Origin of the sequence: Rhizobium hidalgonense, assembly GCF_002914525.1 — a bacterium.
Taxonomy (GTDB): domain Bacteria; phylum Pseudomonadota; class Alphaproteobacteria; order Rhizobiales; family Rhizobiaceae; genus Rhizobium; species Rhizobium hidalgonense.
On the sequence record NZ_LODW01000022.1, the window covers coordinates 1 to 55,668 of the forward strand.

56 protein-coding genes are annotated in these 55,668 nt (G+C 62.2%); 28 read left to right on the forward strand and 28 right to left on the reverse strand.

All coding sequences use genetic code 11. The annotated features are described in order from the left end of the window. Positions 1 to 188: 188 nt before the first annotated feature. From rnhA to ATY29_RS01345, 5 genes are all read right to left on the reverse strand, one after another. Positions 189 to 644, reverse strand: coding sequence for a ribonuclease HI (gene rnhA / locus ATY29_RS01325; RefSeq protein ID WP_025415509.1), 456 nt, complete (start codon positions 642 to 644; stop codon positions 189 to 191). Then, positions 641 to 1,606, reverse strand: coding sequence for a homoserine kinase (locus ATY29_RS01330; protein ID WP_097534736.1), 966 nt, complete (start codon positions 1,604 to 1,606; stop codon positions 641 to 643). The genes rnhA and ATY29_RS01330 overlap by 4 nt, the downstream gene beginning before the upstream one ends. 82 nt (positions 1,607 to 1,688) lie before the next feature. After that, the gene (gene ispH, locus ATY29_RS01335) at positions 1,689 to 2,690 is read right to left on the reverse strand and encodes a 4-hydroxy-3-methylbut-2-enyl diphosphate reductase (protein ID WP_003569840.1); all 1,002 of its coding nucleotides are present in this window, start codon (positions 2,688 to 2,690) and stop codon (positions 1,689 to 1,691) included. 76 nt (positions 2,691 to 2,766) lie between these two features. After that, positions 2,767 to 3,522, reverse strand: a complete 756-nt coding sequence (locus tag ATY29_RS01340) for an SURF1 family protein (RefSeq protein WP_097534738.1) — start codon at positions 3,520 to 3,522, stop codon at positions 2,767 to 2,769. Continuing rightward, complete coding sequence (locus tag ATY29_RS01345) at positions 3,515 to 3,895, reverse strand: DUF983 domain-containing protein (protein WP_097534740.1); 381 nt, start codon at positions 3,893 to 3,895, stop codon at positions 3,515 to 3,517. The genes ATY29_RS01340 and ATY29_RS01345 overlap by 8 nt, the downstream gene beginning before the upstream one ends. Before the next feature lie 117 nt (positions 3,896 to 4,012). Between ATY29_RS01345 and ATY29_RS01350 the strand changes: the two genes are divergently transcribed. Continuing rightward, a complete protein-coding gene (locus ATY29_RS01350) occupies positions 4,013 to 4,654 on the forward strand; it encodes a chloramphenicol phosphotransferase CPT family protein (RefSeq protein WP_003569845.1) in 642 nt (213 codons plus the stop codon). A 46-nt stretch (positions 4,655 to 4,700) separates the two neighbouring features. Beyond that, positions 4,701 to 5,174, forward strand: coding sequence for a GNAT family N-acetyltransferase (locus tag ATY29_RS01355; RefSeq protein ID WP_003569848.1), 474 nt, complete (start codon positions 4,701 to 4,703; stop codon positions 5,172 to 5,174). Here the strand turns inward: ATY29_RS01355 and plsY are convergent. The 8 genes from plsY to ATY29_RS01390 all read right to left on the reverse strand — a co-directional run bounded on the left by plsY (position 5,171) and on the right by ATY29_RS01390 (position 11,662). After that, on the reverse strand, positions 5,171 to 5,857 hold the full coding sequence (plsY, locus tag ATY29_RS01360) for a glycerol-3-phosphate 1-O-acyltransferase PlsY (protein WP_003569851.1): 687 nt from the start codon (positions 5,855 to 5,857) through the stop codon (positions 5,171 to 5,173). The two genes, ATY29_RS01355 and plsY, sit on opposite strands and share 4 nt — an antisense overlap. Positions 5,858 to 6,049: 192 nt before the next feature. Next, positions 6,050 to 6,928 (reverse strand): cytochrome c oxidase subunit 3, encoded by an 879-nt coding sequence (locus ATY29_RS01365; RefSeq protein ID WP_003569853.1) that lies wholly within the window; start codon positions 6,926 to 6,928, stop codon positions 6,050 to 6,052. A gap of 61 nt (positions 6,929 to 6,989) precedes the next feature. After that, positions 6,990 to 7,598, reverse strand: coding sequence for a cytochrome c oxidase assembly protein (locus tag ATY29_RS01370; RefSeq protein ID WP_025415503.1), 609 nt, complete (start codon positions 7,596 to 7,598; stop codon positions 6,990 to 6,992). After that, positions 7,595 to 7,735, reverse strand: a complete 141-nt coding sequence (locus tag ATY29_RS36650) for a cytochrome c oxidase system small membrane protein (protein WP_003569857.1) — start codon at positions 7,733 to 7,735, stop codon at positions 7,595 to 7,597. The genes ATY29_RS01370 and ATY29_RS36650 overlap by 4 nt, the downstream gene beginning before the upstream one ends. Continuing rightward, on the reverse strand, positions 7,735 to 8,685 hold the full coding sequence (locus tag ATY29_RS01375; RefSeq protein ID WP_003569859.1) for a heme o synthase: 951 nt from the start codon (positions 8,683 to 8,685) through the stop codon (positions 7,735 to 7,737). The genes ATY29_RS36650 and ATY29_RS01375 overlap by 1 nt, the downstream gene beginning before the upstream one ends. A 66-nt stretch (positions 8,686 to 8,751) precedes the next feature. After that, the gene (gene ctaD, locus ATY29_RS01380; protein ID WP_003569861.1) at positions 8,752 to 10,455 is read right to left on the reverse strand and encodes a cytochrome c oxidase subunit I; all 1,704 of its coding nucleotides are present in this window, start codon (positions 10,453 to 10,455) and stop codon (positions 8,752 to 8,754) included. Between the two features lie 17 nt (positions 10,456 to 10,472). After that, a complete protein-coding gene (gene coxB, locus ATY29_RS01385; protein ID WP_003569863.1) occupies positions 10,473 to 11,357 on the reverse strand; it encodes a cytochrome c oxidase subunit II in 885 nt (294 codons plus the stop codon). After that, entirely contained in the window at positions 11,357 to 11,662 is a 306-nt protein-coding gene (locus ATY29_RS01390; RefSeq protein ID WP_128399274.1) for a hypothetical protein, read from the reverse strand. The genes coxB and ATY29_RS01390 overlap by 1 nt, the downstream gene beginning before the upstream one ends. Positions 11,663 to 11,674: 12 nt before the next feature. Here ATY29_RS01390 and ATY29_RS01395 point away from each other — a divergent pair, with 12 nt between their 5' ends. Continuing rightward, complete coding sequence (locus ATY29_RS01395) at positions 11,675 to 12,334, forward strand: invasion associated locus B family protein (RefSeq protein ID WP_025415500.1); 660 nt, start codon at positions 11,675 to 11,677, stop codon at positions 12,332 to 12,334. A 128-nt stretch (positions 12,335 to 12,462) separates the two neighbouring features. Here ATY29_RS01395 and ATY29_RS36655 read toward each other — a convergent pair whose 3' ends face one another. Next, on the reverse strand, positions 12,463 to 12,630 hold the full coding sequence (locus ATY29_RS36655; protein WP_165779381.1) for a hypothetical protein: 168 nt from the start codon (positions 12,628 to 12,630) through the stop codon (positions 12,463 to 12,465). A 124-nt stretch (positions 12,631 to 12,754) separates the two neighbouring features. Between ATY29_RS36655 and tldD the strand changes: the two genes are divergently transcribed. Continuing rightward, positions 12,755 to 14,170: a metalloprotease TldD gene (tldD, locus tag ATY29_RS01400; protein ID WP_097534742.1), complete on the forward strand. Its 1,416-nt coding sequence runs from the start codon at positions 12,755 to 12,757 to the stop codon at positions 14,168 to 14,170. Positions 14,171 to 14,180: 10 nt separating this feature from the next. Then, positions 14,181 to 14,672: a GNAT family N-acetyltransferase gene (locus ATY29_RS01405; protein WP_097534744.1), complete on the forward strand. Its 492-nt coding sequence runs from the start codon at positions 14,181 to 14,183 to the stop codon at positions 14,670 to 14,672. 16 nt (positions 14,673 to 14,688) lie between these two features. On the opposite strand, the gene ATY29_RS01410 is transcribed toward ATY29_RS01405, so the two are convergent. Next, entirely contained in the window at positions 14,689 to 15,006 is a 318-nt protein-coding gene (locus ATY29_RS01410) for a nucleoside triphosphate pyrophosphohydrolase family protein (protein WP_003569871.1), read from the reverse strand. A gap of 82 nt (positions 15,007 to 15,088) precedes the next feature. Further along, complete coding sequence (locus ATY29_RS01415) at positions 15,089 to 16,372, reverse strand: D-alanyl-D-alanine carboxypeptidase family protein (protein WP_025415497.1); 1,284 nt, start codon at positions 16,370 to 16,372, stop codon at positions 15,089 to 15,091. A gap of 218 nt (positions 16,373 to 16,590) precedes the next feature. On the opposite strand from ATY29_RS01415, the gene ATY29_RS01420 reads away from it, so the two are divergent. Further along, positions 16,591 to 17,628: a polysaccharide deacetylase family protein gene (locus ATY29_RS01420; protein WP_003569874.1), complete on the forward strand. Its 1,038-nt coding sequence runs from the start codon at positions 16,591 to 16,593 to the stop codon at positions 17,626 to 17,628. Positions 17,629 to 17,634: 6 nt separating this feature from the next. On the opposite strand, the gene pdxH is transcribed toward ATY29_RS01420, so the two are convergent. Beyond that, positions 17,635 to 18,255 (reverse strand): pyridoxamine 5'-phosphate oxidase, encoded by a 621-nt coding sequence (gene pdxH / locus ATY29_RS01425; RefSeq protein WP_003569876.1) that lies wholly within the window; start codon positions 18,253 to 18,255, stop codon positions 17,635 to 17,637. A 65-nt stretch (positions 18,256 to 18,320) separates the two neighbouring features. Between pdxH and ATY29_RS01430 the strand changes: the two genes are divergently transcribed. The 4 genes from ATY29_RS01430 to ATY29_RS01445 all read left to right on the forward strand — a co-directional run bounded on the left by ATY29_RS01430 (position 18,321) and on the right by ATY29_RS01445 (position 21,836). Further along, positions 18,321 to 18,779, forward strand: a complete 459-nt coding sequence (locus ATY29_RS01430; protein WP_097534746.1) for an RT0821/Lpp0805 family surface protein — start codon at positions 18,321 to 18,323, stop codon at positions 18,777 to 18,779. Positions 18,780 to 19,101: 322 nt separating this feature from the next. Further along, a complete protein-coding gene (locus tag ATY29_RS01435) occupies positions 19,102 to 20,283 on the forward strand; it encodes a DnaJ C-terminal domain-containing protein (RefSeq protein ID WP_097534748.1) in 1,182 nt (393 codons plus the stop codon). 122 nt (positions 20,284 to 20,405) lie between these two features. After that, positions 20,406 to 21,224 carry an enoyl-ACP reductase FabI gene (fabI, locus tag ATY29_RS01440; protein ID WP_003569881.1) on the forward strand — a complete coding sequence of 273 codons (819 nt, stop codon included), beginning with the start codon at positions 20,406 to 20,408 and terminating at the stop codon, positions 21,222 to 21,224. Positions 21,225 to 21,245: 21 nt separating this feature from the next. Further along, positions 21,246 to 21,836, forward strand: coding sequence for a histidine phosphatase family protein (locus tag ATY29_RS01445; RefSeq protein ID WP_025415494.1), 591 nt, complete (start codon positions 21,246 to 21,248; stop codon positions 21,834 to 21,836). A gap of 259 nt (positions 21,837 to 22,095) precedes the next feature. On the opposite strand, the gene ATY29_RS01450 is transcribed toward ATY29_RS01445, so the two are convergent. Beyond that, on the reverse strand, positions 22,096 to 22,356 hold the full coding sequence (locus tag ATY29_RS01450; protein ID WP_003569889.1) for a DUF1344 domain-containing protein: 261 nt from the start codon (positions 22,354 to 22,356) through the stop codon (positions 22,096 to 22,098). Between the two features lie 241 nt (positions 22,357 to 22,597). On the opposite strand from ATY29_RS01450, the gene ATY29_RS01455 reads away from it, so the two are divergent. From ATY29_RS01455 to ribB, 3 genes are all read left to right on the forward strand, one after another. Then, positions 22,598 to 25,768 (forward strand): bifunctional diguanylate cyclase/phosphodiesterase, encoded by a 3,171-nt coding sequence (locus ATY29_RS01455; protein ID WP_097534750.1) that lies wholly within the window; start codon positions 22,598 to 22,600, stop codon positions 25,766 to 25,768. Positions 25,769 to 25,921: 153 nt separating this feature from the next. Continuing rightward, a complete protein-coding gene (aroC, locus tag ATY29_RS01460; protein ID WP_097534752.1) occupies positions 25,922 to 27,019 on the forward strand; it encodes a chorismate synthase in 1,098 nt (365 codons plus the stop codon). A 9-nt stretch (positions 27,020 to 27,028) separates the two neighbouring features. After that, complete coding sequence (gene ribB / locus ATY29_RS01465; protein ID WP_097534754.1) at positions 27,029 to 28,132, forward strand: 3,4-dihydroxy-2-butanone-4-phosphate synthase; 1,104 nt, start codon at positions 27,029 to 27,031, stop codon at positions 28,130 to 28,132. A 32-nt stretch (positions 28,133 to 28,164) separates the two neighbouring features. Here ribB and ATY29_RS01470 read toward each other — a convergent pair whose 3' ends face one another. Further along, positions 28,165 to 29,355 (reverse strand): winged helix-turn-helix domain-containing protein, encoded by a 1,191-nt coding sequence (locus ATY29_RS01470; protein WP_003569894.1) that lies wholly within the window; start codon positions 29,353 to 29,355, stop codon positions 28,165 to 28,167. 331 nt (positions 29,356 to 29,686) lie between these two features. Here ATY29_RS01470 and ATY29_RS01480 point away from each other — a divergent pair, with 331 nt between their 5' ends. The 3 genes from ATY29_RS01480 to ATY29_RS01490 are packed head-to-tail and all read left to right on the forward strand — an operon-like array spanning position 29,687 to position 31,557. Beyond that, entirely contained in the window at positions 29,687 to 30,361 is a 675-nt protein-coding gene (locus ATY29_RS01480; protein WP_003569895.1) for an energy-coupling factor ABC transporter ATP-binding protein, read from the forward strand. Beyond that, positions 30,361 to 30,969 (forward strand): energy-coupling factor transporter transmembrane component T family protein, encoded by a 609-nt coding sequence (locus tag ATY29_RS01485; protein ID WP_097534756.1) that lies wholly within the window; start codon positions 30,361 to 30,363, stop codon positions 30,967 to 30,969. Before ATY29_RS01480 ends, ATY29_RS01485 begins: the two co-directional genes overlap by 1 nt. Positions 30,970 to 30,993: 24 nt before the next feature. Beyond that, positions 30,994 to 31,557 (forward strand): biotin transporter BioY, encoded by a 564-nt coding sequence (locus tag ATY29_RS01490; protein WP_097534758.1) that lies wholly within the window; start codon positions 30,994 to 30,996, stop codon positions 31,555 to 31,557. Positions 31,558 to 32,153: 596 nt separating this feature from the next. Here ATY29_RS01490 and ATY29_RS01495 read toward each other — a convergent pair. Both ATY29_RS01495 and ATY29_RS01500 read right to left on the reverse strand, forming a co-directional pair. Then, a complete protein-coding gene (locus ATY29_RS01495; protein WP_097534762.1) occupies positions 32,154 to 33,713 on the reverse strand; it encodes a methionine--tRNA ligase in 1,560 nt (519 codons plus the stop codon). Positions 33,714 to 33,914: 201 nt separating this feature from the next. Continuing rightward, positions 33,915 to 34,802 (reverse strand): LysR substrate-binding domain-containing protein, encoded by an 888-nt coding sequence (locus tag ATY29_RS01500; protein ID WP_097534764.1) that lies wholly within the window; start codon positions 34,800 to 34,802, stop codon positions 33,915 to 33,917. Positions 34,803 to 34,982: 180 nt separating this feature from the next. Between ATY29_RS01500 and ATY29_RS01505 the strand changes: the two genes are divergently transcribed. Together ATY29_RS01505 and ATY29_RS01510 are read left to right on the forward strand one after the other, a co-directional pair. Then, positions 34,983 to 35,369, forward strand: coding sequence for an ectoine synthase (locus ATY29_RS01505; protein WP_003569901.1), 387 nt, complete (start codon positions 34,983 to 34,985; stop codon positions 35,367 to 35,369). 126 nt (positions 35,370 to 35,495) lie between these two features. Then, positions 35,496 to 36,104, forward strand: a complete 609-nt coding sequence (locus tag ATY29_RS01510) for a 2'-5' RNA ligase family protein (protein WP_003569902.1) — start codon at positions 35,496 to 35,498, stop codon at positions 36,102 to 36,104. Positions 36,105 to 36,113: 9 nt separating this feature from the next. Here the strand turns inward: ATY29_RS01510 and ATY29_RS01515 are convergent, their stop codons facing one another. Beyond that, entirely contained in the window at positions 36,114 to 36,515 is a 402-nt protein-coding gene (locus ATY29_RS01515) for a hotdog family protein (protein ID WP_003569903.1), read from the reverse strand. 189 nt (positions 36,516 to 36,704) lie between these two features. Here ATY29_RS01515 and ATY29_RS01520 point away from each other — a divergent pair, with 189 nt between their 5' ends. The 4 genes from ATY29_RS01520 to ATY29_RS01535 all read left to right on the forward strand — a co-directional run bounded on the left by ATY29_RS01520 (position 36,705) and on the right by ATY29_RS01535 (position 39,830). Beyond that, on the forward strand, positions 36,705 to 37,640 hold the full coding sequence (locus ATY29_RS01520; RefSeq protein WP_097534766.1) for a histone deacetylase family protein: 936 nt from the start codon (positions 36,705 to 36,707) through the stop codon (positions 37,638 to 37,640). A gap of 2 nt (positions 37,641 to 37,642) precedes the next feature. Next, the gene (locus ATY29_RS01525) at positions 37,643 to 37,894 is read left to right on the forward strand and encodes an exodeoxyribonuclease VII small subunit (protein WP_003545921.1); all 252 of its coding nucleotides are present in this window, start codon (positions 37,643 to 37,645) and stop codon (positions 37,892 to 37,894) included. Between the two features lie 89 nt (positions 37,895 to 37,983). Continuing rightward, positions 37,984 to 38,751 (forward strand): SDR family NAD(P)-dependent oxidoreductase, encoded by a 768-nt coding sequence (locus ATY29_RS01530; RefSeq protein WP_003569907.1) that lies wholly within the window; start codon positions 37,984 to 37,986, stop codon positions 38,749 to 38,751. A 155-nt stretch (positions 38,752 to 38,906) separates the two neighbouring features. Next, a complete protein-coding gene (locus ATY29_RS01535; RefSeq protein ID WP_003569909.1) occupies positions 38,907 to 39,830 on the forward strand; it encodes a pirin family protein in 924 nt (307 codons plus the stop codon). A 21-nt stretch (positions 39,831 to 39,851) separates the two neighbouring features. Here the strand turns inward: ATY29_RS01535 and ATY29_RS01540 are convergent, their stop codons facing one another. Next, positions 39,852 to 41,828, reverse strand: a complete 1,977-nt coding sequence (locus ATY29_RS01540) for a phospholipase D-like domain-containing protein (RefSeq protein ID WP_097534940.1) — start codon at positions 41,826 to 41,828, stop codon at positions 39,852 to 39,854. Between the two features lie 265 nt (positions 41,829 to 42,093). Between ATY29_RS01540 and dxs the strand changes: the two genes are divergently transcribed. Beyond that, positions 42,094 to 44,010 carry a 1-deoxy-D-xylulose-5-phosphate synthase gene (dxs, locus tag ATY29_RS01545; protein ID WP_003569913.1) on the forward strand — a complete coding sequence of 639 codons (1,917 nt, stop codon included), beginning with the start codon at positions 42,094 to 42,096 and terminating at the stop codon, positions 44,008 to 44,010. A 261-nt stretch (positions 44,011 to 44,271) separates the two neighbouring features. Here the strand turns inward: dxs and ATY29_RS01555 are convergent, their stop codons facing one another. Next, the gene (locus ATY29_RS01555; protein WP_097534771.1) at positions 44,272 to 46,212 is read right to left on the reverse strand and encodes a methyl-accepting chemotaxis protein; all 1,941 of its coding nucleotides are present in this window, start codon (positions 46,210 to 46,212) and stop codon (positions 44,272 to 44,274) included. A 234-nt stretch (positions 46,213 to 46,446) separates the two neighbouring features. Next, a complete protein-coding gene (locus ATY29_RS01560; protein ID WP_097534773.1) occupies positions 46,447 to 47,439 on the reverse strand; it encodes a DUF4424 domain-containing protein in 993 nt (330 codons plus the stop codon). A gap of 131 nt (positions 47,440 to 47,570) precedes the next feature. Here ATY29_RS01560 and ATY29_RS01565 point away from each other — a divergent pair, with 131 nt between their 5' ends. The 3 genes from ATY29_RS01565 (at position 47,571) to ATY29_RS01575 (ending at position 50,648) form a co-directional block, all read left to right on the forward strand. After that, on the forward strand, positions 47,571 to 48,317 hold the full coding sequence (locus ATY29_RS01565; protein ID WP_003569921.1) for a TlyA family RNA methyltransferase: 747 nt from the start codon (positions 47,571 to 47,573) through the stop codon (positions 48,315 to 48,317). Beyond that, positions 48,314 to 49,564, forward strand: coding sequence for a class I SAM-dependent RNA methyltransferase (locus tag ATY29_RS01570; protein ID WP_097534775.1), 1,251 nt, complete (start codon positions 48,314 to 48,316; stop codon positions 49,562 to 49,564). The genes ATY29_RS01565 and ATY29_RS01570 overlap by 4 nt, the downstream gene beginning before the upstream one ends. A gap of 79 nt (positions 49,565 to 49,643) precedes the next feature. Then, the gene (locus tag ATY29_RS01575; RefSeq protein WP_038573645.1) at positions 49,644 to 50,648 is read left to right on the forward strand and encodes an MBL fold metallo-hydrolase; all 1,005 of its coding nucleotides are present in this window, start codon (positions 49,644 to 49,646) and stop codon (positions 50,646 to 50,648) included. A gap of 114 nt (positions 50,649 to 50,762) precedes the next feature. On the opposite strand, the gene ATY29_RS01580 is transcribed toward ATY29_RS01575, so the two are convergent. Both ATY29_RS01580 and ATY29_RS01585 read right to left on the reverse strand, forming a co-directional pair. Further along, entirely contained in the window at positions 50,763 to 51,515 is a 753-nt protein-coding gene (locus ATY29_RS01580; protein WP_025415479.1) for a crotonase/enoyl-CoA hydratase family protein, read from the reverse strand. A gap of 9 nt (positions 51,516 to 51,524) precedes the next feature. Then, positions 51,525 to 53,303 (reverse strand): acyl-CoA dehydrogenase family protein, encoded by a 1,779-nt coding sequence (locus ATY29_RS01585; RefSeq protein ID WP_025415478.1) that lies wholly within the window; start codon positions 53,301 to 53,303, stop codon positions 51,525 to 51,527. Positions 53,304 to 53,520: 217 nt separating this feature from the next. On the opposite strand from ATY29_RS01585, the gene ATY29_RS01590 reads away from it, so the two are divergent. Both ATY29_RS01590 and ATY29_RS01595 read left to right on the forward strand, forming a co-directional pair. After that, complete coding sequence (locus ATY29_RS01590) at positions 53,521 to 54,516, forward strand: transporter (RefSeq protein WP_003569931.1); 996 nt, start codon at positions 53,521 to 53,523, stop codon at positions 54,514 to 54,516. Positions 54,517 to 54,822: 306 nt separating this feature from the next. After that, the gene (locus ATY29_RS01595) at positions 54,823 to 55,086 is read left to right on the forward strand and encodes a DUF982 domain-containing protein (protein ID WP_003569934.1); all 264 of its coding nucleotides are present in this window, start codon (positions 54,823 to 54,825) and stop codon (positions 55,084 to 55,086) included. A gap of 79 nt (positions 55,087 to 55,165) precedes the next feature. Here ATY29_RS01595 and ATY29_RS01600 read toward each other — a convergent pair whose 3' ends face one another. Beyond that, positions 55,166 to 55,660 (reverse strand): BA14K family protein, encoded by a 495-nt coding sequence (locus ATY29_RS01600; protein ID WP_097534777.1) that lies wholly within the window; start codon positions 55,658 to 55,660, stop codon positions 55,166 to 55,168. Positions 55,661 to 55,668: the final 8 nt, after the last annotated feature.

Below are 55,668 nucleotides of genomic sequence, written 5' to 3' on the forward strand. Positions count from 1 at the left end.
ACACAATCCTCTTTCGCAAGACCGAATGGACGCCACAATACAGCAAAAATTAAACATGGTTGCTCCCCGAGAAGGGGATATGCGGCGCCCTCTCCGTCCCCCCGCATGCCTCTCACATGGCACGTCCGCTCTCCCCGCCATTGAGGGGAGAGGGTTAGGGTGAGGGGCAGCTATCGGCGCACGGCACCCTAAAACGAAACCGCCTTGCCCTTCTTGAACGGCTCCATGCCCCGGCGCGCAAGTTCGTCGGCGCGTTCGTTTTCCGGGTGGCCGGCGTGGCCTTTCACCCAGTGCAGCGTCACCTTGTGGCGGTCACGGGCCGCCTCCAGCGCCTGCCAGAGTTCGGCATTCTTCACCGGCTTCTTGTCGGCGGTTTTCCAGCCGTTTTTCTTCCAGCCGAAGATCCACTTGGAGATACCGTCCTTGACGTAGGCGCTGTCGGTATAGAGATCGACCTCGCAAGGGCTCTTCAGGGCCTGCAGTGCGGAGATCGCCGCCAGCAGTTCCATGCGGTTGTTGGTGGTGTCGGCCTCGCCGCCGCACAGCTCCTTTTCGACGTCGCCATAGCGCAGCACGGCGCCCCAGCCGCCGGGGCCGGGATTGCCGGAGCATGCGCCGTCGGTGAAGATATCGACGTGTTTCATAGGCTCAATCCGTATTCGGCGGCCGAGCCGATCTGGCGGTGGAAGCGCAGCTTGCGGAGATATTCGAGCGGGTCCTTCTTGGTGACCATGGCGCCTTCAGGCGTCGTCAGCCAGTCATAGAGCCGGGTCAGGAAGAAACGTAGCGCCGACCCGCGCGACAGCACCGGCAGGGCAGCGATCTCTTCGCCGCTCAACGGCCGGACACTCTGATAACCCTCGAGCATCGCCGTGCCCTTGGTGATGTTGTAGGCGCCGTCCTTTTCGAAACACCAGGCATTCAGGCAAATCGAGACGTCATAGGAGAGCAGGTCGTTGCAGGCGAAATAGAAATCGATCAGGCCGGAGAGCTGATCGCCGAGGAAAAAGACATTGTCGGGGAAGAGATCGGCATGAATGACGCCGGCCGGCAGGCTCTTCGGCCAGGCGGTGGAGAGGAAATCGAGTTCGCCGCGGATTTCGTCCTGGAGGCCGGGCTCGACCTCGCCGGCGCGATCTTCCGATTTTTCCCAGAGGCCGCGCCAGCCGTCGATCGACAGGGCGTTCGGGCGCGTCAGCGCAAAACCATCGCCGGCCACATGCATCTCGGCCAGGGCCCTGCCGACCTCGCGGCAATGTTTCGCCTCCGGCTTTCTCAGCCACATGCCTTCGAGAAAGGAGATCAGCGCGGCCGGGCGGCCGGAGAGTGAGCCGAGCAGCGCGCCGTCGCGCCTTGGCAGCGGCAGCGGGCAGGAGAGGCCGCGGGCGGAAAGATGCTGCATCAGGCCGAGAAAGAACGGCAGGTCGGTCTTTTCCACGCGCTTCTCATAGAGCGTGAGGATCAGCGGGTCCTTGGAGGTGTGCAGCAGAAAATTGGAGTTTTCGACGCCTTCGGCGATCCCCTTATAGGAGAGCAGCGTGCCCGTGTCATATTCCGTCAGGAACCATTTCAGATCGTCTTCGGCGATATCGGTATAGACTGCCAAGGGAGGTCTCGTCTTTGCACTGTTGATATTGGCTCCGCCGCATCGACCATCCGGCGTCGCGACAAGGTTTTCAGGATGAAGATCAGCCGTTGACGAAGGCCATGTCGGCCGCCGTCAGCTCGATGCTGCGCAATTCGCGGTTGACCAGGAAATTCTCGGTTTCCTGCACCGTTTCGGCCAGTTCGACCTGAGCGTCGAAACGGGCGCGGAAAGCCTCGATGATCTCGTTGACGATGACCTCGGGGGCGGAGGCGCCGGCGGAAAGGCCGAGCGTCGAAATCGCGCCGATCTCCTCCCAGTCGAGTTCGGCGGCGCGCTGCACCAGGATCGATTTCTTCGCCCCTGCCCTCAGCGCCACTTCGACGAGGCGTTTGGAATTGGACGAATTCGGCGCGCCGACGATGATGAAAAGATCGCAGCCGGGGGCCGCCTGCTTCACCACTTCCTGGCGATTGGTCGTCGCATAACAGATCGAGTCGGCCGCCGGCGCGGTCAGGTTCGGGAAGCGCTGGTGCAGCCGGGCGATTACGCCGGCCGTATCGTCGACCGACAGCGTCGTCTGGGTGACGTAACCGAGATTGTCGGGATCGGCGGGAACGTAGGCGTCGGCATCCTCGATCGTCTCGATCAGCGAAACCGAACCCTCCGGCAGTTGACCCATCGTGCCGATCACCTCGGGGTGGCCGGCATGGCCGATAAGCACGACATGGCGGCCGAGGCGATTGTGGCGCATCGCCTGCTTGTGGACCTTGGAGACCAGCGGGCAGGTGGCGTCAAGATAAAAGAGATTGCGGCTCGCCGCATCCTCCGGCACGGATTTCGGCACGCCATGGGCGGAGAAGACCACCGGCTGGGCGCGGTGCTCGGCCGGGATCTCGTCCAGTTCCTCGACGAAGACGGCGCCCTTGGCCTCCAGCCCCTCGACGACATAACGATTATGGACGATCTCGTGGCGCACATAGACCGGCGCGCCATAGGATTTCAGCGCCAGCACGACAATCTGGATCGCCCGGTCGACGCCGGCGCAGAAGCCGCGCGGCCCGCAGAGCCTGATCGTCAAGGGAGGTTTCGCCGCAATATTCATGTCTTTTCCGTCAAAATTCCGTACCGCGTCGGGATAAGCGACCTCTAGCCCAATATGGCCGGGAATTGAAGCAATACTATTGCGCGGGCTGCTTGCCGGGTTTGCGGAACCAGGAGATCGCCACCACGACAACAAGCACGGCGGCAAGCCCGTACCAGGTGAAGGCATATTGCAAATGGTCGTTCGGCAGATCGACCTGGGTGACGCCGCCGATCGGCAGGCCGGCCGGATTGGGCGTGGAATCGGCGTCGACGAAAAACGGGAGGACGCGGGCCTTTTCCAGCCCGACGCTCTCTGCCATCACGTCGAGATCCTTCCAGTAGAAGATATTCTTGGCGACGTCGTTGTCTGGCACCACCCAGGAGGGTTTGCCGGGCAGTTTGGCACGCGCCAGGCCGGTGACGGTCTGCTGATCCGTCAACTGGCCCTGCATGCGCATTTCCGGTTCCTTGTTCTCATAGGGAACAAAGCCGCGATTGACCAGGAGGGTGCGCCCGTCGGCAAGCTCAAGCGGGGTATAGACGTAAAAGCCGGTCTGGCCCTGCCAGGTGGCGAAGAAGTGCCGCTCCTTGTTGTTGATGTAGCGCCCGGTGGCGGTGACCTTGCGGTATTCGATATCACCGCCTGAAGCCGCCATCGCCTCGATCTCGGCGAGCGGCACCGGAGCGGCCGCCTGGCGCGCGGCGATATCGGCAAGCAGGCCTTCCTTCCAGTGGAGGCGCTCCACCTGCCAGGTGCCGAGCGAAATCAGGATGGAAAGCGCGATCAGCACCAGGATGCCGGTTGCCACAGGCAATAGGCGGCGCGGCGCGGCATGTTGGATATCAGTCACTCAGGCGTCCTTCGCGGGCATTGTGGCGGTATTGCATGGCGATCAGGATGCCCTTGAACCAGCGCAGCGTCGCAAGCGACAGGATAATCGTCAGCGGAGCGAAGAGCAGGATGTGCACCCAGATCGGCGGGGCGTAATTCACCTGCAGCCACAGCACCATGCCGATGACGATGAAGCCGACGATGAGGATGACGAAGACGGCGGGGCCGTCGCCGGCATCGGCGAAGGAATAATCGAGGCCGCAGGAGGCGCAGCGCGGCTTCAGGCCGAGCAGGCCATCGAACAGTTTTCCCTGGCCGCAGCGCGGGCAGCAGCCCTTGATGCCGGTTTTGACCGGATCGACCGGCGGATAGTGGGCGCTGTCCTCGCTCATGCCATTCCTCCTGACAATTCCATGCTGCCTTAACTCTCCCATAAAGTATTCGCATCCCGAATGGAAATGCCTGCGCGGACCCCTGAGCGATTCGTGCCAAACAGAAGAAGAAGACTGATGACCAATGACAACCATGCCGGACAGATCATTATTTTGAACGGTGCGCCGCGCAGCGGCAAATCCAGCATTGCGCGCGCAATCCAGGACGAATTCGAGGGACCGTGGATCAACCTCGGCGTCGATAGCTACAATGCCATGACCCCGAAGCGCTACCTGCCCGGCATCGGCCTGAGGCCGGGCGGCGAGCGGCCGGAGCTCGAAGAGCTGGTGCCGTTCCTCTATGCCGCGCTGTACGAATCGATCGCCATCCATGCCGGATTGGGGCTCAATGTGGTGGCCGATCTCGGCCATCATGACAGCTATTCCGAGCCGCTCGGCATTCTCGGTGACTGCGCCCGCCGCCTGGAAGGCTTCTCAGTGCTGTTCGTCGGCGTGCGCTGTCCGATCGAGACGATCATGCGGCGGCGGGAATTCAAACAGGAAGGCCGCGAGACACTATATGTAAGAGCCACCGAGGAGACGCCCGTGCCGGAGCCGGTGCAGCGCTGGCAGGACGAGGTGCACCGGCCCGGCGTCTATGACATGGAGGTCGATACATCAGTCCTGACCGCGCTCGAATGCGCCGAGGCGATCCGCCATCAATTGGATCTCGGTATTCCCGAACCCTCGGCCTTCGAACGGATCGCCGGCGGGCGGTGAAGGTTTCGTGTTTCAAAAGAAGGCCGAGAATGCGGGATCGATAGCGATGGGGATTGAATTTCTGCAAGTGAAAAAGGTCGAAGAGTGGCGGGCCTATCATGCCATCCGGCGGCACGTTTTGTTCGATCTGCGCGGCCTCGACGGCTACGATGATACGCATCCGGATGAACATGCACCTGGCCATATGCCGCTGCTGCTCAGGAAAGACGGCGTCGCCCTCGGCACGGTCCGCCTCGATCTGTCGGAAGGCACGACCGGCATCGTGCGACTTGTCGCCATCATGCCGGAATATCAGAGACAGGGTCTGGGGCGGATTTTGATGTCCGAGGTCGAGAGATTATCGGCAAGCCGGGGCCTCAGCCGCCTGGAGGTCTATGCCGCGCCGGATGCCGTTCCTTTTTATGAAAAGCTGGGTTGGGTGATGGTCGACCCTGGCAAGATCAGCCCGCTGATGGCGAAGGAAATCGAGTCCTCCGATCACGGCAGCGGATCGGGCGACGGTCCCAGATCGCCGCTCTAACTTTGCGCTGCCGTTTTCGATTCCGGGCTGCTTTGTCCCAGACGCGGCTCCGTCCCTGCCAGCAGCCGCTGAATGTTGGCGCGATGGCGCACGATCACATAAATGCCGCCTGATATCACTAGCAAGCGATAGGGTAAGGGCTGCTCCAGGCCACAGATGAGGGCGATTGCAGTCAGAGCCGCCAGCATCGAACCAAGGGAAACAATCCGGAAGACGGCCAGCACAACACCAAAAACCGTCAGAGCACCCAATCCCACCGGCCAGGATATCGCGAGCAACAGGCCGAGCCCCGCCGCAACGGATTTGCCGCCTTTGAAATTCAGCCAGATCGAACGGCTATGCCCCAGCAATGCGGCAAGTCCGGCCAGGCAAACGGCCCAGGGCAGCCAAGCTTGTAGATCAAGCGCCGCCGGCGGCATGTCGTGCAGTACTCCATGCAGCCGCGGATAAAGCCAGCCGGCAAAGAAGATCGCCCCTGCGCCTTTCAGCACATCCACCAGGAGCACGGCCAAGGCAGGCCATTTCCCCAGGGTTCGCAACACGTTCGTCGCCCCGGTGGATCCCGAGCCCTGGTTGCGAATATCGATGCCGCGGAGCAGTTTACCCGCGAGATAACCCGTCGGCGTGGAACCGATGAGATAAGCGATCGCCAATCCAACCACACCAGCTATCCAGAAAACCATGGGAGCCACCTCGACCTTCAAATACCAGGCAATCATCATTCTGTCGTCTGCGCCTCGCGTAAACCAACGATGGCGAGTGGAGAAGAGATTTGCGGCAGCCGCTTCCTTCCTCATTGACAAGAACGGAGCGTGGGAAACCACACATAAAAAAGGCGGGCACCAGGCCCGCCTTCTGCTTGTATATCGCTCCGATCAGCCTGCCGCGACCGGTGCGCCCCAGCCGCCCCAGACGTAGATGCAGAAGAACAGGAACAGCCAGACGACGTCGACGAAGTGCCAGTACCAGGCGGCGGCCTCGAAGCCGAAATGCTGTTTCGGGGTGAAATCGCCGCGCAGCGACCGGATCAGGCAGACCAGCAGAAAAATGGTGCCGATGAGGACGTGGAAACCGTGGAAGCCGGTCGCCATGAAGAAGGTCGCGCCGTAGATCGAATTCTTGAAGGCGAAGGGCGCGTGGGCATATTCATAGGCCTGGACGCTGGAGAAGAAAATGCCAAGCAGCACCGTCAGCGTCAGGCCCTGGATCAGGCCCTTACGGTCGTTGTGCAGCAGCGCATGGTGCGCCCAGGTGACCGTCGTGCCGGAGAGCAGCAGGATAACGGTGTTGTAGATCGGCAGGTGCCAGGGGTCGAGAACCTCGATGCCCTTCGGCGGCCAGGTGCCGCCGGTATAGAGCAGGCGCGAGGCCTGGATCGCCTCGTTCGGATAGAGGCTGGCGTCGAAATAGGCCCAGAACCAGGCGACGAAGAACATCACTTCCGAGGCGATGAACATGATCATGCCGTAGCGCAGGTGCAGCGAAACGACGCGGGTATGAGAGCCCTCATGGGCTTCCTTCACCGTATCGGCCCACCAGCCGTACATGACGTAGAGAACCAGCGCGAAGCCGATGTAGAAGAGCCAGGGATTGGCAAGCTCGGCGCCGGCGACCTTGAACGAGCCGCCGTTCAGGTAGCGCATATAGCAGACGCCGCCGATCGCCATGATGAAGGCGCCGAGCGAGGCGAGAATCGGCCACGGGCTCGGATCGATGATGTGGTAGTCGTGATTCTTCTGATGAGCATCGGCCATGTAGCTATCCCCGGATGTCTTCCTTCACTCCGCTCCCGGCATAGCCGGAAACGAGCCTTGATCAAAGTTTCTTTTCACTCTTTACCGCTCCACCCTCATTCGAAGCCAAAGGCTTCGGACCCTCTTTCGGGTAGAACGTATATGACAGCGTCACCGTATGGATATTCTTGGATTCCACCGCCTTGACGATCTCAGGGTCGATGTAGAACACCACCGGCATGTCGAGCTTCTCGCCCGGCTTCAGGTCCGTTTCCGTAAAGCAGAAACATTGCACCTTGTTGAAATAGACGCCCGCCTCGCCCGGCGTGACGTTGAACACCGCCTGGCCACGCTGCGTCTCGTTCGAACGATTCTCGGCGGTGAAATTCACCTGTATGGTTTCGCCGATCTTCGGATTGACCTCGCGCTCGACCGGCTTGAAATCCCATTGCAGGCCGGGCGCGACATTAGCGTCGAAGGTGACGCGCATCGTGCGGTCGAGCACGACGCTCGACACCTGGTCGACGCGCTGCGTCGTGCCGTTATAGCCGGTGACCTGGCAGAAGATCCGGTAGAGCGGCACGGCGGCATAGCTCATCGCGCCCATGCCGAAGACGAAGCTCAGGCACATCATGACGACGGCGCCGTTGTTGCGGCCCTGTTTCTTCGGTGCGGCGGGGCTGTCGCTCATCCGGCCATTCCCCCGCCGATCTTCACGATGGTGATCGCGTAGAAGAGAATGACGAGGCCGGCCAGCACCAGCCCGAGGGCGATGTTGCGGTTGCGGCGCGACTTCATCTGCTTTTCGGTGAGCTTGACGAGATCCATCAGAACCAACCTCCCGCATGCGAGACCAGCATCGACGCCAGCCGGTCGATCATCAGAGCGGAGAACACGGCGAAGAGATAGAAGATCGAGAAGGCGAACAGCTTCTTTGCTGGGATCATCTTCAGATCGCCGTCGGGCATCCGCCAGACGGCGATGGAACAGTAGATGAAGATCGCGCCGAGGGCTGCCGCCACCAGGCCGTAACCGAAGCTCGCAAAACCGAGGAAGGACGGCAAAACCGCGCAGACGGCGGTCAGCACCGCATAGGCGACGATCTGATGCTTGGTCGCCCGCTCGCCGGCAACGTTCGGCAGCATCGGCACGCCGACGGCTTCGTAGTCGCGCATCTTGAACAGGGCCAGCGCCCAGAAATGCGCCGGCGTCCACAGGAAGATGATGAGGAAGAGAACGGTGCTTTCGATCGTCACGCTGTTGGTCACGCAGGCCCAGCCGATCATCGGCGGGAAGGCGCCGGCGGCGCCGCCGATGACGATGTTCTGCGGCGTCGAGCGCTTCAGCCACATGGTGTAGACGACGGCATAGAAGAAGATGGTGAAGGCGAGGATACCAGCCGAGAGCCAGTTGACGGCGAGGCCGAGGATAACGACCGAGAAGCCAGACAGCACCAGGCCGAAGGCCAGAGCCTCAGAGGGCGCGATACGGCCGGCCGGGATCGGACGGTTGGCGGTGCGGCTCATGATGGCGTCGATATCAGCATCGTACCACATGTTGAGCGCGCCGGAGGCGCCGGCGCCGACGGCGATACAGAGAATGGCGATCAGGCCGAGAACGGGATGGATGTGGCCCGGCGCCAGCACCAGGCCGGCAAAGGCGGTGAAGACCACGAGCGACATCACCCGCGGCTTCAGCAATTCGAAATAATCGCGTGCACTCGCTTCCGACAATTCGCCGTCCTTTGCAAGTACCTCGTGATTGTCGATGACCGTCATTATTCCGTCCTGAGTATCAGAATAGCAGGACGCCGTAACAAATGCGGCGTCCTGATACCCGCGCAATTACTTGATGCGCGGAAGCTGTTCCCACTGGTGATAGGGCGGCGGCGAAGGCAGCTGCCATTCGAGCGTCGTTGCGCCCTCACCCCACGGATTGTCACCGGCGAGGCGCTTCTTGGCGAAGGCTTCGAAGACGCCGAAGAGGAAGATCAGCACACCGAAGGCCGAGATGTAGGAGCCGATCGAGGACACATAGTTCCAGCCGGCAAAGGCATCCGGATAATCGATGTAGCGGCGCGGCATGCCGGCAAGGCCGAGGAAATGCTGCGGGAAGAACACCAGGTTGACGCCGATGAACATGATCCAGAAATGCAGCTTGCCGACAAACTCGTTGTACATGTAGCCGGTCATCTTCGGGAACCAGTAGTACCAGCCGGCGAAGATCGCAAAGACCGCGCCGAGCGACAGAACGTAGTGGAAATGGGCCACGACGTAATAGGTGTCATGCAGCGAGCGGTCGAGACCGGCATTGGCGAGCTGGACCCCGGTGACGCCGCCGACCGTGAACAGGAAGATGAAGCCGATCGCCCAGAGCATCGGCGTGCGGAACGAGATCGAGCCGCCCCACATCGTCGCGATCCAGGAGAAGATCTTCACACCCGTCGGAACGGCGATGACCATCGTCGCGAAGACGAAGTAGCGCTGCGCGTCGAGCGACAGGCCGACCGTATACATGTGGTGGGCCCAGACGACGAAGCCGACGGCGCCGATCGCGACCATGGCGTAGGCCATGCCGAGATAACCGAAGATCGGCTTCTTCGAGAAGGTCGAGATGATGTGGCTGACCATGCCGAAGCCCGGCAGGATGAGGATGTAGACCTCGGGGTGACCGAAGAACCAGAACAGGTGCTGGTAGAGGATCGGGTCGCCGCCGCCTTCCGGAGAGAAGAAGGAGGTGCCGAAGTTACGGTCGGTGAGCAGCATGGTGATGCCGCCCGCCAGAACCGGCAGCGACAGCAGAAGCAGAAAGGCGGTGATCAGCACCGACCAGGCAAACAGCGGCATCTTGTGCAGCGTCATGCCCGGAGCGCGCATGTTGAGGATCGTGGTGATGAAGTTGATCGCACCGAGGATCGACGAGGCGCCGGCAATATGGAGCGCGAAGATCGCCAGGTCGACCGCCGGACCGGGCGTACCGCTGGTCGCCAGTGGCGGATACATCGTCCAGCCGCCGCCGGTGCCATAGGCGCCTGCCGGGCCCTCGACGAACATCGACAGCAAGAGCAGCGCGAAGGCCGGAACTATCAGCCAGAAAGAGATGTTGTTCAGGCGCGGGAAAGCCATGTCGGGCGCGCCGATCATGATCGGCACCATCCAGTTGGCAAAACCACCGATCATCGCCGGCATGACCATGAAGAAGATCATGATCAGCGCGTGCGCTGTCGTGAACATGTTGAACATCTGCTTTGCGCCGTCGATCGCCGCATCGCCCTCATAGCCGTAGACCATCGAGGCCAGGCCGTGGAAGATCTGGATGCCAGGCTCCTGCAGCTCCATGCGCATGGCAACCGACAGCGCGCCGCCGATGATGCCGGCGATGATCGCGAAGATCAGATAGAGTGTGCCGATGTCCTTGTGATTGGTCGAGAACAGCCAGCGATTGGCAAAGCTCGGCTTGTGCCCGTGATCGTGGTGGTCGTGATCATCGTGGGCGTGGTCATGAGCGTGACCGTGAGAATGATCGTCGTGAGCGGAAGGTCCAGCCATTGTCCCGATCCCCTTAATTACTGTGCTTCGGCGACGTCGAGGGTCTTTGCGGGACCATCGGTTGCGGCCATGAGTGTCTTGTAGGCGCCGGGCAGGTCGCTGGCGGCTGCCGTCAGCCACTGCTTGTACTTGTCCTCGGAGACGACGCGGATGGCGATCGGCATGAACGCATGGTCCTTGCCGCAGAGCTCGGAACACTGGCCATAGAACAGGCCTTCGCGCTCGGCCTTGAACCAGGTCTCGTTCAGGCGGCCCGGCACGGCGTCGATCTTGACCCCGAAGGACGGCATGGCGAAAGCGTGGATGACGTCGGTCGGCGCCGAGGTCACGAGAACGCGCACCGTCTTGCCGACCGGCAGGACCAGCTCGTTGTCGACGGCGAGCAGCCTGGGATAGACCGACTTGTCTTCCTTGCCGGCGGCTGCGCGATCCTGATCCTTGAGCAGGTAGCTATCGAAGGCCAGCGGGCTGTCGCCCGAACCTTCATATTCGTAGTTCCACTGCCACTGGGTGGCGGTCGCCTTGATCGTCACATCGGGGTTTTCAGGCAGCGTCAGCTGCGCCGTCAGCAGGTTGAACGAGGGAATGGCAAGCAGCAGCAGCACCAGGACCGGCCCCACGGTCCAGGCAATCTCGATCATCGTGTTGTGGCTTGTCCTCGAGGGGACCGGGTTCGCGCTGGCGCGGAACTTGACGCAGACGACGATGAGCAGGACCAGAACGAAAAGCGTGATCGGAACGATAAACCACAGGGTATATTGTTCGAACCAGTGGATTTCCCGCATGATCGGCGTTGCCGCCGGCTGCAGCGTCGCCTGCCACGGCATTGGCTGGTCGGCATATGTGCCGGAAGCAAAAAGCAGACAGACCAGAGTGGTCAGGGCTGCATAAGCCTTCTTCATCACCTTATTATCTCCCTCGAGCGCTTGACCTGCAAAATAGAACGCAGAATCCTTGCCATCTTCAGCGCTTCAAACCACAGTTTGCCATTTGCCGCAACAGGCCAGAGCAATTGTCTATGCGGCATTTTTGCTGAAAGCATAGGCAGGCCGGAACGGCAAAACATCCCAAGTTTTTCATCAGCATATGAAAAATCGGCTTTCCGGCCAATCCGCGCGCCGCACATTCTTGCCGAAAGGTCCAATTTCCGCCGCAGTCCCCCGGTTTTCACGGGGTGGGGCTTTTCATTTTTGGTGGGCAGCTTCAACAATAGCCGCAAATGATTCGATATCCAGAGGTTTCCATGGGTTTCCGTTCCCTCGCGCAGTCGCTTCTCGTGACTGCCAGCATCGCGGCCGCAGCGGCGACGCCCGTTTTCGCGCAGCAACCCACACCGACGCCAGCCAAGCCCCCAGCTGCCGCGGCGGCCCCTGCCCCTGCCCCGGCGCAGCAGCCCTCGGCTGCCAACCCGAACATCCAGGTGTCGCCCGGCCAGACCCAGCCGCAGGCGCCGGGCACGGTGAAATCCAATCACGGCGCATGGTCCGTCGTCTGCGACAAGCCGGCGGGGGCTGCGACCGAACAATGCGCGCTGATGCAGAACGTCATCGCCGAGGATCGGCCGGAGGTCGGGCTTTCCGTCGTCGTCCTGAAGACCGCCGACCGCAAGTCGAAGATCCTGCGCGTGCTCGCACCCCTCGGCGTGCTGCTGCCGAACGGCCTCGGGCTCAATGTCGACGGCAAGGATATCGGCCGCGCTTATTTCGTGCGCTGCTTCGCCGACGGCTGCTATGCCGAGGTGGTGCTCGAGGACGAGCTGCTCAAAACCTTCCGCAGCGGCGCCCAGGCGACCTTCATCGTCTTCCAGACGCCGGAAGAAGGCATCGGCATTCCTGTTGATCTCAAAGGTTTTGCCGAAGGTTTCGACGCTCTGCCCTGAGGGCATGCAAGCGCGCAACGCAATTCCGCTCGCATTCCGTCTTCGCTGCACTTGCTGCAGAAGCCCCTCACACTCCGTCATGCTCGGGCTTGACCCTGGGCTTGACCCGAGCATCCACGCGGCATCCATCAGTGCCGGACATGGATCCTCGGCTCAAGGCCGAGGATGACGGAGGACGAGGTGACGCACCAGCCAAACTTGGCGCCGGCGCATGGGGAGATCGGTCCGCTAGGTGCGCCCTTGTGCAGCGGAAGGCGCAAAGCGATAAAATCGCTTGCTTCTCTTTCGAAGAGCATTCCATCTCCTGCGACGGCCCTACCCGATAATAATAATTCGACCGTAGGGCTTCACTCCTTATCATTAGGAGCCCTATCTAAGGCATAGGCGCATTCCCGAACGCATGCCCATTGGAGCCATATTATGACCACCGATCTCCTGACGCTATTCGATGCCGACGAAGCGACGATGCGCAAGCACGTGGCCGAGGCGCTGTCCGGCGCCGATGACGGCGAGCTTTATATCGAGCATGCGCAGGCCGAAGCGCTCACCTTCGACAATGGCCGGCTGAAGGGCGGCAGCTTCAATACCGAGCAAGGGTTTGGCTTACGCGCCGTTGCCGGCGAAGCGGTGGGTTACGCCCATGCCGGCGATCTCTCGGTGGCGGCACTGAAACGGGCGGCCGATGCGGTCGGCGCGGTGACGCGCGGTTATTCCGGCTCCTATGCGGCAGCCCCGCAAGGCACCAACAAGAAATTCTACGGCGACCAGAACCCGATCGGCCAGCCGAGCTTCGAAGAGAAGGTCAAGGTGCTGCAGGACATCGACGCCTATCTCAGAGGTAAGGATGACAAGGTGCGGCAGGTGACGGCCTCGGTCGCGGCGAGCTGGCAGGTCGTCGACATCCTGCGTGCCGACGGGCATCGCGTCCGCGACATCAGGCCGATGACGCGCATCAACATTTCGGTCATGGTCGGCGAAGGCGACCGGCAGGAAAGCGGCTCCTACGGCAGCGGCGGGCGCATCGGCTTCGGTGATTTCATTGCCGAGGGCAGCTGGCAATATGGCGCCGACGAGGCGCTGCGCCAGGCGCTCGTCAACCTCGAAGCGATCGATGCGCCGGCGGGCACGATGGACGTCGTTCTCGGCTCCGGCTGGCCGGGCGTGATGCTGCATGAGGCTGTCGGGCACGGGCTGGAAGGCGATTTCAACCGCAAGAAGACCTCGGCTTTTTCAGGCCTTCTCGGCCAGATGGTCGCCGCCCCCGGCGTCACCGTCGTCGATGACGGCACGATGGACAACCGCCGCGGCTCGATCACCATCGACGACGAGGGCACCCCATCCGGCTACAACGTGCTGATCGAGAACGGCAAGCTCGTCGGTTACATGCAGGATCGGCAGAACGCCCGGCTGATGGGCATGCAGCCCACCGGCAACGGCCGCCGCCAGGGTTATGCGCATGTGCCGATGCCGCGCATGACCAACACCTACATGCTCGGCGGCGACAAGACGCCTGAGGAAATCATCGCCTCGGTGAAGAAGGGCATCTATGCCGTTTCCTTCGGCGGCGGCCAGGTCGATATCACCTCCGGCAAATTCGTCTTCGGCTGCACCGAGGCCTATCTGATCGAAAACGGCAAGATCGGCGCGCCGATCAAGGGCGCCATGCTGATCGGCAACGGCCCGGACGCGATGAAGCGGGTGTCGATGATCGGCAACGACATGAAGCTCGATACCGGCATCGGCAATTGCGGCAAGGGCGGCCAGTGGGTTCCGGTCGGCGTCGGCCAGCCGCATCTGCGCATGGATCAGATCACCGTCGGCGGCACGCAGACCTGAGGGGTGAGTGATGGCGGAGATCGAAATCAGACCCTTTGCCGCCGATGACGCCGATGCCGTGCTGTCGGTGATCCTGCCGATCCAGCGCGAGGAGTTCGGCATCGATATATCAGCCGATGCGCAGCCGGATCTCCGGGTCATCCCGGATTTCTATCAGTCCGGCAAAGGTGAGTTCTGGGTCGCCGTCAAGGACGGCGCCATCGTCGGCACGCTCGGGCTCAAGGATATCGGCAACAACCAGGCGGCGCTGCGCAAGATGTTCGTCTCAGCCGAAGTCCGCGGCCGCGAGCACGGCGTGGCGGCGCTGCTGCTCGATCGCCTGATCGCCCATGCCAGGGACGCCGGCCTCACCGATATCTTCCTCGGCACAACAGACAAGTTCGTCGCCGCCCAACGCTTCTACGAGAAGAATGGTTTTACCGAGATTACCAAGAGCGCCCTGCCCCGCTCCTTCCCGCTGATGGCGGTGGACAGCAAGTTCTACCGCTATAAGGTCGGCTGACTCTCGCCGACATGCATCAGCTCTTCGCCACCTCGGCCGGCCGAAACAGCCACTTCCGTTCGATCGCGGCGGCGAGATCGAGATCGTTGTGACGGGCAAACAGCAGAAGATGACCGAGAACGTCGGCGGTCTCGTCGGCGAGATCGCGCTGCATGTCTTCAGCAGAGCGGCCCTTTGCACGGCCGCGGCCGGTCAGCCGATTCCATGCCTGGGTCAGTTCACCCATTTCCTCCTGCAGCTTCAGGAGGAACCAGTCGGCATCGCGCTCGATGTTGTTGGCAGCAACGTGAACAGAGGATGAGGTTTCGAACTGGTCGGCAAGACGGCGCAACATGGATGTTCTCCTTTTGTTTATGGAGGAGACGCTGATTCCCGATGCTTGTCCAGAGCGAATTGCCTGAGTGGCGTCGCGGCGATCAGCCTTGGTCCGGCAGCAGCATGCAGTCATAGGAGCGCTGCTTCAGTGCATCGCAGGCCGAGACTGCGGCATCCTTGCTGGCAAAGCCGACGAAACGGGCGCGATAGATCCTGTTGGCGCCCTTACCGACTGCTTCGGTATAGGGCGAGGCGGAAACCAGCGGCGCGCCGCCTTCCGACTTCGCCTGGGCGAGAAGCGCGCGCGCCGCATCGGCGCTCGGGGCGGCCGAGATCTGGATCTGCCAGTCGCCATCGGTCTTTGCTGCAGACATTTTCGGCGCCTTGCCGGCGTTCAGGATTTCGTCCATTGCGACCGGACGTTCCAGCGGCACGACGGCGTCATCGGCATAAGCCAGGCTCTTTGCTGCGAGATCGTCGGCTGGGCGCGGTGCGCTGAGCGGCACCGGAACATCGGAAGCGTCGGCGGCCGACGCCACTTCCACAGGCTCCCTGGCGCCAACGCTCGCCACCAGCTTGGCGCCGCCGGAAGAGGAGGCACGGCCGAGATACCGGTCGAGCAGACCGGCCATCTTGGCGTCGCGGCTGCGGGCGGTGCGACCGCCGAGCACGACGCCGACGACGCGGCGGTTGCCGTCCCGGACGGCGCTGACGAGATTGAAGCCGGAGGCGTTGGTGTAACCGGTCTTGATGCCGTCCATGCCCTGGTAGCGGTACATGAGATTGTTGTGACCGCGCACGGTGCGGCCGCGGAAATTGAAGCTTGCCGCCGAAAACAGCCTGTATTCGTTCGGATAATTCTTCATCAGCGCGATGGCGAGCGTCGACATATCGCGCGCCGTGGTCACCTGGCGGCCGTCCGGCAGGCCGGAGGCGTTGACGAAGACGGTGCGGCTCATACCGAGCTGGCGGGCCTTGGCCGTCATCATCCGGGCAAAACCGCTTTCCGAGCCGCCGAGCGTCTCGCCCATGGCGGAGGCGGCGTCATTAGCGGACTTGATGATCATGCCATAGACCGCCTCGCGCACGGTGATCGTGCCGCCGGCCTTGACGCCGAGCTTGGTCGGCGGCCGGGCGGCGGCGTATTTCGACATTTTGATCGGGGTGTCCCAGGCAATCTTGCCGCGTTTCAACGCCTCGAAGGTGAGATAGAGCGTCATCATCTTCGTCAGCGAGGCCGGATGGTTCAGCGTATCGGCATTTTCGGCGGCGAGAACCTTGCCGGTCCGGGCATCGAGAATCAGCGAGGCGCTGCCGGCCAAGGCTGCAAGAGGTGCCGAAACGGCCAGCGTTACGGTCAAAACGGCCGCCAGAAGCGTTCTCATGCAGTTCCCCTTGATGCGTCGGCTCTCGATAGGATCGGCTCTTGTGCCGTAATGTGACAGAAGCGGCAAGTTTGGCGCGACTTTGAGGCAACTCCTATCATTTTTCTAGTCTTTTCATCGCCTTGGTTAACAGGAAATGAAAGCGCCGTGTGAAATCGGGATTCAGCAAGGCTTAAGCCGCGCTTGCTAGTTTCCCGGAAAAGAGCAACGGACGGCGCATGACGGGACAATTCAAGCGACTGGCAAAACGCGCGGCGATCGGCGCCGGGCTCGAGGTTTCCTGGCTCATCGCCGCCGCCGGGCTGATGCGGCAAGCGCGCGGACGCGGCCTGGTCTTCACGCTGCATCATGTCCGGCCGCACGTGGCCCAGGCTTTCGAGCCGAATGCGCATCTCGAAATCACCCCCGGCTTTCTCGATACGGCGCTGCGGCGGCTGCGGCGGGAGGGCTATCGCTTCGTACCGCTCGATCATGTGCCGGCGCTGCTGGCCGAGCCCGAGGGCGGCAAGCCGTTTGCCGCCTTCACGCTCGACGACGGCTACATCAACAATCTGGAGCACGCGCTGCCGGTGTTCGAACAGCATCAGGCGCCGTTTACGGTTTTCGTCGCAAAGGGCTTTGCCGAAGGTTCCCACAGCATCTGGTGGGAGACACTCGCCGTGCTGTTGCGCCGGTTGGGCGAAATCCGCTTCGATTTCGGCCGCGGCAGCGAGCGCTTAGCGCTCGACGATCCGCAGCAGCAGTGGAATGCCTTCGACCGCTTCGCCGGGTATATCCACCGATCCGACGAGGCGCGCGCGGTGGCGGCAATCGACATGCTGGCGCGGGAAAACGGCATCGAGCCGACCGATATCACGCGCGAGCTGGTCATGGGGCCTGGTCAGTTGCAATGGCTCGCGAGCCATCCGCTCGCCACACTCGGCGCCCATACGATCAGCCATCGGGCGCTGGCCCGCCTGCCGGATGCCGAAGCGCGAATCGAAATGCAGGTTTCGGCCGATTACGTCGAGGCGGTGACCGGCATCCGTCCCAAGACGATCGCCTATCCCTACGGCACGCCGGAGGCGGCTACCGCCCGCGAGGCGGCGATTGCCCGCGATCTCGGCTTTCAGCTTGCGGTGACCACCCAGCCCGGGCTGCCGGCAGCACGGCTGACCGGTTATCTCCCGCGCTTTTCGCTGAATGGCTTCTACCAGAAGCGACGCTATGTCTCGGCGCTCGCCTCCGGCATTCCGCTGAAGCTGCTGGGAAAATAGGACAGCTTACGGATACATCCTGACCCTGTCCCATTTGCCTTCCGGTAACGGCCGGCGAAATTCGATGCGGTCATGCAGGCGGAAGTTCTGGTCCTTCCAGAATTCGATCGAGGTCGGCCGGATGCGGAAGCCCGACCAATGGGCGGGACGCGGAATTTCGCCGATGGCATAACGGGCGGTATATTCGGCCACGGCCTTTTCAAGCGCGAAACGGCTTTCAAGCGGGCGGGATTGTTTCGACGCCCAGGCGCCGATGCGGCTACCGCGCGCCCGCGTCTTGAAATAGGCGTCCGCTTCGGCGTCGGTGACGATCTCGACCGGGCCGCGCAGCCTTACCTGACGGCGCAGGCTTTTCCAGTGAAAGCACATGGCGGCCTTTTTCTGGCCCAGAATTTCACGGCCTTTCTGGCTCTCGAAATTGGTGTAAAAGACGAAACCGTCGTCATCGAATCCCTTCAGGAGAACCATGCGGACATTGGGAAGACCATCCTCATCGACCGTTGCCAGCGCCACGGCGTTCGGGTCGTTGGGCTCGGAGGCCTCCGCTTCTCCAAGCCATTCGGCAAAGAGCTTGAAGGGTTCGCCACTTTCGGTAAAGTCACCGCTTGTTAACTCGTTTGCCGACATATTGGTTCAAATGCCCCGGATTTTTCAAAACTCGCCCAGCTTTTGGTAACTGGACAGGACGCAGGGTGGAAGTCATAGCAAAGTCATATCGCCATACAAAGGGCCTGCGGCGACGCAGCAGCACGTTCTTCGTCATCGGCGCTGCAATGCTTTCGCTTTCCGGCTGCGTGGCAGGCGGTATGGATTTCTTGAGCGAAGCCAAGGTCGACCGGTCGGTGGCGACCGGCACCGTGCCGCAGACGCCGCCGAGCACCGATACGCTGTCGGACGAGATGACCGTGCGCAACGCCGTGACCTCGGCCGACGTGCAAAGGCTCGAGGGTCAACCGCTTCCCTGGGCGAATGCATCGACGGGCAGCGCCGGCGTCATCGATACGATCGTCGAGAACAACGAATCAGGCCAGGTGTGCCGGCAGTTCCGCACGACCCGCCATTCCTATGTCGGCATCGCCAAATTCTACGGGAAGACCTGCTTGGTCGGCGGCGGCAACTGGCAGCTGTTGAGCTTTCAGCCGGAGAGCTGATCCGGCGGGTAAGCGAAGCCCTCCCAGGCACAATCCAAAATGTTGCGTTCCCGCGTGCGCGCCCCGAAAAGATGCGCGACGCCCTCCCAAACAGTTAATGCGCGACCGCTTTCTGCCGGATGCTTAGCGAAGAGCTAACCATTCGCCGCGAAACACCCCACATCTCTCCACAGAAATAACAAGTGATTAGCAACTCCGCCGCAGGATCGGCGTTGAAAGTGGCTCTTCCTGCCTTTGTGGCGGGTGGCGCCGCACAAGTTTTATTGGACGGGGATGCCGGGCAAGGACGTGGCTTCCCGCATCGCAACACCGGCGGTTTGACATGCGCGATCCTTATAAAATTCTGGGCGTCAACCGCGACGCGGCAGCAGACGAGATCAAGGCGGCTTGGCGCAATATGGCCAAGGCAGCCCATCCCGACCATAATCAAAGCGATCCGACGGCGACGGCCCGGTTCGCCGAGATCGGCCGCGCCTATGAAACGCTGAAGGATCCGCGCAAACGCAGCCTGTTCGACAATGCCGTGCGGATGGCGGAAGCCAAGAAGCAGGAACAGACGATCATGCAGCAGCGCCAGGCAGCGCGTGAGGCCGCCGTGCGCGCCAAGGCGGCGCAGGCCAATGCCGAGCGCGTGATGGAGGAGCTTGCGCGCGCCGCCCAGAAGGCGGCAGCCGACGGCTCCAGGCAGGCAGGATCGGCCGAGCCGGCCGAGGAAATGGTCGAGCGTATTTTCGGCGCCCAGGCGCGCGCTGCCGGCGGCGGCCAGGCGCAGGGTCGCACCCAGCAGGCGCAATATCAGCAGGCCCAGAACCAGCAAGCACAAAACCAGCAAGCGGGCGAGACCGGCAGGCGCGCGGATGGCGATGCCACTGAAGCCGCGGGCGACGAGGACGCCGGGGAGACGGCAGCCAATGCCGGCGCCAATCTTCCGCTGCCGCTCAGCATCCTCACATCCCTGGTGCGCCGTTTCACCGGCGCCAAGGATACGGGCCTCGAAAAAGCACCCGATGAGGTGACGACGGCGACAGTGACGATCGACGACGTGCTGAAGAGCAGCTGGATCACCGCGTCGCTGCCGGAAGGCCGCGAGATCGGCTTCGCATTGCCGGCAGGCACGAGGGATGGCGACGAAATCAGGCTCAAGGGCCAGGGCTTCAAGCTGCCGGGCATGCAGCGCGGCGATGCCGTCATCGCCATTCGCATTGCGCCCGATCCGCGCTTCACGGTCGATGGTTTCGATCTGCATGCTGTGCTGCCGCTCAGCATCGAAAATGCCGTGCTCGGCACCGAGGCGCGCATCGAGGGGCCGAGCGGGCCGCTCGACATTACCATCCCCGCCTGGTCGGGCTCGGACAAGACGATCAAAATCCCCGGCCAGGGATTGCCCCGCGAAGAGGGCGGCAGAGGCGATCTCGTCGTCGAATTGCGCATTATCCTGTGGGAAAAACCCGACGACAAGGTCACCGATCTCATGCGGAGCATGCGCGAAGGCCTGTTCCTGTGAAATATTTATGACTTTCGCACCCTTTGTTACGATACCTAACAGTTGATGATCCAGGCCAAGCTTGAACCGATTAGCGGCCTATGCCATAGGCAGGATCGATCAGAATTCCTAGGGAGCGAAATATGGCTCAAGCATCCGGCCTCATGGCAGGCAAACGCGGCGTCATCATGGGTGTCGCCAACAATCGTTCGATTGCGTGGGGTATTGCCAAGGCCATTCATGCGCAGGGCGGAGAAGTCGCGCTCACCTATCAGGGCGATGCGCTGAAGAAGCGCGTCGAGCCGCTCGCCGCCGAAATCGACGCGACGCTCGTCGGCCATTGTGACGTTGCCGACGAAGAAACCATCGACGCCGTTTTCGAAAACGTCGAGAAGCTCTGGGGCAAGATCGATTTCCTGGTGCATGCGATCGGCTTCTCCGATAAGGACGAGCTGACCGGCCGTTACGTCGACACCTCGGCCGACAACTTCGCCAAGACGATGCAAATCTCCGTCTATTCCTTCACCTCGGTCGCACGCCGCGCCGAGAAGCTGATGACGGATGGCGGCGCCATGCTCACGCTGACCTATTACGGCGCCGAAAAGGTGATGCCGAACTATAATGTTATGGGTGTCGCCAAGGCGGCACTCGAGGCGAGCGTCAAATATCTGGCCGTCGACCTCGGACCGCAGAACATTCGCGTCAACGCCGTCTCGGCCGGCCCGATCAAGACGCTTGCCGCCTCCGGCATCGGCGATTTCCGCTATATTCTGAAGTGGAACGAATATAACGCGCCGCTGCGCCGTACCGTCACCATCGAGGAAGTCGGCGATGTCGGCCTCTATCTGCTGTCGGACCTGTCGCGCTCCGTCACCGGCGAAGTGCACCATGCCGACAGCGGCTATCATGTCATCGGAATGAAGGCGGTCGACGCCCCCGACATTTCGGTCGTCAAGGACTGAAGCATTCCCGGAGCCTAGACCGTGCTTATCTACGTGATCAGACACGGTCAGACCGACTGGAATGCCGAGCGTCGCCTGCAGGGCCAGAAGGACATTCCGATGAATGCCACGGGCCTGGAGCAGGCCCGCCAGAACGGGCTGGCGCTCGGCGAAATTCTCGGCGACACAGTCGATGAATTCGATTTCGTCGCAAGCCCGCTGCAGCGCACGCGCGCGACCATGGAAATCGTCCGCGCCGCCATGGGCTTGCCGCCGCTTGCCTATCGCACCGATCGCAGGCTGGTCGAGATATCCTTCGGCGACTGGGAGGGCTCGACGCTCAAGGAGCTGAAGGCGACGCAGCGCGAGCGGGTGGCGGAGCGCAACGCCGCGAAATGGGATTTCATTCCGCCCGGCGATGACGCGGAAAGCTACGAGATCCTCTCCTGGCGCACCGGCTCTTGGCTGAACTCCGTCGACCGTCCGACGGTCTGCGTCACGCATGGCGGCGTCATCCGCACGCTTTTCCAGACGATTTCCGACTTGCCGAAGATCAGCGCTGCGGAAGGCGCAATCCCGCAGGACCGGATCGCCAGGATCGACACCGCTGAGCGGACGATCGTCTGGCTGTAGAGATTGCGAATTCGTACCATCGCCTGGCGGCACGTTAGCAGCTCAAGGCAAAATCGGGACATCCTGTCTGCCCCTCATCCGCCTGCCGGCACCGACCGCGGTCGAGCCACGGGTCTCGACCCCGGGAGAAGCGACAAGCCGCCAACCTCTCCGTTCCCCCACCGAGCTCTCGTGGGGCACGTCCCCTCGCCCCGTTTTTGCGGGGAGTGGGTTAGGGTAAGGGGCAGCCTTTGGGCACAAACCTCATTCTTAAAGTTGCCTACTTGACGATATCGAGATCGTTGATGACGCGCTTGCCGTCGACCTCGGTATAGAAGACGATGACCTTCACGCCGGCTTCGAGGCCGTCGAAATTGAACTCCTCGGGCGCCTGATAGGTTTTACCGTCATCGAGCGTCAACACCAGATTGGCGGTGTCGACTTTCTTAATCGTCGCCTCGACATCGGCGCTCTCGGCAAAACCGCTCATCGGGGACAGAAAACTTGCTGTTGCCAAAAGCGTGGCGACGACGAAACGCATGGCGACAATCCTTTTGAAACGCTGCACGAGAACATGACTGGTCACAGATAGCCTCCTGAATATGGCGAAAATTGCCCGGAAGAATGGCTTTTCCCGCCCAATTGATGAATAGGATTTTAAATATAATCAAGACACGGTGTTAACCGCTGTTTTTCCCTTTCCATGATTTTTGGCATCGCCTGCGGGCAATCGTAAATTAACCCCCGCCCCCTACAGTCGCCCAGAAGATGGGAGTTTCATTTTGCTATCCAGGCTGAGCGACAACAAGCAGTTGCGGCGCGTGTTGAAGAATACCCGCGTCTCTTTTCTGGTTTCTTCGCTTGTCGCCCTTGTCGTCATCATGGTCGGCTTCGGCCTCGACCGGGCCAATACTCAATCTTATGTGCGCGAACTGCATATCCGCACCGAAAGCGAGGCGAATCTCATCCGCGCCCGGGTCATGGCTGAGATCAATATGGACCTCAGCATGGTCCGCGACCTTGCCAATCTGATCTCCGTCAGCGCCGCAAACGGAGAGGAGATGGAGCGGCAGATCAACTGGCTGCTGATCCAGAATCCGTCCTTCATTCACATCGCGGTCGCACCGGATTTCATTATCGACAACGTCTATCCCAGGCTACCCGGCAATGAGCAGATCGGCCGCGACGTACGCGCAACGCTGTTTTCACGCCAGACAATGACGCCAGCGGCCGGCGATCAGTCGGCACGCTTCTATGGCCCGGTCAGCACCGACGGCCGGGACGGCTTTGCCATATTCTTCCCGGTTTTTGTCAAGGAGAACGGCCAGCGGCGGGTTTGGGGAGCGGTCGAACTGGTCATCGACCAGCAGATGTTCTACGAGGCGACCGGGCTGATGCCGGCGCGCGACCGCGAGAACCGGGAACGTTATCCGCATCTCGACCATCTTTCGATCGCCATCCGGGATATCGGCTCGCCGGCAAGGGCCGCGATGGCACCCTTCTTCGGATCGTCCGATATCGACGACAAGGAGCCGATGCGCCAGAAGATCGGCTTTGCCGGCGGCAAGTGGGAACTCTCGGTCGTTCCGAACAGCGGCTGGGACGCGATACCGGAAAACCGAACCGAGCTGCGCCTGATCGTCGCCGCCGCCGGCTGCATCATCATCATCCCGATTTTCTTCGCCACACTCCTGCTCGGCGAGCGCAATCGCAACATCACCGAGTTGGAGACACGCGAGGCGAAACTCAAGGAACTATCGCAGCGCCTCGATCTGGCGCTGGAGTCCTCGAATATCGGCATCTGGGAGCTGCAGGATCATACGAACAGCCTGTTTTGGGACGCGCGCGCCGCGGCCCTGCACGGCAAGCCGGCTCAGGAGGGAAGCCGGGCGCTCGACGAATGGCTGGCGGCGATCCTGCCCGAGGACCGCGATATCGCCGAAGTGCATTTCTTCAGCTGCAGCATCGCCGGGGCTGCCTGCACGGCGCAGTACCGCATCCTGCTTGCCGGCGGCGGCATCCGCCACCTGCGCTCGGTCGGCGCCTTCTATACCGATGCCGGCGGCGTCAGCAAGACGATCGGCATCGTCTGGGACGTGACCGCCGATGCGGAAACGACCGATACGCTGCGCAAGGCCAGGGATATGAGCGAGGTCAAGAATGCCGAGCTGGAGCTGGCGCTTGAAGAGCTTTCCAGCCGCGAGGGACAGCTCGCCGAGCTGTCGAGCCGGCTCGACCTGGCGCTCAATTCCTATCAATGCGGCATCTGGGAAGCGCGGCCCGACCGGGGCGGCTCGATCTGGAACGAGCGCATGCACGAGCTCTATGGGCTTACGCCGCGCAACGGCTTCATGACCGAGGAGACCTGGCTTGGCTGCATCCACCCCGAGGATCGGGCATTGGCGCTGGAAAGCGCGCGTTACTTCAAGAAGAACGGCGATACGCACACCCTCGTCTGCCGGGTGATCGGCAACGACGGCGCGGTGCGCTATGTGCGCTCGGTCGGCAAGGTCCACCAGACGGGGACCGGCGAGATGAAGATCATGGGCATCGCCTTCGATGCCACCGAAGACGTGCTGATGACGATCCGGCTGAAGGCGGCCAAGGACGAGGCGGTCGCCAAGAATATCGAGCTCGAGCTTGCCAAGAACAGGATCGAGCACAATTCGCTGCACGACCCGCTGACCGCACTCGCCAATCGCCGCAAGCTCGATATCGCGCTGGAAGAGCTGACGCATGACGGTCGCCGGCAGCGGCAGAAATTCTCGATCCTGCATATCGACCTCGACCGCTTCAAGGACATCAACGATACGCTTGGCCATGCCGCCGGCGATGCGATGCTGGTGCATGCCTCGAGGGTGCTCGCCAGGAATGTCCGCGGCAGCGATCTCGTCGCGCGCATCGGCGGCGACGAGTTCGTCATCCTCGCACTCGATGTCGGCGATAAGGAGATGGCCGAGCTTTCGACGCGGATCATCGAGGAGATGCGCCAGCCGATCGATTTTCAGGGTTTCTCCTGCCGCTGCGGCGTGTCGATCGGTGTGGCGCTTGCCAACGGCATTCATGTCGATGCGCGCAAGGTGCTGATCAATGCCGATATCGCACTCTACCGCGCCAAGAGCATGGGCCGCAACCGCTTCGAATTCTTCAATCACAATCTCCAGGCCGATATCATCAACACCAAGCGCACGGCTGACGAGATCCTCGCCGGCATCGACAATGGCGAATTCACCGCCTGGTACCAGCCGCAATTCTCAGCCCGGACGATGGAGCTGACCGGGGTCGAGGCGCTGGTACGCTGGAAGCACCCGTCCAAGGGGTGGCTCGCCCCCGACAAGTTCCTGCGCATCGCCGATGAGATCAATGTCGTGCAGATGCTCGACCGGATCGTGCTGGAAACGGCGCTGCGCGACAAGATGCGCTGGACGGCGCTGGGCATTGCCGTGCCGAAGGTCTCGGTCAATGTTTCGGCGCGGCGGCTGCATGACGGCAGCCTGCTGGAATCGCTTGCCGATCTGCATATCCGCCCCGGCGAACTCTCCTTCGAACTGGTGGAATCGATCTTCCTCGACGAGAGCGAGGACGTCGTCTCGCACAATCTCGAGCGCATCAAGGCGCTCGGCATCGATATCGAGATCGACGATTTCGGCACCGGCCATACCTCGATCGTCAGCCTGCTGAAGCTGAAACCGAAGCGGCTGAAGATCGATCGCCAGCTGGTGCAGCCGATCGTCGGCGCCTCGCAGGAGCGGGCGCTGGTCCGCTCTATCATCGAGATCGCCCGCTCGCTCGGTGTCGAGACCGTGGCCGAAGGCGTGGAAACGGCAGCTCATGCCGAACTGCTGCGCGATCTCGGCTGCGACATCCTGCAGGGCTACGCCTTCGCGCGGCCGCTCTCCTTCGACGATTTCACCAACGAGGCGACGGGACCCGGATGGCGGCTGGCATCCTGACCGCCTTCCTTTGATAGGAACGGAAACAGCATTTCCGCAGCTGCCGGTTTGGCGCAAAGAAAGGCTTTTGCCTCGACGGCTTTTTGGCCTATGAGTGTCGCGCCTTTTCAAGCAATGGCGCGATCGGCTTTGGCGCGCCACCCGTGGGAACACATGTCGCACAATACATTCGGTCACCTCTTCCGCGTAACCACCTGGGGCGAAAGCCATGGTCCGGCACTCGGCTGCGTCGTCGACGGCTGCCCTCCGGGGCTGCGCTTCAAGCTCGAGGAGCTGCAGGTCTGGCTCGACAAGCGCAAGCCCGGCCAATCCCGCTTCGTGACGCAGCGGCGCGAGGAGGATCTGGTCAAGGTGCTGTCCGGCGTCATGCTCGACGCCGACGGCGAGACGATGACATCAACCGGCACGCCGATCTCCATGCTGATCGAAAACACCGACCAGCGATCCAAGGATTACGGCGAGATCGCCCGGCAATACCGCCCCGGCCATGCCGACTATACCTATGACCTCAAATACGGCATTCGCGATTATCGCGGCGGTGGCCGTTCCTCGGCGCGCGAAACCGCAGCCAGGGTCGCGGCTGGCGGCATCGCCCGCCTTGTCGTGCCCGGCGTGACGGTGCGCGGCGCCTTGGTGCAGATCGGCAAGCACAAGATCGACCGGCGCAACTGGGATTGGGATCAGGTCGGCCAGAACCCGTTCTTCTCCCCCGATGCGGCAATCGTGCCGGTCTGGGAGGAATATCTCGACGGCATCCGCAAGACGGGCTCTTCGATCGGCGCAGTCGTCGAAGTAGTCGCCGAAGGTGTGCCGGCTGGCCTCGGCGCGCCGATCTATGCCAAGCTCGACCAGGATATCGCCTCGCTGCTGATGTCAATCAACGCCGTCAAGGGTGTGGAGATCGGCAATGGTTTTGCCGCTGCCGAAACCTCAGGTGAAGACAATGCCGATGAGATGCGCATGGGCAATGACGGCACGCCGATCTTCCTTTCCAACCATGCCGGCGGTATTCTCGGCGGTATTTCCACCGGGCAGCCGGTGGTGGCGCGTTTCGCCGTCAAGCCGACCTCCTCGATCCTGACCGAGCGCCAGTCGATCGATGCCGACGGCAAGAATGTCGATATCCGCACCAAGGGCCGGCACGACCCCTGCGTCGGTATCCGCGCCGTGCCAATCGGTGAGGCGATGGTCGCCTGCGCCATCGCCGATCATTATCTTCGCGACCGCGGCCAGACCGGCCGTCTGAAATAGGAGCGTCCCATGTCTTACGACCAGAAGCGCGTCGTCGACGCCATCCGGGCCTTCGAGGCCGGCGAGATCGTCGTCGTCATGGACGACAATGATCGCGAGAACGAGGGTGACCTGATCGTCGCCGCCGTGCACACGACGCCGGAAAAGATGGCCTTCATCGTGCGCCACACCTCGGGCATCGTCTGCGCGCCGATGCCGAGGGAAGAGGCCAAGCGCCTCAACCTCAACGCCATGGTGGCGGAAAACGATTCGGCCCATACGACGGCCTTCACTGTCTCGGTCGATTTCAAGCATGGCACGACGACCGGCATCTCGGCCGACGACCGGACGCTGACGGTGCGCAACCTCGCCAATCCGAATGTCGGCGCCGCCGATTTCGTCCGTCCCGGCCACATCTTTCCGCTGGTTTCTCGCGAAGGCGGCGTACTGATGCGCTCCGGTCATACGGAAGCCGCCGTCGACCTCTGCAAGCTTGCCGGCCTGCCGCCGATCGGCGTCATCTCCGAACTGGTCAACGATGACGGCACCGTCACGCGCGGCCCACAGGTCGTCGATTTCGCCGAACAGCACGGGCTGAAGCTGGTCTCCGTCGCCGATCTCATCGCCTATCGCCAGCGCAAGGAAACGCTGATCGAACATGGCGCGAGTTTCGACGTCGACACGCCGTTCGGCAAGGCCAAGGCCCACACCTATGCCCTGCCCTGGGACCCGATGCAGCATCTTGCCGTCGTCTTCGGCGACATCCGCGACGGCGTCGACATCCCGGTACGCTTGCATCCGGAGAATGTCGCCGAGGATCTCTTCGGCAAGAACAGCCCGGTCGATTTCTATATGCAGAAGATTGCCGAGCAAGGCCGCGGCGTCATCGTCTATCTGCGCGAGGGTTCCGTCGGCGTCGGCCACACCGACAATGGCCGCAAGGCCCGCAGCCAGGGCCGCGAAGCCCATGCCGAAGCACAGAGCCGCGACAGCGAATGGCTGGAAATCGGCCTCGGCGCTCAGATCCTCAAGGACCTCGGCGTCAGCTCGATCAAACTGCTGACCAGCCGCGAGCGCCATTATGTCGGCCTGGAAGGTTTTGGGATCAAGATCAGCAAGACGGAGATCTGCTGAGGGAGTTCGCGATAACCCGCAGAACTATTCGGCTACCCTCGCCAGCCCTCCAAAAGCACAACCTTCTCCACCCCCGCAAACCGCGCCACCCGGTCCAGTTCCGCCTCCAGCCGCTCTAGCCGCCCGGCCGAAGGCTTCACGCCCGGTTCCAGCCACAGCCGCTTGACGTCGAGCGTCGACTTCCTCCGATCCGCCTTCATGTCGATGCGGCCGATCAGCCTATCGCCTTCGAGTAGCGGGAAGACGTAATAGCCATATTCGCGCTTCGGCTCGGGCACGAAAATCTCGATGCGGTAGAAGAAGCCGAACAGGCGTTCGGTGCGGTTGCGGTCGCGGATCATCGGATCGAAGGGGCTGAGGACGCGGATGCGCGGCGGCGCGCCGGGGTAGTTGTCGAGCGTCGAGAGAAAATCGGCAAAGGCCCAGGAGGGGCGCGGTTTGGCCCCGAGCGCCGATTCGATCAGCACTTCGATAAGCTCGTCGCGATGGGCTGATACCCAGGCCTTGGCCTCATCGGGCGAGACGAGGTGCCAGAAGGCCGATATTTCGCCATGGGTGGCAAAGCCGAGGCGGGCGAGCGCACTGCGGCAGGCCCAGTCGACGAATTCCTCGCGGCTCACCTCCGGCTTACGGAACTCCTCCGGGATGACGCGCTCCGTCAGATCATAGATCTTCTGGAAATTCGAGCGGCCGGCGATGGCGAACTTGCCGGTGTGCCAGAAATATTCGAGCGCCGTCTTGTTCGGATGCCAGTTCCACCAGCCGCCGGAGACATGGCCGTCGGCCTTGATGTCGCGCGCCAGGATCGCGCCGTCGCGCTCGACGCGCTCATAGGTTTCCGCAAAAGCCGCCTCGAAACCTTCGCCGCGCCATTTGCGCCAGCGTTCGACGATCACCTTCTCCTGATGACGGAACTTGTGCTTCCAGTAGACGAAGAAGGCGCTCGGCAGAATGGAGGCGTCATGCGTCCAGTGCTCGAACAGCGCGCCGTCCTTTTCGAGCAGCGCCGTTAGGTGCTCGCGCCTGTAGGTCTGGTTGCGGGAAAACAGGATCTGATGATGGGCCCGCTCGACCGTCTGGATGCTGTCCACCTGGACGAAACCCAGCTCACGGATGAGCTGCAGCAGGCCCTCCTTGGTCAAGGCGCGGTTCGGCGGGGCGCTGAGACCCTGCTTGGCGAGGAAGACCCGGCGGGCGTCGGAATTGGAAAGCAGATTCGTCATGGCCACATCATAACGCGGAAAATCTTCCTAGCCACCCGATATCGCTATCGGCTGTCGACAGCGAGATTTGTGCTTTCATCAATCCGATGTCCCCGTATAGAAGCATTCCTGCAAGTTGACGCCAATGGCTGCCCCTCACCCTAACCCTCTCCCCGTAAAAACGGGGAGAGGGGATGTGCCTTGCGAGCGGCACGTGGAGTATGGAGAGGTCGCGGCATGGTCCCTTCGCCCCGCGAGCGGGGAGAAGGTGGCGGCAGCCGGATGAGGGGCTGGTCTCGCAGATCTGCCCATTGATGGCGCTTTCCAGCGTCGCCGGATACGAGGAAATAGCTTGGACATACAATTCGAAGGTGCCGGGGTCAGTTTCGGGATGCGGGTCACGCTGCAGCCGCTGACGCTCGGCATCAGTGGCAAACGCATCGGCGTCATCGGGCTGAACGGTTCGGGCAAGACCACTTTCGCCCGGCTGATCAACGGGCTGACCAAGCCGACCACCGGCCGCGTCACCGTCAATGGCCGCGATACGAGCGATGAGAAATCTGCAATGGCCGATGTCGGCTTCATCTTCCAATCGCCGCAGAACCAGATCATCCTGCCGATCGTCAAAGACGACATCGCTTTCGGGCTGAAGCGGCGCGGTTTCACCAAGGTGGAAATCGAGGCGAAGGTCGAGGGTGTGCTGGCCCGCTTCGGCGCCGAGGCGCTGGCCGATCGCCGGGCGCACGAGCTTTCCGGCGGCGAGTTGCAGGTGGCCGCCCTCTGCTCGGTGCTGGCGACAGGGCCCGGCATTCTCATCCTCGACGAGCCGACCAACCAGCTCGACCTGAAGAACCGGGCCCTGGTCGAAGGAATTATCGCCGGGCTTGACGAAAGCGCCATCGTCATCACCCACGATCTGGAGCTGATCTCCGATTTCGAGCGGGTGCTGTTGTTTCATGAAGGCCGGCTTGCCGCGGATGCGCCGGCGGCCGAAGCAATCGCCCGCTACCGGGAGATCGCTGCGTGATGCAATCGCTCTATGTCGAAGGCAACAGCGTGATGCACCGGATTTCACCGCGGCTAAAGCTGTTGTCGCTTGCGGCCTTCAGCATCGCGCTGTTCGTCACCGGCAATCTCGTCCTGCTTTCGATCGCCGCGCTGCTGGCTGCCATCGTCTACCGCATGGTCGGCCTGCCGCTTCGTGATGGGCTCAGGCGGCTGCGGCCGATCTCCCTGACGATCGCCGTCGTCGCGCTCTTCAACCTGATTTTCCATCCCTGGCAAGAGGCTCTCGTACCGCTACTGCGGCTGACGGCGCTGATGCTTTTTGCCGCCACCCTGACGGCGACGACCTCGATCACCGCCTTCATCGACGAGGTGACGGCGCTTGCCCGGCCGCTCGAACGCACCGGTTGGGTTCAGGCCGACGACATCGGCCTGGCGCTTGGGCTGGTGCTGCGCTTCGTGCCGGAAATCGTCGGCCGTTACCAGGCGATCCGCGAGGCGCATATCGCTCGCGGGCTGAAAATCCGGCCGACGACACTACTTGCGCCGCTGATCATCCTGACGCTCAAGGATGCGGATAATATCGCCGCGGCGATTGACGCGCGCGGCATTCGGCGGCATGGAAGTTAACGATTGATAAACACGGAAGTCATGATGAGCACCCGCGATCTCGTTCTTACTGCCCTCTTTGCCGCAATCATCGTGGCGCTCGGCCTGCTGCCACCGATTTTCCTCGGCTTCATTCCGGTGCCGATCACCGCGCAATCGCTCGGCGTCATGATGGCCGGCGTCGTGCTTGGCGCGCGCCGCGGCGCGATTGCCGTGCTGATCGTGCTGCTGCTGGTCGCCATCGGCCTGCCGGTGCTGTCGGGCGGCCGCGGCGGGCTTGCCATCTTTGCGTCGCCAACGGCCGGCTTCCTGATCGGCTGGATCTTTGCCGCCTTCGTCACCGGCTACCTCAGCGAGCGGCTGGTCAACGACCAGCAATCCGCCCTCGTGCAGACGGTGAGCTTCTTCCTCACCGCCATGGCCGGCGGCATCGTCGTGCTCTATGCCTTCGGCATCACCTATCTCGCAACCGTCGCCGGTCTCGGCTTCACCAGGGCCTTTGTCGGCTCGATGGCCTTCATTCCAGGCGACGTGATCAAGGCTTTCGTCGCCGCCCTTCTTGGCCGCGCCGTCATGGTCGGCTATCCCCTGCTGCCGGTGCGCGCGTAACCATAAGTCCGGCCTGCCGGAAAAGATATCGCAATGGCCGCCTCGGGCTCGAAGGCGGCCATTATGCGTTGACGCCGATCGCCTCCCAATCTCCGTCGCCGCAGCTCGTGAGCCTCAAGTCCACGGTCCGTCGGCGATTCTATGCCGTCTCGGCATGGCCTGGAATCCGGGCAACAAAAAACCGCCTTGAGGCGGTCGGGCATTCTATCGATTTCAGGCTATCTAATCTCCACCACCTCCGTCTCCACCACCTCCGTCTCCACCCCCGCCGTCACAGCCGCCACCGTGGCCACCGTCGCAGCCGCCATGGGAGGTGTCGAACCCAACTCCACCGCCGTCGCCAGAGCTGCCCGACTTGTGCTTGCTGCCCATGATCATCAGGGCACAAAACAGGATGAAGCATGCGAAGAGCACACCATCCGAGAAAAATGTATCCAATCAATATCCTTTCGTTTTGTTTCAGGAAATCTTGTTTCCTGATTAAAATAGTAGATTATTATCGCGATACCGGCAATGGCCCCAATATGAAACTTTCATGACACTCTTCTGCGCTGCCGGCCTACAGCGCAGAATATTTTCTCTCGGGCCGCTTACGCTCAGGCAACCGCTCTTTGCGGAAAGAGCACGGCTTGCGGGGCGGCTTTGACCCCGCTCACGATCAGCTGATCCCGATAGAGGCGAGGAGACGCTATTCCCAGCCTGGAATGCAGCGTTGCGGCCGCGGCCGGCAGGAATGGGAGGAGGCAGCGAGCAATGATCGCAAGGCCGTAGACCTGCTCGGCCAGGCCAGCACCAAGACGTTCGAAGGTCGCCTGGCGATCCTCCGGAACGGGATCGCCAAGCAGCGCTTTCGCATCCACCCATGGTGCGCATTTTGTAAACCGCCGGTTCGCCTCGCCGATAAACTCGAAAATGTCGGCGAGGCCGACATGGAGCTCGTAGGCATCGAACGCCGCCGATACCTTCCCCGGAAGGCGGTGAGCCTGCTGCACGAACTCGGTATCCGGCACCGGCGGTATGATGCCGGCGAACGACTGATCTAGAAGGGCAAGCACCCGATTGGCGAGATTGCCGAGCTGGCCCGCGAGCTCGCCCGACCATGCGGCTTCCAGACGCTCGGCCGAGAAATCGCCATCGTCTCCCGAGCGGATATGCCGGAGCAGATAATAGCGCAGCGCGTCCGGCGTTCCGTAGGCGTCGATGATGCCTTCCGGATCGATGCCGTTGCCGGCCGACTTGCCGATCTTCCTGCCGTCGACCGTGACGTAACCGTGCACGAGAAGCAATGATGGCGGTGGCAGGCCGGCCGACAGCAGGATGGCCGGCCAGTAGATGGCGTGGAATTTGGAGATGCCCTTGCCGACGACGTGGATGCGTTCTGCGCCGTTCCAATAGCGCTGAACCAGCGCTTCGTCGGACCCGTGCCCCAGGCCTGTGAGATAGTTCGCCAGGGCATCGAACCAGACATAGACGACTTCACCAGCATCGGGGCCATCTCCCTCGGGAACCGGAACGCCCCAGCCTCGCGCCCGTTCGGCGCTGCGCGACACGCTGATGTCGGTGAGGCCCCGCCGCAGCAAGGAAAGGATTTCATTGCGCCGATGGGCGGGAACGATGCGAAATTCACCAGTCTCGACGAGTTCGAGCAGCCGGCCGCCATATCGGGAGAGACGGAAGAACCAGTTCTCCTCTCGGACGATCTCGAGAGCGACCCCATGTTCGGGGCAGCGCCCGTCATCGAATTCCGACGGTTCGTAGAATTGCTCGCAGCCGACGCAGTAGAGGCCCTCATAGGCTCGGCGATAGAGGTCGCCGTTTTCAGCGCAAGCCCGCCACAAGGCGTGGACGCAGGCGACATGCCTTGGATCGCGAGAGGTGCGGACGAATTCCTGGTTGGAGAGATCGAGCCGGCCGCCCAGAGCCTCGAACCTGTCGGCATTGGCATTGACGAAGGCCCTCACCTGCAGTCCCGCGGCTTCCGCCGCCCTGACATTCTTCAGGCTGTTGTCGTCGGTTCCACACTGAAACCTGACGTCGTGACCGAGAAGCCTGAAATGGCGGGCATAGGCATCGGCCTGGACGAGTTCGAGGGCGAAGCCCACATGCGGCGCGGCATTGACATAGGGGATCGAGGTGGTGACGTAGATCTTGTTCATCGGCGTTTCCTTTCGAAGGCTATTGTTGCCCGCGAGACGGATCGACCCATAAAAAAGACCGCCTCGAAGGCGGTCGCTGGTGCATCTGGACGCACGAAACCCGCCACGCTATGAGCGCGGCATCATCATCACGAAAGTGCTGATCAGGGTGTTGTCCATATCATTTTTCTAGCATGAAGGGCACTTTCGAACAAGCGCGCTTCAATGATCGGCGGCATCCGATCGGCATTCCTTCGTAAACCACTCCGTAAAACGACGCACCGGCTTTTTCGCCCAGGAACTGGTGATCAGGTAATATCCCTGGGTCTCCGCCGTCGAGATATCCGAAAGCACGACGAGGTCGCCACGATCGATCTCTCGCCGAAACACTTCGACCGGGCATAATGCGACCCCATGTCCGGCTATCACCGCCGTGGCAAGCATATTGAAGTCCTGAAATATCGGCCCGCGAACCGGCTCCGGCGCCTTTACGTCAGTTTTTCGGAACCATTCTTTCCAGCCGTCCACGGATTCGTCGTGCAGCAGGTCGGCGGCTGCAAAGGACACGCTGTCGACAGTCCAGTTCCGTTTGGAAAGATAATGAACGCTGGCCACCGGCTGGTTGCGGCGGGAGAAAAGCAGCCGGCTCTCCCGTCCGCCCGACAGGTCTTCTCCCATGGTAATCAGAACATCCAGGCTTTCGTGATCGAATCGCTCTTCCGCTTTTGCATAGACGATCCTGACATCGAGATCGGGATTGCTCTCGCGGAAAGACGGCAGTGCGGGAACAAGCCAGCGCGACGCGATCGAAGGAATGCATCCGACAGTGATCGAACGCATATTGTGGTCTCGGCGCATATTGCCCGTTGCATGGGCGATGGCTGCCAGCGAGCCCGAGACGGCCAGATAATATTCGCTGCCCGCCGGGGTCAGCGCGACCCCGCGCCCGGATTTTTGCAGCAGCTTGCGTCCCAGCCACGCCTCCAGATGTTTGAGCTGATGACTGATCGCCGCGTGGGTCACATGCAGTTCGTCTCCAGCCTTTGACAGGCTCATCAGCCTGGCAGTCGCTTCGAAGGCCCTCAAGGCGTTCAGTGGCGGCAGTTGCATATGTTCGAATTCCTCACATGACCGGCACGTGCTTTGATCCGCTAGAAAAGAAGTTCCAATTTATACCTGTAACTTATTCTAACATTATTCTCAATTTTCATCATTTGAAGCAGGTGTGGATTCCAGTGCCTAATGGATCATGGATGATCGAAAACATCCCCGTCATTCCGGAGAAAGCACATGTTTGTGAGAAGTCTGAGAGAAGTGGAAGAGACCGAACGCTTCGTCGATTGGGGCAATGGCACAAGCCATCGCCTGCTGACGAATGATGACGGGATGGGATTCACCGTCTGCCACACGGTCGTTCGCGCCAACACGCAGGCATTGCTGCAGTACCGCAACCATCTGGAGGCCTGCTACTGCATCCAGGGAGAAGGCGAGGTAGAGGATATGGACGGCAATGTCTTTCCCATCCGCGTCGGCGACATCTACGTGCTCGATAAACATGACCGCCACTATTTGCGGGGCGGCAAGGACAAGGACCTCATTCTCGTCAGCGTCTTCAATCCACCACTGAAAGGCACGGAACGTCACGATCTGAACAACAGAAGCGGTTCCGAATACTGAGTCGAGCAACCGATCTCCGGCAGGCGTCTGCCATCCTTGGCGAACAGTTTGGCACTGTGATAGCAAGCATCGGAATTGCACGCTGTCGGTGCGGCGTGCCCACGTTTGGTGGAAGGGCCTGCTGCCGTGATCCGCACGAAGATCGACACGCTGTGGTTCAAGCGCTGTTGCGCATTTCACCTGCAGTTTCTTCCCGATCGCGAGGCGCTGTCAAAGCTCTGCGCCTTGCAAGATAGTGTCGAGCGAGACAGCGCCGCGGCCCTCGCACGCGTCCCGGCCACAAGCCTGCATATGACGGTCGTCAGTCTGGTCAAGGCCGCGGCCCAATTCAGCATAGCGAACGAGGAGGTCTGGAAGCGGAACGGGGAAAGATGGATGGAAATCGTCGAGAGATTGATCGACGAGACCCCGCCGTTTGAACTTCATTTTCACGAGGTGGCGGCTTCGGAAGCTGCTGTCTTCGTAAAAGCCGAGGAGCCGGCGGCATTGCGCAGGCTTCGCTCCGCCATTTCACAGGCCATCTGCTTCGACGAGTGGCGTCCAATCCCGCCCCGCATAGCGCATATGACACTGTTCAGGTTTTTCGCCGAAGAGCCGGTGCCGGCGGTAAGCTTCGACGTGGGTTGTTTACCCATCAGAGTGCGGGCTGGATCCCTCACCCTGCTGGAAGAGCGGGTTTATCCAAACGTCGAGATCAATATACTCAGCCAACCGCTGCTGCGCGGCAAATCCTGATCACGGGCTCTAATCCAGAAAACCGTAAAGCCAGTCCCGGGTCTCCTCCGGCAAAGACACTGGCAGCTGATCCTCCCCCGCGCGGGCCTGCCAGATGATCTCCACCTCGGCGGCCCGCTCCTCGCCGGTGTCGATCGAGACGATGAAGCCGATGGAGCGAACACCGATCTTGTCGACGGCCGCAGTGAAGATGGCCGGCTCGTCGTAGTGCAGCGGGCGATGGAGAATGCAGGAAATCTTGGTGGCGCTGTATTTTGGTTCGTCCTCCACATCGGGCCGCGACGACCAGAAGCTCGCAATGACGGACTCGGCGTAGGAAATATAGGAGCCCAGAAACATCTGGCCGGTCATATCGACATCGCGAAACGGCACGTGTATTTCCGCCACCCCAGGGCGTTTCGACTGGTTCATCAACAACTCTGCCTACAAAATTCCCCGTCAACGACAGTAGCGACGGCGTTCGTTGAAGTAAACGCCGCAAATGACCGGAATTGCAATGCGGCGGACAGTCGGAAGGCGTGGCGACAGCGCTTGTTGAAATCATCAGCCGATGCCCCATCTGCTGTGGAACATGACATAAGTGACCGATAGAGTGTCTCCATGAGCACCCGTCTTTACGAACATCCGATCTTCCTGGAACATGTGACGCCCGCCGGCCATCCGGAGCGATCGGACAGGATCCGCGCCATTAACGTCGCGCTGGAACATCCGAATTTCGAGCGACTGGAGCGCCGGCAGGCGCCGCGGGCGAGCGAAGATTCGGTGCTGCTGGCGCATCCGGAGGAACATCTTGCCGCCGTGATGCGGGAGATTCCCGAGGAAGAGGATCGGATCAACCAGCTGGAAGCCGACACCTATGCCAGCGCCAGGAGCCTGCAGGCCGCATTGACCGGCATCGGCGGCGCGATGGCGGCGGTGGACGACGTCTTCTCCGGCGCCGCCGACAATGTTTTCGTCGCCGCCCGCCCGCCCGGGCACCATGCCGGGAAGATGACGGCGATGGGTTTCTGCTTCTTCAACAATGCGGCGATCGCCGCCCGCCATGCGCAGAAGAGACATGGCGCCGAGCGCGTCGCCATCATCGACTGGGACGTGCACCATGGCAACGGCACCCAGGATATTTTCTGGGACGATCCCTCGGTGCTGTTTTGCTCGACGCATCAGATGCCGCTCTATCCCGGCAGCGGCGCCAAAGACGAGCAGGGCAAACACAACACCATCGTCAATGCGCCGCTTTCGCCGAATGTCGGCAGCGACCATTTCCGCGAGGCATTCAAATCGCGCGTGTTGCCAGCCGTTGCCGATTTCCGGCCGGATCTCATCATCATCTCCGCCGGTTTCGATGCGCATCACCGCGACCCGCTGGCGCAGATCAACCTGACCGGCGAGGATTTCGACTGGGCGACCGGGCGCGTGCTCGAACTGGCCGACCGTCACGCCAAGAACCGGGTCGTCAGCCTGCTCGAAGGTGGTTATGATCTCGAAGGCCTCGCCGAATCGGCGGGCATGCATATTCTGCGAATGATGAAGGGTTGAGAATGACTGACAGCGCCAAGCCTGAAGTATCGGGCCTTTCCTTCGAAAAGGCGGTCGCCGAACTCGAAAGCATCGTCGCCCGGCTGGAACGCGGCGATGTGGCGCTGGATGAATCGATCGAGATCTATGAGCGCGGCGAAGCGCTGAAGAAACACTGCGAAACGCTGCTTTCGGCCGCCGAAAACCGCATCGAGAAAATAAGGCTCGACCGCGCCGGCAAGCCGCAGGGCGTCGAGCCGCTCGACGGAGCCTGAGGCGCAGCGAAACGCCTCTTCGAAGACGCTTGGCGTTCGGCTTGCGACCGATCTATGATCCCCTTCCAGAATGTTGAGGGGACAGACACATGACGGACAGATTGAAGGGCAAGGTCGCCATTATTTCGGGCGGCGCGACCGGCATGGGCGGTGCCGCCTCGAAGCTTTTTGCGGCGGAAGGCGCGCGTGTCGCGATCATCGACCGCAATGGCGAAGCAGCCGCCGAGACCGTCAAGCAGATCCGTGACGCCGGCGGCGAGGCCGACTCCTGGACGGCCGATGTCTCCGACGAAGCCGCCGTCAACACCGCCGTGGCGGGCGTCGAGGAACGCTACGGCGCGGTGACCGTGCTCTTCAACCATGCCGGCACCATCGTCATCAAACCCTTCCTCGAAACGACGCTTGAGGAATGGGACTGGCTGCATGCCGTCAATGTGCGCTCGATGTTCCTGATGACCAAGGCCGTGCTGCCGAAGATGATTGCCGCGGGCGGCGGATCGATCGTCTGCACCTCGTCGATCTCGGCGGTCGCCGCCACGCCGATGGAGGTACTTTACGACACGACCAAGGGTGCGGTGCATATGTTTGCCCGGGCGATTGCGGTCGAATTCCGCGACCGCAACATCCGCTGCAACGCCGTCTGTCCCGGCTTCATCCGCACGCCGCATGGCCTGCGCGAGGTGGCCGATCTGCAGGCGCTCGGCGTTGACGTTTCGGATGCCGCCATCGCCGCCCAGCAGGGGCGGATCGGCGAGCCCGAAGACGTCGCCCGGGCCGCGCTTTATCTCGCCAGCGACGAGTCCAACTTCGTCAACGGCGCCCACCTCTTCGTCGATAACGGCTTTACGGCAATCTGAGATTAGGCATGCGCAGCGGGTCCGATTGGACGCGCCGCACTCCAGGCACTATCTGTGGTCGATATCCTACCGCATAATGCAGCAATTCAAAGTGCTGCAGCGTCCTATGCGCGGCTCTCAGAGACGCGCGGCGCTGCAATGTTCGGAGATCAACCATGTCCTTTTTTCCCGGTAAAGATCCGCTCCCCGGCGATGCCTTCGCCTGTGATGCGATCGAGAATCTGATCATTCCGCGCAGCAGCGATATCGGCGGTTTCCAGGTGCGCCGCGCCCTGCCGACGCGGCAGCGGCGGCTCGTCGGGCCGTTCATCTTCTTCGATCGCATGGGACCGGCGATCCTCAAGCCCAACGAGGCGCTGGACGTGAAGCCGCATCCGCATATCGGCCTTTCCACCGTCACTTATCTCTTCGACGGCGAGATCCGCCATCGCGACAGCCTCGGCACCGAAAAGGTCATCCGTCCCGGCGATATCAACCTGATGACGGCGGGCCGCGGCATCGTGCATTCGGAGCGCACGCCGGATAATCTGCGCGGCCATCCGCTGCTGATGTCGGGGCTGCAGACCTGGCTGGCGCTACCCGACGACAAGGAGGAGATCGATCCCTCCTTCGCCCATACGGAAAAGACCGAGATGCCGCTGATCGAAACGCCAGGCGTGCGCGGGCGTGTGGTCATCGGCTCGTTCGAAGGCATGAGATCGCCCGTCGGGGTTTTCTCCGACACGCTCTATGTCGATCTCAGCCTGCAGTCGGGCACCAAGTTTCCCTTCGGCACAGCGCATGAAGAGCGCGCCGTCTACGTGCTCTCCGGTGAGGTCGTCATCGCAGGCGACCGTTTCGCCGCCGACCAGCTGCTGGTCTTCCGGCCGGGCGATCCGATCACGCTCGAAGCCGGCAGCGACGGCTGCCACCTGATGCTGTTCGGCGGCGCGGCGCTCAATTCGAAACGTTATATCTGGTGGAATTTCGTCTCCTCCTCGAAGGAGCGGATCGAAAAAGCCAAAGAGGAATGGCGCACCGGCCGCTTCGATATCGTTCCCGGCGACGAGGAGGAATTCGTGCCGCTGCCGGAAGGCTGACGGCAGCGGTGCCTTGCGGAATCAGCCTGCCGCGAAATAGCGCGTCAGCGCACCTTTCGTGCGGTTGACATAGCCGTCCTGCCAGCTGTCGTCGACGCTGAGAAAGCCGGACCAGCCCTTTTTGCCCTGTCGCTTCAATTCCGCCTCGACGGCGCGGAAGCGATAGTGATCATAGACATCGAGGATGTGGACGGCATAGGCCTCGGCGAGCGCGCGGTCGCCTTTGACGATCAGCATGTTTTCGTCATTGGCGTAAGAGGCCTTGAAGCCGAGATTGTGGCTGCCGAGGACGACGACGCAGTCATCCGACAGGGGGTCGATCACCAGCACCTTGTCGTGAATGATGGCGCCGACCTTCTTGGCCGTCAGTTCCTCAGCACCGAAATCCGCCAGCAGTTGTCGGTCATCGATGCGCGACGCCCGGACGATCGAGACATTCGCCTCGTCGAAGGTATGGGGCGAGATAGCCTCTTCATCATCGTCGGGATCGTCGCGGTCGTTGTCCTTGCCGGCGACATAATTGGGCATGGCTTGGGCGCTTGAAACGGCGCCGGTGACGATCAGCTTCTGATCCTTGAGGCCAATATCGATTGCCTCGCCGACGATGCAATCCCTGCCCGACTGGCCGGGATAAAAGGCGAGGAACAGCACGGCGTGCTCGGCCCGGCGCATCAGCCGGTAGACCTCTCGAAGATCGGGCGGCGTTGCCTTGCCCTTTCTACGGCTTTGCATGTTCGGAGAAAACCAGGCTTCGACCGACGCGCCGTTGCCGGTCGGGACAACAGACGGCGCCTCGTTCGAGCGTCGGAAATCCTTGCTCTGCTGGTTGTCGGGCATGCCGTCATCGAATTCGACAGGCGCTTCCAACGTCGCATTGTCGTCCAGCATCCGCTCCCAATAAGCGACATAGGCCGCGGCAACCTCATCGTTGCGAACGATCAACGCGTTGTTGGATTGGCCGGCAAGCCCCGTCGCGGTCCAGTTGGTGCTGCCGGTGAAAACGCTGCGCTCGGCGCCGCCAGGCGGGATGTGCACGACGAATTTGTTGTGGCCGATCTGGCTCGAATTGTTGAACATCCGGTGGTGAATGTCGACGCCGGCATCGATCAGCGCCTTACGGGCGTGGGCATTGCGCACATCCCAATCGTCGCCGACCTTTCCCGTATTGGCGAGGATGATGTGCAGCCTGTCCTTGTTGGCAAGCAGCAGGTCGAGCAGTTCCTTGTCCTCCAGCTCGTAAAGCGCGACAAGGAAGCGGCCGGGCGCATTGATGAATTCCCTGAGCATCGGAATGACATCGCCGGCAAGATATTTGCGGATGCCGTTTTCCGGATTGGAGATCATGTCGATCAGTTCGTTCGGCTGCTTCACCCCATCTTCCAGCAGGACGTTTCGCAGCCACTGCGCGGCGAGGATGCCATTGGTAAAGGTAGACTCGAACTGGCCACGCTTGCGCGTCACATGCACCGGATTGGAGGCGACCGCCGGGCCGAGATAACCGAGCGGCCGCGGCGGCCCCTCGTAGGCCTTGACTGCGATTTTCTCGAAGGTGCCGTTCTTCTTGATCGGCCTGCCGTCTTTGTCCCGCTTGTTGATCTCGACGAGCTGAGGCGTCGGATCGGGTGCGGCCTGCATGCCCGGCTTGAGATCGCCGAGCGGACGGATTTCGTAACGCACGCGAACCTCGTCCGGCCGCCGTTTCATTTCGTTGCGCCGCTTGCGTAGCGTCAGGTCGCGCCAGGACAATTTTTGCACCGGCCAGAGCGACGTCGTTTGCGGCAGCCAATGCGGATTGCGCTGTCCCTTGAAGGCGACCCAGGCGGCGCAAGTGACACGGTCCTCGCTGCCATTAAGTCTTTTCGAGACGTTTCCCTGCTCGTCGAGATAGACGCGGACGACTTCAAACCCAAGGCATCCATCGATCTTGTCGTCGATGTCCCAGGCCACATAGGCGACCTCGTTGTTGACATAGGCATGCGCTGCAATAATGGTTCCCATGACCTGATCCCCCATCCGGCGCGGCAACATTGCTACCATTCCGTGTCATATTCAAGTTTCTCACCGGCTCCTTCGCCCGTATGAGATCCCGGGCAAATCAGGCGAGTGCAACTTACAGAAATAGAAAGTGATATCGTCCGAAAGCGCTCACACTTTTTTCCGCCATGCTCTAAGGTGAAAACCTTCGGTTCCTGAAATGCACTTGTTTTGCCCCGATCTAATCGAATAAAGCGAAACAAGGAAAAGCAAGAAAGAGCGCCCGCCCGTGACACAACTGCCGAAGACCCCCCTGCTCGACCAGGTCACTTACCCCGCCGACCTGCGCAAGCTCGAGGATCGCGACCTGCCGCAGCTTGCCCGCGAGGTCCGGGACGAAATGATCGATGCGGTGTCGCGCACCGGCGGTCATCTCGGCGCCGGTCTCGGCGTGGTCGAGTTGACGATCGCCATCCACAGCGTCTTCGACACGCCTGATGATCGGCTGATCTTCGACGTCGGCCATCAATGTTATCCGCACAAGATCCTCACCGGCCGGCGCGACCGCATTCGGACGCTGCGCCAGGAAGACGGGCTTTCCGGCTTCACCCGCCGGGCCGAGAGTGAATATGATCCATTCGGGGCGGCGCATTCCTCGACCTCGATCTCGGCCGGCCTCGGCATGGCGATCGCCGCCGATCTCGACAAATCAGACCGCCGTGTCATCGCCGTCATCGGCGACGGCGCGATGTCGGCCGGCATGGCCTATGAGGCGCTGAACAATGCCGGGGCGCTCGACGCACGGCTCATCGTCATCCTCAACGACAACGACATGTCGATCGCGCCGCCGACGGGTGCGATGAGCGCCTATCTCGCCCGCCTTGCTTCCGGGCGCACCTATATGGGCTTCCGCGATTTCGGCAAGAAGCTGACGGCCTATCTCGGCAAGAATATCGACCGGGCGATCACCCGCGCCGTCGAACATGCCCGCGGTTACGTCACCGGCGGTACCATGTTCGAGGAGATGGGCTTTTATCATATCGGGCCGATCGACGGGCATTCCTTCGACCATTTGCTGCCAGTGCTGCGCAACGTGCGCGACAATGGCCGCGGACCGGTGCTGATCCACGTCGTTACCCAGAAGGGCAAGGGCTATCCGCCGGCCGAAGCCGCAGCCGACAAATATCACGGCGTCAACAAGTTCGACGTCATTACCGGCGCCCAAGCTCGGGTGAAGCCGAATGCGCCGAGCTATACCAGCGTCTTTGCCGAAGCACTGGTGCAGGAAGCGACCCTCGACGACAAGATCGTCGGCATCACCGCCGCCATGCCGAATGGTACCGGCCTCGACAAACTCGCCGAAGCCTTTCCGTCGCGCTGTTTCGATGTCGGCATTGCCGAACAGCATGCCGTGACCTTCGCCGCCGGCTTGGCCGCGGAAGGCTACAAGCCGTTCGCCGCGCTCTATTCCACCTTCCTGCAGCGCGCCTACGATCAGGTCGTGCACGACGTGGCGATCCAGGGACTGCCGGTGCGTTTTCCGATCGACCGCGCCGGCTTCGTCGGCGCCGACGGCCCGACCCATGCCGGCTCCTTCGACACCGCCTTCCTGACCACCCTGCCCGGCTTCGTGGTGATGGCGGCGGCCGACGAGGCCGAACTCAAGCACATGGTGCGCACGGCTGTCGCCTATGACGGCGGGCCGATCTCGTTCCGCTATCCCCGCGGCGAAGGTGTCGGCGTCGACATGCCGGCGCGCGGCGAAATCCTGCAGATCGGCAAGGGACGCATCGTCAAGGAAGGCACCAAGGTGGCGCTGCTCTCCTTCGGCACACGGCTTGCCGATTGTCTGCTGGCCGCCGAAGATCTCGATGCCGCCGGGCTTTCGACGACGGTCGCCGATGCGCGCTTCGCCAAGCCGCTCGACCACGACCTGATCCGCCAGCTTGCCCGCCACCACGAGATGCTGATCACCGTCGAGGAAGGCTCGGTCGGCGGCTTCGGCAGCCAGGTCTTGCAGTATCTTTCGAGCGAGGGCCTGCTCGACAACGGCCTGAAGATCCGCTCGCTCGTCATGCCGGATATCTGGATGGAGCAGGCCAAGCCGGAAGCGATGAACGCCCATGCCGGGCTAGATCGCGCCGGGATCGTCTCGACAGTATTCAAGGCGCTGGGGCGTGGGGTTGCTGTTGGGGTTGCGGGGTAAAGATTATTGAGGGCGTGCCGTGTGGCCCCTCATCCGCCTGCCTGCACCTTCTCCCCGCTTGCGGGGCGAACGGAGATAGCCGCGAACTCTCCGTGCCCCGCCGACATCTCGTGTGGCACGTCCCCTCGCCCCGCAAGCGGGGAGAGGGTTAGGGTGAGGGGCAGGCTCTTGCTCGGACCTATGCCGATCCTCCCGACAAAAAAGGCGGCGCATCTCTGCGCCGCCCTCTGCATTTGACATCACTTCCTAAAAGGGTCCCCCTCAGAACTCCGTCCAATCCTCTTGAACCGCAACCGCAGCACTCGCCTGTCTTCCGCCGAAGGCCTTGGTGACCTTGCTGGCGAGCGCGCGGGCGGGAGAAGCGACCGGACGGGCGTTGGCGACGGCTGCGCGCGGTGCTGCGGCATCCGGCCTTGTCTGGCCGAGCTTGAACTGGTGCAGCAATTCGTCGAGCGCGTTTGCTTCCTGGGCGAGCGCATGGCTGGCAGCAGTCTGCTCCTCGACCATGGCGGCATTCTGCTGGGTGCCCTGGTCCATGTTGTTGACGGCGGTGTTGATCTCCTGCAGGCCGATCGACTGTTCGCGGGTGGCGGTGACGATGGCGCTGACGTGGTGGTTGATCTCCTGCACCTCGGTAACGATGGCTTCGAGCGCCTTGCCGGTCTCGCCGACGAGGGAGACGCCGGCAACGACCTGTTCGCCCGACGTGGTGATCAGCGCCTTGATCTCCTTGGCCGCCTTGGCCGAGCGCTGAGCGAGCTCGCGGACTTCCTGGGCAACGACGGCAAAGCCCTTGCCGGCATCACCTGCGCGGGCAGCTTCGACGCCGGCGTTCAAGGCCAAGAGGTTGGTCTGGAAGGCGATGTCGTCAATGACGCCGATGATGTTGGAGATTTCGCCCGAGGACTTTTCGATCTGCTGCATGGCGGAGACCGCCCTGCGGACGACTTCGCCGGATTTTTCGGCGCCGAGGCGGGTACGCTCGACGAGATTGCCGGCATCCTCGGCGCGCTTGGCGCTGTCGCGAACGGTGGTCGTCACCTGCTCGAGCGCTGCGGCGGTCTGTTCGACGGCGGCGGCCTGCTGTTCGGTGCGGTGCGCCAGATCGTCGGCGGCGGAGCGGATTTCGCCGGCGCCGGCATTGATCGCCGAGGCGTTGCGGCCGACCGATTGCAGGGCTGCCTGCAGCTTTTCGACCGCGTGGTTGAAGTCATTGCGCAGGCTGTCATATTGCGGCGCGAACGGCGTATGGAGACGGCCGGCCATATCGCCATTGGCAAGTTCGGCAAGGCCGCCGGCCAGAGCGTCGATGGCAAAGCGGATCTCGCCTTCTTCGCGGGCCTTCTGCTCGTCGCCGGCCCGGCGCTGGCGCTCGGCGTCGTCGCGCATGCGGTCGGTTTCGCCGGCAAGACGCAGCTTCTCGATCGCCGCCTGCTTGAAGACCAGCACCGATTGGGCCATGCGGCCGACTTCGTCACCGCGGTCGGTCGCCGGAACCTCGATATCGTTCTCGCCGCCGGCGAGGCGATCCATGGCCCCGGTCATGCCGACGATCGGGCGGACGATGGTGCGCGACATCAGCCAGGCAAGCACGGCGGCGGCAAGCGAGGCCACGATACCGCCGGCAAGCAGCGTCGTCTTCAGATCGCTGTTGGCATCGGCGCGGATTTCAGCAAGCGCTTCGGACTTTTCGCGGGCGCTGGCCTTGATCTTGGCCGAGGCCTGGCGGAAGCCATCGAGCTGGCCCTTGGTGGCGTTGACGCCGATCTTGACGACCTCCTCGATCGGCATGTCGGTTTCCTTGCGCGCTTTGGTCTGCGGCTCGGCCAGTTCATGGAAATAGAGGTCGGCAGCCTTCTGCATGCCGTCGATCATCTCGACCAGCTGCGGCTCGCCGGCCGCTGTCTGCTTGGCGGCGGCGATCGCCTTCAGCATTCGCTCGCGGTTGGTAAAGACATCACCATAGGTGCTGTCGCTGCGGAAGAGGATGAAGCCGCGCAGATTGACGGCCTGCTCGAGCATCGCCTGCAGCGCATCGTCGATCTGGTTGACGAGCAGCTCGGACTTTTCCTGCTCGGCAGAAGCGGCTGCGGATGCCGTCGCCTTGGAGTAGACGAAGGCGGAAACGGCGACGAAAATAAGAATGAGGGCTGCGAACGTGGCCGCAAGCTTCCCGTTCAAGGATATGTTTTTGGCGGACATCGGTGAATTTCTCCTGACGACAGTCGACGCGGCGAAGGTGGGTCGCGCGTGAGGCGCAACCGCAGGGATGTTTGAAACTGAGAACATGATCGGCGTTGAAACGCTTGCGCCGTCATGGCGCCGAGCGGTCCGGACGAACCGCTGCAATCGGGGCGAAGCTATGCGGGCGAGCTTTAGATTTGTTTAAATTGTGCGCAGCAGCAGCGACCGAAGCCATGATTAAAGCTGCTTAAATTAAGGCTGCTTCGGTTCCGCTTCCGGCGGGTTGAGGATCAGGATGTCGAAATCCTTTGCGGGATCGAAATCCTCGGCCGTCATCCGGAAGGTCGTCGAGCCGATCTTCTGAACGTTGCTGCCGCAGAAGCTGATGAGGCTACCCGGCTTGCCCTTATCGATCGTCAGTTGGAAGCGCTTGATCGGCCCCGCCCAGTTGGCGCCGGTCGACAGCACATAGGAGATCCAGCTTTCAGTATAGTTGGAGCCGCCCGTCTCGGCCTCCCCCGCACGCTGTTGCGCGACCCTGACGAAATCCGCATCCAGGCAGTATTTGCGGGAATATTCCTCGAAGCGCTCACCCTTCGGTTGGCCGTTTTCGAGAAAGCTGATGGCGACGGTGCCGCCCACGGCCGGCTGGTAGCGGTGTTCGACGCTCACCTTCTTCTTGGCCGGAAAGGTGGTGCGCCACCAATAGGTCGAGCGTAGCGTCCAGAGCGGCACAAGATCGGCGTCCGTCATGGCATAGATCAGGCCACGGGCGATCCAGTCCTTCCGGACGGGGTCGGGGAGCTTGGAAAGCGCTTCTGTCGTCTTCTGGCTGTAGGGCAGGACCGGAATGCCGTATTTGGTGAACTCGTCGGTCACGTCGATGCCGAGCGAAACGACGCGCTGCTGCAGTTTGGCGGTGATCGGCCTGCCATCCTGCACGGTGGAAAAATGCAGGAAATTGTCGCTGTCATAATCCGAGATGGCCGAGTTGTTGTCCACCTGGCCCGATATGTCGGGCATCGGGAAGGCGACTAGGCTGTCGACATCCTTGTCCGAGGTGTTTTCGAAGACATAATCAACACGCACTTGCGAAGCGGAGATGAAGAGATCCTCTTCGACCATGCTGACATCGTCGGATTGGGCGAAAATCAGCCCGCCGGTCCTGACCTCGGCCATGGTGTCGTTCGCCAGCGCCGGCGATGCCATCCCTGCCGCGACAAGAAGAGTGAAGAGCTTCAGCATAAAACACCCCCGTGTCTGCGGCCGCCCCGTCATCGCCGCGGCAGGATTATCGCCGAAAGCTTTCAAGGGTCAATGATGCTGTCTGGAACAAAACGCTTGCAACCGGCGGCTTTGCCGGTCATTCACAGCCGATGTCCGAACAAAACAGCCAACGCCTCGACCAACTTCTCGTCTCCCGCGGCCTTTTCGCCAGCCGCTCGCGGGCCCGCGACGCCGTGCAGCGCGGCACCGTGCGGATCGCCGGCCAAGTGGTCACCAAAGCCGGGGCGCTCATCGGCGACGACGCTGCCATCGAGATCGACGACCCGGCGCAGGACTATGTCTCGCGGGCAGCATTGAAGCTTGCAGCAGCCCTCGAGCATTTCCGGCTCGATCCCGCCGGCCATCACTGTCTTGATATCGGCGCTTCCACAGGCGGCTTCACCGAGGTGCTGCTGCAGCGCGGCGCTGAGCATGTCACCGCAGTCGATGTCGGTCACGGGCAGATGCATCCACGCATATCGGGCGATCCGCGCGTTACCAGCCGGGAAGGCCTCAACGCCCGCAACCTGACAGCCGACGATATCGGCCATCCCGCCACCTTCATCGTTTCCGACGTTTCCTTCATCTCGCTGAAGCTGGCGCTGGCGCCGGCTCTCGAGATCGTGGAGCAGGGCGCCGTCGCCGTGCTCTTGGTCAAACCGCAGTTCGAGGCGGGGCGCGAGGCGATCGGCAAGGGTGGGCTGTTGAAAGACCCCTCCTCCGCTCCCGCCGTCGCTGCGGAATTGGAGCGCTGGTTCATCGAGGACATGGGCTGGAATAGCCTCGGCCTCATCCCCTCGCCGATATCAGGTGGCGACGGCAATCAGGAATTCCTACTGGCAGGATTGAAACCGTGAGCACCGAAACCGTCACCATCGATAAGCTCGGCGCCCAGGGCGACGGCATTGCCGGCAGCGCCGGCGGACCTGTCTATGTACCGTTTTCCCTCCCCGGCGAAATCGTGGCGATCGCCCGCGTCAAAAGCCAGGGCACGATCATGTCGATCACCACGCCCTCGCCCGACCGGCAGGAGCCGCCCTGCCGGCATTTCGGTCCGGATGGCCTCAACGGCACCTGCGGCGGCTGCACGCTGCAGCATATGGCAGACGGCCCCTACCGCGCCTTCAAGCGCCAGTTGGTCATCGATGCGCTCAGATCGAAGGGGCTGACGCCTGACGTCGGCGAGATCGTGCCGGCCCGGCCGGGTGAGCGGCGGCGCGTGGTGTTTGCGGCGCGCAAGACCGAGAAAGACATGCTGATCGGTTTCAACCAGGCCGAAAGCCACCATATCGTCGCGATCGAGGAATGTCCGATCTCGTCTGCGGGCATCGTCGCCCGGCTGCCGGCGATCCGGGCGATTGCCGCGGCACTCGCGACCAATGCCGAACCCTTCCGCGTCTCCGTGCTCGAAACGCTATCCGGCCTCGACATAGCCGTCGACGAGGTGAAGAAATTGTCCGACCCGCAGCGTCGCAAGGCGGTCGAGACGGTGCTTGGCCTGCGCGGCATTGCGCGCGTTTCGCTGAACGGCGAAATCCTCATCGAGCCGTCGAAGCCGCTGGTCGATTTCGGCGGCGTCCAGGTTTCGCCGCCGCCCGGCGGCTTTACCCAGGCGACCAAGCCGGCGGAAGAGGCAATGGCCGAGCTGGTGCTTGCCCATGCCGGCAAGGCCAAGCGCATTGCCGATCTCTTTGCCGGCGCCGGCACGTTTTCGCTCAGGCTGGCGCGGATCGGCCGCGTGCATGCGGTCGAAGCCGAGGCAAAGGCACTCGCTGCCCTCGACCACGCTGCCCGCAACACGCCCGGACTGAAGCCAGTCAGCGTCGAGAAGCGCGATCTCTTCCGCCGTCCGCTGATGACGCAGGAATTCAAACCTTTTGACGTCGTTGTCTTCGACCCGCCGCGGGCCGGCGCCGAGTTCCAGTGCAAGGAGCTTGCCCGCTCTGCGGTGAAGAAGATCGCCGCCGTCAGCTGCAATCCGCTGACGCTGGCGCGCGACCTGGCGATCCTCGTCGAGGGCGGCTACCGGATCACCGGGGTGACGCCGATCGACCAGTTCCTCTGGACCTCGCATGTCGAGGTGGTGGCGACGCTGGAGAAATAGGCTGGCCGTCCGCCGCCTAACCCGCCGTCAGTGCCAAGGGACCGGCCTAAAATCACCAGGCGGAGGAACCCGATTGCGAATGCGCAAGACCAGAAGACGCAATCCTTATTATGACGGCCCGGTGTCCGATCACTTCGACGGCACGCATTTCTTCAATCCCGAAGGTATCGAGCCCCTTGGTTTCCGCGATTTGCTGCGGTGGCAGTTCGGCGGCGGCCGTCAGCGTTGGCCGAAATCGGTCCCAAGTCCATATTCGGCGGCCAAACCCGATGCACGTGTTGACGATGCAGATCTGCGGGTGACCATGGTTGGCCATGCAACAATGCTCGTCCAGGTCGCCGGGCTCAATATCCTGACCGACCCGGTATGGTCGGAGCGCGTCAGCCCCTTCGCCTTTGCCGGCCCCAAGCGCGTCGTCCAACCGGGCATCGCATTCGATGATCTGCCGCCGATCGATCTCGTGCTGATCTCGCACAATCACTATGATCATCTCGATATCGCAACCCTCAAGCGGTTGCAGGCGAAACATCGGCCGCGTGTCGTGACGCCACTCGGCAATGACACGATCATCCGCCGCGCCGTGCCCGATCTACAGACGATAACGATGGATTGGGGCGAGCGCATCTCGCATGCCGGAATCAGCATTGATGCGGAGCCCGCGCATCATTGGTCCGCCCGCGGCACCGCCGATCGCCGGATGGCACTCTGGGCGTCGTTCGTCTTGTCGACTCCGGCCGGAAAGATTTATCACGTCGGAGATACGGGCTTTCACCACGGCATCCATTACAAAGCGGCACAGCAGAAGCATGGCGGCTTTCGCCTGGCGATTTTGCCCTTCGGCGCATATGAGCCGCGATGGTTCATGAAAGGCCAGCACCAGAATCCGCGGGAGGCGGTGATCGGGATGACGCTGGCAAATGCAGCCTATGTGGCAGGGCACCACTTCGCGACGTTCCAACTGACAGATGAGGCGGTCGACGCACCGGCACGAGCATTGCAAGACGCGATGCGCGAGCATGATATTCCCCTGGAACGGTTCCGGCCGCTCAGGGCCGGCGAGCTCTTCGACGTGCCGGCAGTCTAAGGCGCGTCCGACGCGGAGCAATTCCAGGAAAAGTGCGAAGCGGTTTTCCATCCGGAATTGCGTAAAAACAAAAACTTAGAGCGGTTCCGCGCTTCCACGAAAAGCTGAACCGCTCTAACGCCGCATGAATGCCTCAAAAGCCGCCCGGGCCTCCGCACTTTTCAGCCGCGCGGAGAAATGGCGGGCCTCCTCGTCGATGCGGGCGATGATCTCGTCCCTGTCGCCTCGAATGAGATCGCGGGCGATGCGCAGGGCCTCCGGCGGTTTGGCAGCCAGCCGGGCGGCGGTCGCCAGCGTTAGGGCATCGACCTCGGCGGGTTCGACCACCTTCCAGATGAGACCGGCGTCCTTGGCTTCGGCGGCCGAGAAGGCTTCGCCCGCCGCAAGCAGGGCGAAGGCGCGCTGGTGGCCCATCAGGCGCGGCGCGACGAGGCTCGAGGCCGCCTCCGGCACCAGCGCCAGATCGACGAAGGGCGTGCGGAACTGGCTTCGATCCGAGGCGATGGTCAGGTCGCAATGGAGATGGATCGTCGTACCGATGCCGATCGCCAGGCCGTCGACGCCCGAAACGATAGGCTTTTCGGCCTTCACCAGCGCATAGAGAAAATCGAGGAGCTCCGGCCCGAGGCCGCCGCCCATCGCCGCGGCGAGAAAATCGCCCATGTCGTTGCCGGCCGAGAAAGAGCCTTCGGTGCCGAGGAAAGCAGTGGCGCGGATCTCGGGATTGGCGTTCGACGCATTCAGCGCATCGGCCATCACACGGTACATGGCGCGGGTGATGGCGTTCTTCTTCTCCGGCCGGTTGAAGCGGATGATCTGGACGCCCGGATGGGCGGAAGGCTGCTCGATGATGATGTGATCGGTCATTGGATGTCCTCAAGCAAGCAGGATGCGGGCGGCGGCAAGGCTTGCCGCGCCATTGACGACCTGGTCGCGAAGGGCCGCGGTCTCCGCGAGCAGGTTTTCGGCGGCGAAGCGGCAGAGCGCGATACGCCCCTCGCCCCTGCCATCGCCGCTTTCGGCAAGAGCGCCCTTGGCGAGATAGCAGCCGGTGAGCACCAGCCCAAACAGGCGCTGATAGGGTGTCGCGCCGGAAAGTGCCTCGGCGGCTCTGTTGTCGGCCAGCGTCTGCAGCAGCCAGCCGCTCGCCGCTTCGAGATCTGAAATCGCTGCGTCGAGCCTAACTGCGGCCTCGCCGAGGCCATCGAGATTGGAGCGGCGGACGCTATCGGCGATCTCCTTCAATTCAGCGATGAAGCCTCTCACCTGATCGCCGCCGGAGAGCGTCAGCTTGCGAGTGACGAGGTCGATCGCCTGGATACCGTTGGTGCCCTCGTAGATCGGCGCGATGCGGGCGTCGCGCAAATACCGCGCAGCACCCGTCTCCTCGATGAAGCCCATGCCGCCATGCACCTGAATGCCGAGCGAGGCGACGTCGACGCCGGCATCGGTCGAAAAGGATTTGGCGATCGGCGTCAGCAGGGCGGCGCGCTCCTGCCAGTGGCGGTTGCTATCGCCGGCCCGGTGGGACATGTCGATCGCGTGGGCGCAGGAATAGGAGATGGCGCGCGCGCCTTGGGTCAGCGCCTTCATGGTGAGAAGCATGCGGGCGACATCGGGATGTTCGACGATCGGGCTCATGCCGGCGCCGCTCCAGCCGGGCGCCTTGCCCTGGGTGCGCTCCTTGGAATAGGCGACAGCCTTCTGGGTGGCGGCCTCGCAAATCGCCACGCCCTGCATGCCGACGGCCAGGCGGGCATTGTTCATCATCGTGAACATGCAAGCGAGGCCCTTGTTCTCCTCGCCGACCAGCCATCCCACAGCCCCCTTTTCATCACCGAACCGGCCGTCGCCATAGATCATCGTGCAGGTCGGCGAGCCGTGGATGCCGAGCTTGTGCTCCAGCGAATGACAAAACAGATCGTTGCGGGCCCCAAGCGAGCCGTCGTCGTTCACCAGGAATTTCGGCACCAGGAAGAGCGAAATGCCGCGGGTGCCGGCCGGCGCATCCGGCAGGCGGGCCAGCACCAGATGGATGATGTTGTCGGCCGCGTCATGCTCGCCCCAGGTGATGAAAATCTTCTGGCCGAAGAGGCGGTAGCTGCCGTCGGCGCGGCGCTCGGCGCGGGCCTTGAGCACGCCGAGATCGGAGCCGGCATGCGGCTCGGTCAGGTTCATGGTGCCGGTCCATTCGCCGGACACCATCTTCTCCAGATATGTCTCCTTCAGTGCGGCGCTGCCATGGGTGCTGACGGCTTCGATCGCGCCCATCGTCAGCGTCGGGGCGAGGGCGAAGGCCATGGAACCGGAATTCCACATTTCCAGCGCTGCGACGTTCAGCATATGCGGCAGGGCCTGGCCGCCGAAAGCTTCGGGCGCCGTCAGGCCGTTCCAGCCGCCGGCGATCCAGTTGCGATAGAGATCGCGCCAGCCATCCGGCAGTCTGACCTCGCCACCCTCCAGGCGGGCGCCCTGGCGGTCGCCGATGTCGGCGAGGGGTGCCACTTCCTCTGTGGTAAAACGTCCCGCCTCGGCGAGGACGGCGTCGACCAGATCTTCGCCGAGATCGCCGAGAAGCCCCTCTGATATCGCTTCGCGCATACCGGCTACATGCTTCAACGTAAACGCGATTTCCTCGACGGGCGCCTGATACATGGTTTTCCTCCGTGGGACCGGCCTGCATTTTTACCCTTGGGCAAAGCCTCTCCGAGGCAAGGGCTAATTGATTTTTACGTAAACGTCAATTTCGATTTCCCGCCCTGCCATGCGATAATTCGCCCGATACGGCGCTTGGCACTTGCCCCCTCGCACAAATGGACGTCATGAAGACTCGCTAAGGAATGACATCGCCTTCGCAAAGGACCGGCGACCAATGGATACATTGCCCGTCAACATACCCGGTTTTGTCTGGGCCTATCGCTTCTCGCCGGATGAAAAGACCGCGGTGCGGCTGAACAACAGTGCGACGGTGGCGGAACTGACCGCCGACAACTGTTTCTACTGGCTGCACCTCAACCTTGTCGACGCCCGCGTACCGGCCTTGCTCGAGACGCTCGACGGGCTGACGGAAGAGGCGAAATCGGCGCTGACGACGCGTGACACGCATGCGACCATCACCGTCGACGAGCAGATGCTCTACGGCACGCTTGTCGACTGCCAGCGCGATTTCGCCCAGGATACCAACAATCTCGGCTGGCTGCATTTCGCCATGTCCGACCGCTTCATCATCACCACGAGGCTGCAGCCGCTGCGCAGCGTCGAGCGGGCGCGGGCGCTGATCGAGAAGAATCCGGGCAAATTTTCACGGCCTGTCGATCTCTTCGAGCTGCTGGTGATCGAGTTTCAGCGCACCCTGATCGCGATCGTCATCGAACTCACCGACGAGTTGAACCTGATCGAGGATTTCGTCTACGACAATGCGCCGCGCGACGAACGCCGGCGGCTGGCGCCGGTGCGGCGAACCGTGGTGAGATTGCATCGGCATCTGCGCACGGTGCTGGCGCTGATGCGCCGGGCTGCGGCAGCCGACGACGACGAGATGCCCTTCGGCTTCGACGATGTGGCGCGGCGACTGACGAGCCGGCTGGAAACGGTCGACCACGACATCTATGCGCTGCAGGATAGGGCGCGGCTGCTGCACGAAGAAATCGATTCGAAACAATCCTCCGAGACCAACCGCCACCTCTATCTGCTGTCGATCATGACGGCCTTCCTGCTGCCGCCGACCCTGGTAACGGGTTTCTTCGGCATGAACACTGCCAACCTGCCCTTCGCCGTCGGCGACTACGGCACCGAATACGCCGTCGCCCTGATCGTCGCCTCGATCGCCTTTGCCTGGTGGCTGCTGCGGCGGGTGGATATTCTTTGAAGCGCAGCGAACTGCCCCTCATCCGCCTGCCGGCACCGACCGGGGTCGAGCCACGGGTCTCGACCCGTCCTTCGGACCCCCGCTCGCGGGCGAAGGGGATATGCCGTGGCCTCTCCGTTCCTCACACACTTTTCGCAGGGCACGTCCCCTCTCCCCGTTTTTACGGGGAGAGGGTTAGGGTGAGGGGCTAAGCTGCTGGCGCCTCAATAAGGCGAATGCTTGGGTGATGAGCTTTGATGCCGCCACCTCACCCGGAACAGTTCTTGCACGGTTACTAATATATATACCGTGGGGAGAGCTAATGTCATGAAATGGTGCACATCCGGAGAGTTTGCCCCTCTGATGCTCGTTGTGAGTGGGCCGGAAAAATACAAGCTTGTTGCAACCCTTGGTCAGGCTGCCGAGATGCTGACGGTTGGCTGGCCGACCGACGATGGAGAAGAATACCTCGTGGCGATTATGGCTTGCCGGGATGCAATTCACGGGGAAATTCCGGCTGAGGACGCGCGAGCAGCGCTTATCCGTGCCGCCGACGAAGCTGGCATTTCGGTGATCACCGTCGTTCACTGAGTTTAGCAGCCGACGCGCGTACCCTCTCCCCCGTTTTTACGGGGAGAGGGTTAGGCTGAGGGGCAGCATTCGGCGCCTATCAATAGGGCGAATAGCACTGCTGGCGCGGGCCGTTATAGGGCTGGAACGTGTTGTCGTAGGCGCGATAGGACCGGTAGCGGTTGGCGCACCAGGCGACGTGGCTCGAACCCATACGGGGCGCCGGTTCGACGTAGCGCGGCTGGGCGACAATGGCGCCGCCGATGACTGCGCCGGCGCCGAAGGCGGCGAGCGGGTACCAGTAGCCGTTGTAGTGACGGTAGCCCGGGCGGTAATAGCTATATCCGCGATAGCCGCCGTAATAGCCGGGGCGGTAGCCGCCGCCGTAGCCGGGCCGATAATAGGCGCCAGGGCGATAGCCCGGCCGGTAATAATCGCCGCGATAGTAGCGGCGGTATTGGACGTTCTCGACGGCAGAGGATTTTTCCACCTGCGGGGCGGTCGGCACCTGGATTGCCTGCGACGGCACGAAGCTTGTCAGAACGACGGCGGCGGCCAAAGCTGCGGTCGCGATCTTGTTACTCAAACTAAACATTCTTCTCT

Coding starts and splice junctions, on each gene's coding strand:
- ATY29_RS01600 (WP_097534777.1), bottom strand. CDS start 55,660: ATGTTTAGTTTGAGTAACAAGATCGCGACCGCAGCTTTGGCCGCCGCC.
- ATY29_RS01555 (WP_097534771.1), bottom strand. CDS start 46,212: ATGTCCGCCAAAAACATATCCTTGAACGGGAAGCTTGCGGCCACGTTC.
- ATY29_RS01450 (WP_003569889.1), bottom strand. CDS start 22,356: ATGCGTTTCGTCGTCGCCACGCTTTTGGCAACAGCAAGTTTTCTGTCC.
- ATY29_RS01525 (WP_003545921.1), top strand. CDS start 37,643: ATGACTGACAGCGCCAAGCCTGAAGTATCGGGCCTTTCCTTCGAAAAG.
- ATY29_RS01365 (WP_003569853.1), bottom strand. CDS start 6,928: ATGGCCGATGCTCATCAGAAGAATCACGACTACCACATCATCGATCCG.
- pdxH (WP_003569876.1), bottom strand. CDS start 18,255: ATGTCGGCAAACGAGTTAACAAGCGGTGACTTTACCGAAAGTGGCGAA.
- ATY29_RS01415 (WP_025415497.1), bottom strand. CDS start 16,372: ATGAGAACGCTTCTGGCGGCCGTTTTGACCGTAACGCTGGCCGTTTCG.
- ribB (WP_097534754.1), top strand. CDS start 27,029: ATGTCTTACGACCAGAAGCGCGTCGTCGACGCCATCCGGGCCTTCGAG.
- ATY29_RS01535 (WP_003569909.1), top strand. CDS start 38,907: ATGTCCTTTTTTCCCGGTAAAGATCCGCTCCCCGGCGATGCCTTCGCC.
- ATY29_RS01370 (WP_025415503.1), bottom strand. CDS start 7,598: ATGAGCGACAGCCCCGCCGCACCGAAGAAACAGGGCCGCAACAACGGC.
- ATY29_RS01470 (WP_003569894.1), bottom strand. CDS start 29,355: ATGACGAATCTGCTTTCCAATTCCGACGCCCGCCGGGTCTTCCTCGCC.
- ATY29_RS01595 (WP_003569934.1), top strand. CDS start 54,823: ATGAAATGGTGCACATCCGGAGAGTTTGCCCCTCTGATGCTCGTTGTG.
- ATY29_RS01435 (WP_097534748.1), top strand. CDS start 19,102: ATGCGCGATCCTTATAAAATTCTGGGCGTCAACCGCGACGCGGCAGCA.
- ATY29_RS01515 (WP_003569903.1), bottom strand. CDS start 36,515: ATGAACCAGTCGAAACGCCCTGGGGTGGCGGAAATACACGTGCCGTTT.
- ATY29_RS01565 (WP_003569921.1), top strand. CDS start 47,571: ATGTCCGAACAAAACAGCCAACGCCTCGACCAACTTCTCGTCTCCCGC.
- ispH (WP_003569840.1), bottom strand. CDS start 2,690: ATGAATATTGCGGCGAAACCTCCCTTGACGATCAGGCTCTGCGGGCCG.
- ATY29_RS36655 (WP_165779381.1), bottom strand. CDS start 12,630: ATGCTCTTCGAAAGAGAAGCAAGCGATTTTATCGCTTTGCGCCTTCCG.
- ATY29_RS01420 (WP_003569874.1), top strand. CDS start 16,591: ATGACGGGACAATTCAAGCGACTGGCAAAACGCGCGGCGATCGGCGCC.
- ATY29_RS01355 (WP_003569848.1), top strand. CDS start 4,701: ATGGGGATTGAATTTCTGCAAGTGAAAAAGGTCGAAGAGTGGCGGGCC.
- ATY29_RS01490 (WP_097534758.1), top strand. CDS start 30,994: ATGAGCACCCGCGATCTCGTTCTTACTGCCCTCTTTGCCGCAATCATC.
- ATY29_RS01580 (WP_025415479.1), bottom strand. CDS start 51,515: ATGACCGATCACATCATCATCGAGCAGCCTTCCGCCCATCCGGGCGTC.
- ATY29_RS01405 (WP_097534744.1), top strand. CDS start 14,181: ATGGCGGAGATCGAAATCAGACCCTTTGCCGCCGATGACGCCGATGCC.
- ATY29_RS01345 (WP_097534740.1), bottom strand. CDS start 3,895: ATGAGCGAGGACAGCGCCCACTATCCGCCGGTCGATCCGGTCAAAACC.
- aroC (WP_097534752.1), top strand. CDS start 25,922: ATGTCGCACAATACATTCGGTCACCTCTTCCGCGTAACCACCTGGGGC.
- ATY29_RS36650 (WP_003569857.1), bottom strand. CDS start 7,735: ATGGATCTCGTCAAGCTCACCGAAAAGCAGATGAAGTCGCGCCGCAAC.
- coxB (WP_003569863.1), bottom strand. CDS start 11,357: ATGAAGAAGGCTTATGCAGCCCTGACCACTCTGGTCTGTCTGCTTTTT.
- plsY (WP_003569851.1), bottom strand. CDS start 5,857: ATGGTTTTCTGGATAGCTGGTGTGGTTGGATTGGCGATCGCTTATCTC.
- ATY29_RS01575 (WP_038573645.1), top strand. CDS start 49,644: ATGCGCAAGACCAGAAGACGCAATCCTTATTATGACGGCCCGGTGTCC.
- ATY29_RS01410 (WP_003569871.1), bottom strand. CDS start 15,006: ATGTTGCGCCGTCTTGCCGACCAGTTCGAAACCTCATCCTCTGTTCAC.
- ATY29_RS01350 (WP_003569845.1), top strand. CDS start 4,013: ATGACCAATGACAACCATGCCGGACAGATCATTATTTTGAACGGTGCG.
- ATY29_RS01495 (WP_097534762.1), bottom strand. CDS start 33,713: ATGAACAAGATCTACGTCACCACCTCGATCCCCTATGTCAATGCCGCG.
- ATY29_RS01375 (WP_003569859.1), bottom strand. CDS start 8,685: ATGACGGTCATCGACAATCACGAGGTACTTGCAAAGGACGGCGAATTG.
- ATY29_RS01560 (WP_097534773.1), bottom strand. CDS start 47,439: ATGCTGAAGCTCTTCACTCTTCTTGTCGCGGCAGGGATGGCATCGCCG.
- ATY29_RS01485 (WP_097534756.1), top strand. CDS start 30,361: ATGCAATCGCTCTATGTCGAAGGCAACAGCGTGATGCACCGGATTTCA.
- ATY29_RS01520 (WP_097534766.1), top strand. CDS start 36,705: ATGAGCACCCGTCTTTACGAACATCCGATCTTCCTGGAACATGTGACG.
- ATY29_RS01395 (WP_025415500.1), top strand. CDS start 11,675: ATGATTCGATATCCAGAGGTTTCCATGGGTTTCCGTTCCCTCGCGCAG.
- ctaD (WP_003569861.1), bottom strand. CDS start 10,455: ATGGCTGGACCTTCCGCTCACGACGATCATTCTCACGGTCACGCTCAT.
- ATY29_RS01530 (WP_003569907.1), top strand. CDS start 37,984: ATGACGGACAGATTGAAGGGCAAGGTCGCCATTATTTCGGGCGGCGCG.
- rnhA (WP_025415509.1), bottom strand. CDS start 644: ATGAAACACGTCGATATCTTCACCGACGGCGCATGCTCCGGCAATCCC.
- tldD (WP_097534742.1), top strand. CDS start 12,755: ATGACCACCGATCTCCTGACGCTATTCGATGCCGACGAAGCGACGATG.
- ATY29_RS01505 (WP_003569901.1), top strand. CDS start 34,983: ATGTTTGTGAGAAGTCTGAGAGAAGTGGAAGAGACCGAACGCTTCGTC.
- ATY29_RS01585 (WP_025415478.1), bottom strand. CDS start 53,303: ATGTATCAGGCGCCCGTCGAGGAAATCGCGTTTACGTTGAAGCATGTA.
- ATY29_RS01590 (WP_003569931.1), top strand. CDS start 53,521: ATGGATACATTGCCCGTCAACATACCCGGTTTTGTCTGGGCCTATCGC.
- ATY29_RS01540 (WP_097534940.1), bottom strand. CDS start 41,828: ATGGGAACCATTATTGCAGCGCATGCCTATGTCAACAACGAGGTCGCC.
- fabI (WP_003569881.1), top strand. CDS start 20,406: ATGGCTCAAGCATCCGGCCTCATGGCAGGCAAACGCGGCGTCATCATG.
- ATY29_RS01500 (WP_097534764.1), bottom strand. CDS start 34,802: ATGCAACTGCCGCCACTGAACGCCTTGAGGGCCTTCGAAGCGACTGCC.